This is a genomic window from Bacillus sp. I-2 (genome assembly GCF_001974945.1).
In the GTDB taxonomy this organism is placed as follows: Bacteria; Bacillota; Bacilli; order Bacillales; family Bacillaceae; genus Bacillus; species Bacillus safensis.
Genome location: NZ_LZRW01000011.1, coordinates 346,028 through 403,698, shown reverse-complemented (window position 1 = coordinate 403,698; position 57,671 = coordinate 346,028). Strand labels below are relative to the sequence as shown.

Genomic DNA, 57,671 nt, shown 5'->3' with positions numbered 1-57,671 from the left:
GGTTCAGCAAAGAGGCAGGCTGAAAAACAAAGAAGCCATCCAAAGACAGGCTGAACGATTTCCATGTCATTTCATTGCATTCGATCTATTAAGCTGCAAAGGGAAACCTCTCGTTGATTCACCGTTGATGGAAAGAAAAAATCAGCTGCAGCAATTATTCCAAGAAGCTAAGCTCCCCTCATCAGTTCAGCTAGAGCACCCTTCCCTTTTGCAGGTCATTCATACAGACCCAGACTCTGAATACATGAAAAACGTGATGACGACGTATTTAGCAGAAGGACTAGTAGCGAAAAAAAAGACGAGTAAATGGCATGACAATACTCGTTCAAAAGAATGGCTGAAAATGAAAAACTGGCGGTATGTCTCTGTCATTGTCACCCATTTTGACAAAGAAAATGGCTATTTCCAAGGATCCATTTATCAAGATTCGGCACTCATCGAGGTTGTCCAATTCAAGCATGGTTTTTCTAAAGAAGAAGAACAAACGCTGCGTACGCTATTTCAGACAAAAGGCCAGTTAACAGGAGGATCTTTATACGAAATCCCTCCTTCTATCGTTGCCAGCATTGCTTGTATATCCTTTGATGGATCGGCGTTAAGAGAGCCGCGTTTTACTTCCTTTTTACTGGATGCGAATCCAGCAGCATGTACATTTCAGCAAATGCTCAAACAGCTGTATCCACTCCCTGCTGCTATAGAAGTCACTCACCCTGAAAAACCGATTGTCCCGGCTCTTCAACTAAACAAGGCAGATTACTTACTTTATTTAAGACAAGCGGCTCCCTACCTTTTGCCCTTTTTACGTGAAAGGCGTCTTACTTTAATTCGGTATCCGCATGGCACTGGAGACGAATTCTTTTATCAAAAGTCGACACCTGATTATGCGCCGGATTTTGTTTTGACAGATGAAGTTGATGATATTTCTTATACGGTCTGTAATGATCCTCGTACGCTTCTTTGGCTTGGCAACCAGCTGGCGATGGAATTTCATATCCCTTTTGAGACAAGAGATACGGATCGGCCGACAGAAATCGTCTTTGATCTAGACCCGCCATCTGTAAATGAGTTTCATCTAGCCATAGAAGCTGCTAAACGAATCAAAGCGCTTTTAGACGGGCTTTTTCTCACAGCCTTTATTAAAACAAGCGGAGGTAAAGGGCTTCAAGTCTATATTCCTTTAAAGAAAAACGCCTTCACATACGAAGAAACACGACAATTCACTGCGTTCATATGCCAATTTTTATGTGAGCAAGCACCGGATCTTTTTACTCTGGAACGTCTTAAGAAAAAACGCGGCAATCGCTTGTATTTAGACTACATTCAGCACGATGCTGGGAAAACAATTATCGCTCCATATTCTCCAAGAGGAAATGAGCTTGGGCTTGTTGCGACACCGCTTGAATGGGACGAACTCTATCATGATGAGCTTCATCCTTCTCTTTTTACGATGCCGGCTGTTATAGAGCGTTTAAAGGAAAAGGGCGATCCATTCCGCCGCATGAGGCACCTTGTGAATGATGATGCTTTTAGACAAGTCTTACATCAGCTTGCACACATGTGACCATCTCATCAGATGGACATTTGCGGTCATGAAGCGTTACACTTATTCATTAGAGAGGAAGAAAGGGATGACGATTTTGACCGCACATTCATTTCGAAATACAGCTTTGATTTTCTTATGTCTTTCCGCAGGAATTGTGGATGTGATTGGCTATTTAAGCCTAGGGCATGTGTTTACAGCCAATATGACAGGTAATATTGTGCTGCTTGGCATTGCAGCAGGAAGCTCCTTGCAGCTAACAGCCCTTCATTCCATCATTGCGCTAAGTGGATTCGTTTTAGGGGTTTTACTTGCAGTTGTGATAGGCGGAAATCACGAGAAAACGTTTTGGCCAAAAGCCGTAACACGCATTTTTATCATCGAATTGATGATTTTGCTTCTATTTGCTCTCATGACCATTTTCCCTTATACACAAGGTGCTTACTTTATGCTGATCATCCTTTTAAGTATGGCTATGGGCATGCAAACGGCGGCCGCTCGTAAATTGAATGTTGCTGGCATTTCCACAACCGTTCTCACGAGTACACTTGCTAACCTATTTGAAGATGCAGCTCAGCGTATATCATACCGGGAAAAAAGAAAGGCCCCTATCCAGCTTGTAAGCTTGATGCGAATAGGCTCTATTGTCTTCTACTGCCTAGGTGCAGCTATTGCTGCATACACAGATCGTTACGATCCGTTTATCATCATCTGGATGCCTATCATCATTCTAGGCATCATTGTGATCACTGCTGGATTGAAGCAATTTCACCAATTGAAATAGCCTCTCTTTAGATGGCTATTTCAATTATTGTGATCTTACACTAATAACTCCTGACATAAAAACCAGGAGGGCGTCCCATGATGAACGTAGAACCATATGGATATCCAGAAAATGTCCCGAATCCTCCGTACCCGGGAAAACCGCCTAAGCCAGAGAATACACCAGGACTCAAATAATACCCGCCAAAGCCGATATGGGAACCAACCGCCCCAATATGTGCCCCACCTCCGCTAAAACCGCCTCCATGAAAACCACCATAAACCCGTGGATACATACAATCACCTGCCTTCGAATCAGACCTTATCTCATCTTATGCATGACAAATGGGGCGGTGCTCCTGCTTTTTCATTCCTTCTATGTACATTAGACCAATTTGATAAAATTTGAATGAAAAGTCCTGCAAAAAATTAAATTAAGCAAAGAAAAGTGACCTTTTTAACTTGTTGCTCTGCCCTATGTTTATTTAGAATAATGGAGCAGGTAATAAATTTGCACACCCCCTTTGTTGCGAATTCTTCTTATTAAACGTTCTTGCAGCGTTTAATAAGAAGAGCCTATTAAAGACACAAAAAAACCCTTGCTGACGATCATCAACAAGGGCGAGAGATAAAGGTATTAACCACCAATGATTTTTTCTGCAACTTCGAATGAACCCGCAACGTCTTGCGATAGAACAGTCGCAGCGACCGCTAAACCGACAACGAATAATACTTTTAATCCTGTTTTCATCTTAAATCAACCCCATTCTTTTCATATGTAAATCCGCTTCTAAACTTTTGTTCAAGTAAAAAACAGACTGCTCATAAAGTGCTTGCTTTTCACAATATTTTGCTGCAAATTGTGATAGCTCTTTTACTTCATGATATTCATTCTTCTCTTCTAACTTTCTTAATTTCTCATCAATTTGCTGAAATCTTTGTGGCGCATGCGTTAAGTAAAGATCATGTACGATGCCTATTTTTAGCTGAAACACTTCATGAGAAGCATCTTTTATTCTGGCATATGCAGCCTCTATATATTGGCTTGCACGCTGCTTTTCACCAATCACACAGAGTTCCCGGCTGATCAGATACGTAGAATGGAAAAAGAAATCTGAATCATAATACTCTTGATGGGACAGTGCTTTTTCAAGATGACGTATCGATTCCTTCGGTTTGTTCCAAAATGAATATAAAATGGCCACATTGTGATGGTGCTGAGCCAGCATAAAATCATCCTGCTCGCTTGTCAAAACCTCTTCCGCCAGACGATAATTCTCAAGCGCCTCTTCATACCGGCCGATCTCCGTTAGATTCGCTGCTATAAGAGAGTATGATAGGGCCGTTCTTCTTTCATACTGCTTGTGTCGCTTATAAACGTGGAGCGCTCTGCGGATATAGCTTAATGAGAGCATGATATGACTGAGCCGGTAATAAAGCCATGCCACTTTAAAATCGAAATCAGCACGTTCGATCTCACTTGGAATTTTATCTAAGAGCTTTTCAGCACTTTGATACATTTGCAATGCAACCTCATAATTACCTTGATGCTGCTCATACACACCCTCATAAAAATCAAAATAATAGGCAAGACGGTTAGACAGGTCATCTTCTTTTTTTCCATAATGACCCTCTATACTTTTCGTTGAAACATTGCCCTTTTGCCCTCTTAAATTGTACATAAGAATGTGATGCCTCTTCTCAAGAAGAGAATAGTATATGAGGATATCCGCATCGTCAATTTCCTCTACCGCTTGTTTCGCTTTGGCAAATAACCGTTCTGCCTCATCTGCATGATCTTTTTTGATTTCCATGTTCCAGTCATTTAATAGTGATGCCAATTCCGCAACAGGAACTTTGCTCATTCTACACCCCCAATCACCTTCAGCTGCAACACATGATTTCACTAAATATGGAACTTCTATTAGCAATTGCTAATTAGTCCATTTGACATCATTTTAATATGAATCACTTGAATCTTCAATAACCGTTTCCATTGAAAGTACGTTTCTTTCTCCTAGTCAATGATATTTGCGAAAAAATTCCGCCTTTTTTTAAAATAAACATCTTGAGATGAAATGAAAAAAGCCCAATGTCGAGGCTTTCTAATCTTATGATGGTTCATAGCAGCTTTTCATTTATCCAGTTTCTTTATATAATATGATCAATCACTTACACGCCTCAGTAGCTCTAGAAGGGAAGAGCGCCGTAAAACAAATTGTAGCTGGCGGGTCGCAAGGCAAGGGTTTCAGAAGCACCGAAAAGCACATGAGCTGAGACAGGTGAAATTCCTGTCGGTGAAATTCCGTAGGGAAGCGTGTTGCCCCTAGCCTATGCTTACGAAAGGAGTGCGGGTTCGAATCCCGTCTGAGGCTTATGAGGTAGATGGATTGGGAGGTTAAAATATTATGCATGTGTTTGAAGAATATATCAGTAAAATCGGTAACCCTGAGCTGAAGCAGCGCACTCAAGCCATCTTACAATGGGTAGAAGACACATTCCCTCAATTAGAGCCAAGAATTGCTTGGAATCAGCCCATGTTCACAGATCACGGCACATTTATTATTGGGTTTAGCGTGGCAAAACATCACATTTCTGTCGCACCAGAAGCAAAAGGAATTGATCAATTTTCAGCTGACATTGTACAAGCTGGGTACGATCATGGGAAAAATCTGTTTCGCATGAAAGAAAGCTTGCCAGTTGATTATCCTCTCCTAAAAAAAATCATCGCATTTAATATCGAAGACAAAGCGGATTGTTCAACGTTTTGGCGAAAATAAACAGTACCCCGATCTCAGCTTTACAGATCGGGGTATTTTGCTGCAACAATATTATTTTGTTCTCTTCCCTACCAATTTTTGTTCAACCCATTCATAACATGACAAGAGGGCATCAACGCTCTTTTGGCATATCGGCAAATATACAACGGCGACGGCTGTTAAACACGCTATAGCAGCTCCTGCTAAGACATCAAATGGATAATGAACACCTACCCAAATCCTTGAAAAACCAACAGCACACGCAATGATCAGCCAATACATATGGCGTTTGTGAAACAGCCAAAAGATCACGCAAATCGAAAAAATAAAGATGGTATGATCACTCGGAAACGAGTTATTCACTTCCTTTTGAATCAAAAGATTGACGCGGCTCATTTCTGCAAAGGGCTGCTGATTAAAATAAAACACCCCAGCGATTTTCCCAAGTAACTCGGCGAGTACGAAGGTCAGTCCGGCAGAAACGACCATCGCCCTATTGTACCTGCTGCGATTTTGAAACCATACGAACAGACACACGAGCGCTGTCAGCAGCACTGTATATTCAGCTAGTCCAATAAATATTGGATTCAAGTAACCATGATCGATACTGAGTTCATTCACCCACCTAAATAAATCTTCATTAAGTCCCCGCATCTCATTTCATCCCTTTACTTGATTTACGATAAGGATAATTGAAATGAGATGTCTGCCTCCATCGATCGAACGAACAAACCATGGAATCATATGACATGTTTGTCACTTTGCTGTCACCTGAACTCATGTACTAACTAAAAACTCATCAAAAGCTATTAAATCACAGGAACAAAACTGTTATAATAGAACATAAGTTTGCATTTTATCAAAAAGGGGTTACTGCATATGATCAAAACGGTAGACGGCAATATATTAGAGGCAAGCGAAGACATCATTTGTCACCAGGTGAACTGTAAAGGAGTCATGGGAGCTGGATTAGCAAAACAGATCAAAAGCAAATATCCGAATGTGTTCAAAGATTATAAACAGATATGTACAGAACAAGGAGATGACTTGTTAAGCTCCGTTCAACTCATCACAACAAAAGACGGAAAAACAATTGCCAACTTATTTGCCCAAGCTGGATACGGAAGAACAAGAAAGCAAACAGACTACGATGCCTTACGCAGCTGCTTTCAACACCTAGAGGATACAGTGACACAATCATCTGAGGAGAAAAACCAAACATCCATCGCCATTCCATACGGGATCGGCTGCGGATTGGCTGGCGGCGATTGGATGATTGTGGAAGAGATGATTGAAGAGGTGCTGGGTGATTGTGAAGTGACGGTTTATCGGTTTAGATAATGGAAATGAGGTTTTATGAAACATATATGAGAAATACCCTCCTTAAATTGGAGGGTATTGTGCGTTAGTTATCGTCTTTATTTTTTATATAATTTAATACGGCTTCTTTATCTTCCTCATCTTCAGGGAGATATCCCAAATTTTCATATTCCCAAATAGCCATTCGTTGATAGGTATTGTAATGAGAGTTCAATACATCATCATAATTAAAATCAATGGTAAATTGATTCCTATTCTTGATTTTCAGCGTTAAATTTGTCCAAGTTTTTTGCTCGTTAATTTTAAATTCATCTCTGAGTTTCTTAAAAGAATCCTGTAAATTAATTAATAAGTCATCATATATATTTTCACTGACCTCAAATATATCAGGAATATCATGAGAATAAATATATTCTTGTTGTTTGTTTGTATTAAAGAAAAAATAAACTTCACGAGAGTCATCCAGAATTTCCGCATATAGCAAAACATTCTCCCAATCAACAGGTATTATTTCATTTATTGTATTCAAAATTTCTTGATAAACTTCATTCGATGGTTCCATTTCCATTGAATTAACCTCCTGGCTTATTTTCAATCGATACCTTTTTAACTCTCCTAGCTCCAATTTTATACTTAATTTTAAATAAAGTTGGTCGCATAGAATCTCCTTCATATCTAATGCTTTCTATGGAAACTGATACTGTCTCAGGTGGATCTTTCCTCAAGGCTGCCAACCATTCCTGCTCCAACTGATACCATTTCCCACCACTACGATTAATCTGTGAACTCATCGGAACAAGGTTATCAATATCCCCGGAACCTTTAAAAATAGACGCTATCAAATGACCTCCATCATCATCCATTAATCGATCCGGCTTCCCTGAATTGGATTGGGCATATTGGTTTCTTTTAACCTCTCCGTATTTTAAATCACTTGCTTCGACTTTGACAATACGTCCGTAGTGGTCGGTTGTGTAGGTGTAGCCTTGCTTTGTTGAATAAACAACATTTGGTTTTAACACTTTTTTACGTTTCCATCTCACATAGTGATTTCCGTAACTGACAACGGTTGGTGGTGATTTTGGTGCTGGTAATCGTCTGCCTGTCTTAGAGATGCCATATCCTGAATTGTTGTCTAATCGCTTAGCCATGGAGAGGAGTTTATTTTTGAGATTTTCTCCGTCAAACACGTTATACGGCAGTTTCGGGCCGCCAGCCATTTGAAACTTTGGTGAGTATGGCAATAGATTCGGAATAGAGACTCTGTCTAATGATTTTGCTCCTTGCTCAAGGCCTTTCTTCACCGTTGTTTTGGCCGCTGTTGTCCCCGTTTTTGTAATGGCACCAGTCCCTTTAGAGCCAAAGACGATTTCTGCTAGAGAACCAGTTGCATAGGCGAACCAGTGTGATCGAGAATATGCATCACCATAATAAAAAGCCTTCCCTTTGATGACATAATACTTCGTGGATAATCCTGATAAAACAATTAAATATACAATGTTAAAAGCCATCCTGATTATCTTTTAGATGATCATAATCATGCATTACATCCTATAGCTAATACAAACTAAAACACCCATAAAGAGTGTTTTTTTAAAAAAATAAAAAGGATGCACTTTAGCACCCTTTAAACTTAAAAGTTATTCAGATTAAAATGAATTTCCTTATAGATAGAAGAAACGTTTAGTCTTCTTGAAAGGATTTGTCTAAATTTTAATCTCTCTCCTTTAACATTTTTATGAGATCGTCACTAAGTTGGATATCAATATCTTCTGTATCACTATCTTCATCATCTTCAACAACAAATAACCCTTCAATAAACTCAGTAAAAGTATCAGCAATCAGGAACAGATCCTGTTCTCTATCTCTAAGTTCATGATCCCAAAAATAAATTTTCCCTTGATTTATTTTACTAACATCTAAACAAATTAGGTCTCCGCCGTCTGCATCTGCGATAGGAATTATTTGTTCTGGCAATTGGTCTTTATATGTTTTTATGGCTTCTCGTATATCATAATCATTCTGCTCCAACCCATAAAACAATTCGACTGGTACTGATTCACCAACTAGCCACACTGGTTTTTCTCTTAGATGGGTATATACATTGTCCTCAATCCAACATTCCCCGTATTCACTAATAAAACTCTTATAATCAGGAGAAATGTGATAAGCATTTTCTTCTTCTATTTCTTTCATTTCGTATAATGAGCTAATTGTTTTGGTTGATCTGATATCAATAGTGTATTGATAAAGTTTGTCTTTAATCCGTTTAAAACTCATTTTAGTAGCCTCCTCTTAAGTCTGATGCTACACCAATATGGGGTACATTTTTTATGTAAGTCAGTCGGAACAAGTTGTATCTTCTTAGTCTACTTTTTCTATAGCCTATTCACATCTAATACAAAAACCCTCCTGTATTTGGAGGGTAATGCGCTAGTTGTTTTCTTCTTTATTTTCTATGTATTCTTCAAGAAAGTCTCTAACTGATTTTCTTTTTGGATATATTCCTAAATTTTCATAAGCCCATATTGCAATCCGTTTTGGCATATTTATACCTAGAGAAAGTATATCTTCATAACCAAAGTTGATTGACATTTTTCCTGATGCCGTCAATTTCATTGTTACAGTTGTCCATTTATCTGAATGTACTTTAGCATACTCTTCCCTTAATCTTCTTAATTTTCTTTGTAAGTTAATTAAAAGACTATCATATGTGTCTTCACTAACCTGAAATTGTTCTGGGATATTGTGTGAATAATAATATTCTTCTTTATTAGGGACTGTAAAATAAAAGAGAGCTGATGCTGAATCATCTAACATTTCTGCATACATCCAAATTGTATCCCATTCCACTGGGATCATTCCATTTAATTCTTCAGCTATTTCTCTATGTAAAACTTCCATTTCTTTTGTTTCCATTTTTTCACCCTCCTGCTCTATTATATATCGTGTTCGTATAAACTTCTCCGTCTATCTTATATTTGACTAGGAATTCAGACGGTCTTAACGAATCCGATTCATAAAATGCTTTTATTGAAACAGACACTGTCTCAGGTGGATCTTTCCTCAAGGCTGCCAACCATTCCTGCTCCATCTCATACCATTTCCCGCCACTTCTATTAATCTGTGAATTCATCGGGACAAGATTATCAATATCGCCAGATCCTTTGAAAATAGACGCAATTAAATGTCCTCCATCATCATCTAGTAATCGATCTGGTTTCCCTGAATTAGATTGGGCATATTGGTTTCTTTTAACCTCTCCGTATTTTAAATCACTTGCTTCGACTTTGACAATACGTCCGTAGTGATCGGTTGCGTAGGTGTATCCTTGCTTTGTTGAATAAATAACATTCGGTTTTAACACTTTTTTACGTTTCCATCTCACATAGTGATCTCCATAACTGACAACGGTCGGTGGTGATTTTGGTGCTGGTAAGCGTCTGCCTGTCTTAGAGATTCCATATACAGGTTGATTGTCCAGGCGTTTTGCCATAGAGAGGAGTTTATTTTTGAGGTTTTCTCCGTCAAACACAATGTAAGGGAGTTTCCCTCCACCAGCCATTTGAAACTTTGGTGAGTATGGCAATAGATTCGGAATAGAGACTCTGTCTAATGATCTTGCTCCTTGTTCAAGTCCTTTCTTCACCGTCGTTTTAGCTGCTGTTGTCCCCGTTTTTGTAATGGCACCCGCCCCTTTAGAGCCAAAGACGATTTCTGCTAGAGAACCAGTCGCATAGGCGAACCAGTGTGATCGAGAATATGCATCACCATCGATGACTTCTTTTTGGAATGAGTCTGAAATCGACTTTCCAATTGCTTTCGATGTTTCAATTGGATGAGAAACAACCGTTACGACCGACTCAACGGCACCTCCAGGATCTGTCACAAGATCGTAGATGCCAACTACTGTATCTTTGGCCACATCATATAGACCAACTGCTGCACCTTTTACAACATCAACGAACCCCTCTGATGCTTCTTCCTGCGCTTTGATCTGGAGAAGCTGGCTGTAATACATTTTTTGATCGTAAGAAAGATTTTCATATCCAATTTCGTCTACAATCTCAAAGTATTTTTCTTCTGATATACACGAAGGATCGTTGAGTTTTTCTTTCAATTCTTTGATTCTTCGTTTCTCTTTTTCTTCTTTTTTCACCTTTAAATATGCTTTCACCTGTGCATCGATTTTATCATGATTCTTGTACACATCTGTTTCATGAAACGCTTTTGCATCGTAATACATGGGCTGCGCATTTTTTCCTTTTCCTGTAGCAGCCATCATTTTTGCATAAAAAGTTGCAAGATGTTTCTCGATCGGTTCTGATTTTTCATATTCTGTTTTTAGTTCATGATCTATTTTATGTAAAGCCTCAATCGCATCTTTTCTTTCTTCGTTCGCATTGTCTAAATGCTCATCTACTTTTTTGCTGGAAAATGTCTGCAGTTCAATCAAATCACTAATATCATCGAAAATAGCCGTAAGGGCTTCCTTTTGTTCTTCAACCATTTCTTTATTGTTCTTAATGCCTTGCTTCACTTGCGCATCTAAGAAGTGCTCATCAATAAATGTACTACCGCCTAATGATTCATCATCAAGCTTTCCTTTGACTCCATCTAAAAAAGCCTTTTGCATATCAATAAAATCAAGATAAGTGTCTGTGTATAGTGCAAGATCATTATAAAAAGCTTTGATATTGTCTGCACCTTTTCCAGTAAATTCATCACCTAATCCCGACACACTTTTTAATGCTTTTTTCACATGCTGCATTTCGTCTCGAAGCTCCTGATAGACTTTTGACCTTTGTTCGACAGCTGACAGTAAAGATGGAGCATCTAATATTTTCATATAAAAAAGACTCCTTTTATGGCGTATTCTTTTACTAGAATACCATAAGGAGTCTGACACTTTAATCCACTTTATCGTTTTTTAACCAATTATCCTCCGTAGTGGTGGATTAAATCTTATCCCTTTTATGACCCTGCACCTCTAGAGAAAAGCAACACTACCTCATTTTTAGCATCTGCCTGAGTTTGTTGTCCAGTAGGCATTCCAAGAATTGCACCTAATAGCAAAGCGGTAGTAATCATCATCATTATTTTTTTCATGATCATATGACCTCCTTTCCTATAAGCGTACAAGATTTCAAAGCCAATTCCAAGAAGTAGTTACTTTCTTCATAAAGATTTAACTTTTTATATATGGAGGCAACATCAGGAGCTAGAGCCTCTATATCAACATATGCTTTTCTTTCTTCCAAAAGACATAGCCCTTTCTTGATGTCCTCATAGCTTTCCCGTGGTGTTGTATAACATTTCTCAAGGATATTGAATTTCAAAATAAAGTTTGTGTTTTGCTGTTCTTTAGAGAAGCTTTTCCCCTCAGCAACCCAACTTATTGCCTGATCCAACTGATTTGATTTGTAGCTTGATCTTGCAAATTCATACGCACATTGTAAGTATGAAACAGGAGCTGACTGTTTTAGATCATCTGCGGAAATTGCTTTGTTGAAATATTCAATTGCTTCTATATGGTGGTCATCCTGAATTTTGAGAAATCCCAAATCATAATAAGCCAACGCTAACAATCTCTTATCATTTTTTTCAATCAGTCTATCGACACAATCCAAAAGAATTCGTTCAGCTTTGTCTAGTCTACCGTCATCAATCAAATTCAGCGCCAACAACATATTACAGTTTATGGTCTGTATGCTGTAGCCTTCATGACCTTTGTAGATGTCCTTTGCTGTTTGTAGATGATGGTGAGAAAGGAGTGTGACCTTATTAAAATAGTAGAGTGTACCAATTTTATAATGGAACTCAGCCTTTTCAATTTCATCATGTACCTTGTCTAATTGTCTCTCAGCTACTCTGAATAGGACTAGAGCTTCTGAATAGTTATTCTTTGCACTCTCATACATACCTTTGAAAAGATAAAAGTAAAACCTTAGCATGTCATCTGTCTTGATTCTTTCACTTTCTGTTATTGTTGGTTGCCCCACTAAATCCTCCATAAGTACCTTAAATCTGTAATCAAGAATATTGAAATAGAGTAAAACATCTTGATTTTCTTCCATTTCGCCTAACATTTCTTGAATCTCATCCCTCAGCTCTACTGCTTGTGAAACTTCCCTCTTTTTAATATGTAAATACCATTTGTTGAGCGTGTTTGCTACATCTATAGAAGAAATCAAATTCGACATCCTATTACCCCCTTGCTATCATTTCCTTTGTATAATTTTAACATGATATTTACAACATATGTAAAGTCAAGACGTTCATTTTAAAAATTTTCGGTATCCCGCAAAATGCAAAAATACTTATTTATAAAAGATATGTTTTATGTTGAGTGCATTAAAAGAGGAACGACATGCCAGTAGAGAATTAAACATAGGTATCCTGTAACACAAGAAGTAACAGAGTTTTCTAAAGGATATAATACAAAGAAGAAGTGATATTGAAGTTAGTAGCGTAGAAACAAATTTAAAACATTTTCTTTAGAATTCTCTTTTGAACATAGATTTACATCTCGTTTTTTTCTTTTGTGAATATAATTTGACCAAATTCCCCCCTGAAATCAATGGCCCCAAGGGGGTTTTTTTGTTATTACTGAGACATATACTAATCGCGTTCCCATGGGTATTTTCCGTTCAATATTTTTTGATACCCTTCTAAATCTTCCACAAGTATGGCCTGTCTTTATATACCCTAGATATTCACTAATTCCACACTTACATTTGAATTCAGGAACTCAGATCCTCTACTTTCATAGCCAGATGCTCCGAAACATTCACAACTTCGGGCATTTCATGGTTTCCTAAAAATTTAATAATTTGTTGTAAAATTTCTATTAGCTCTTCACTTTTTGGCATTCGTTTTTGGTTTTGCAAAAGAAGAGAATCAATACTCGAAGCTATTTCATATAGAGTAAGTTCATCTTTAACACTTGGAATATAGTCCCTTAGCTTTTTGAAAAACCACTCAATATCATTTATTTCTAACATTGGAAAACATTCTAGTTTATATATGTCATACGTATGAGGCTCATCCATTTTTAAAATGGCTTCGAATTCCTCTTTACTCAAATAAACTTCAGGAAGCTCATATTCAACCTCTGTTGCTTCCTCATCAACAGTGTACTCAACTGTATAAAGCCTCTCAACGAATTCATCAAAGGAATCAGCTAATTTAAAGTCTTCTTCCATCTCAACATCAAAATAATGAATTGCAGGATTCTCTTTCGTTTTTCGATAATCCATCGCTACCCAAGTATGGCCATCCCCGTTAATCAAAACAAGCCCTTCTGGCAGCTCCCACTCTTTTATTAAATAGGCACTATCCATAATCCCCTCATCTTCTGCAGTTCCCAAAAGATGATTAAATTGAATATGATCCTCAGCCCATGAATTAGAGTGAGTGGTTGGAAAAGCATTATGAATGGTATAACCACCATTCTGTTCTAATATGAGCTTTTTATATGTATCTGGCAAAGTGACACCAAGTTTCTTTTCAGCCTTAGATATTTCTGCTTCGCTGATCTTTTTTAACGTATAGTAACCTTCCTCGTCTATTTCCCAAAAAGATTTCAATGTAGTATTTCCTCCTAATGTCACAAACTTTTAACGTGAACAAAAATTCGACCAAGGTGTCTAGTGCAAAAAAGCAATTTCTAAGTCAGAAGTTACTCTTTTTAATCTTCATCTTCAGGATCTTCGTCTGCACCCAATATCAAATTCTCGTCTGTAAAATACATTTCATAAAGTGTACGCTCTGTTACTTCTCCTTTTTTAATTCGTTGGTTCAGAATAAACATTAAATCTATAGGTTCACGCTCATAATAAATGCTGTCGCCTTCTTCGAAATGAAGAATAGGCTTGTTTAAGTAAGCATAAGTTTTCGGTTTTGTAAAGTACGTCCACTCCACTTGAGGATGGTTTCTTCTAATAACTTCTGCATAATAAATCCCTATATCCATTGCTATTGCATAGTCCACTTTTGCAATTTCAATTGGATTAGCCAACAAGCTCTTTTTTTCATCTTCATAAATAAAATCAGGATATTGCCTTAATTCTTCTAATTCTTTACCAATCTCTTCTTCTGATAGTTCATAAATCTCCACCTGAGATAAAAACCAACTATAGATATCTATAAGTGATTCGGGAGTGAAATTAAAATCCACCTCTCCATTAGTAACATTTTTCAAAACTTCAATCCGTAGTGGTATCTGATTAACAAACCAATCAAACAGAATTTTAGTCTCTTTTTTTGATAAAGTTTCAAAGGATTCCATTATAATTGGTGGTTCCATTAATACATACTCCATTAAATTCCCCCCTCATATTGTAAATATTTTCGAATATTGGCTATACTGCTCTAACTCAGTTGCATTTTATGGTTTGCTTGCTCAATTCTACCAGTATTTGTACTTATAATGAAGTAATACTACTTTAATATCAATCAATTCAATTTTTTAATCGGAAATCTTTAACCACTTGTTTCCTTACAAGAATGAGAAGTTCGTACAACCTATATTTGATACATCGATCCAAATTATTTGCATCTTGTGGACCTAGACATCCCTACAGCTGCGGCCATTTCTTTTGCGACAGCTTCATCAATTTGTTTTTTTGCGGATCAGGCTGATCTTCGCCTTCCCCCTTTTCAAGGTCATCCAGACGTTTTACGACTGGTGCGATTGTTTCATCTAGCATCTTTTGCAGATCTTCTTTGTTCACTTCTTTTTCCTCCTTCTCTTCCGCTTGACTCAACAGATTGTCGATAGCGGCTCTGGCATTTTTCAATTCAGTTAAGTTAGCAGCTGAAAACTTTCTACCTGCTTTTGCGACTTCTTCAGTTGGATCAGTTTGGATCCCAGCCAATTCATCAGTAAGCAAAATCTCTTGTGTGATTTCCACAAAATCTTGCAGTGCTGACCTAACCTTGTCAGGATCGGTTTCTAAACTATCGTCGTAAGAATCCCATTTATACAAAACGGAATACAGTCATCTTGTGCCGCCCAAAACTTACGACGCATGCGGCCTTTGTCGTATCGGTTCTTTACTTCTCCTTTTGATAAAAAGAAGTTTTTGAGCAAAGAAAAAAGCCCCTTCTCTTCAGAAGCTGGCTCACGCTCTTGCTTACCTATATCCGCTGTTCCGGCCATAGAATATCCGGTGATCTCACCCTTTTGAATCTGTTCCCAGATTTCATCAGATGCTTTTGTCACAAGGACCCACGAGCCTTTCCTGATTACTTCATCGCCCATTTTAAAATCGGAAGGAGCGATATAAGATTCAACGACTTCACCGACACCGCCTTGGAAATCATGCTGCTTGTCGATCTCACGTGCATCCTTCAAGAATCCGTGAGCCGCTTTTTCGATCTCTTCTGGTGTCATGTAATCTCCATGCGCATCTTCCACATGAGGCTCATATACAATACCATACACAAGACGCTGCGCATCATCAACCTTTGCAATGACCTTGATCTCTTTTGAAAGTCATTTTCTTTTTCTGACTTAACGAAAAAAAACTGCTTTTGGTTAGCAGCTTTGTCTACGTATGAAACGTGTGTGATTTTTGCGTTTATCAATTCGCGTGGCAATTCATTCACCTCCTTTCAAAAGAAAAAACTGTCTTTCAATCAGACAGTTCCTTCACCACTATTATAATACTCTCCACTGATTTCTTTTAGGGACCTAATTAATTTAAATACTATTGATAAATACCTAATAGCATCATCAGAATCAAGAGATACTGCATCTGGGTTTTTAACAAGATCATTCCTTAAATGCCAAGACCCGAGAATGCTATTTGCCATCGGAGTTGATATATAGTTATTAAGAAGAAGATATTTTACTATCTGCGGTATATCATCCATTGTCTCCTTGTTTAACCTAACTAGTGCATATCTTAGTTCCTTCTCGAGTTCTAACCAAGCTGAATAAGCAGCTTGCTCAGGCGATTTTTTTGCCAAATCCTCATAAATTTTATATTCGATTTCATGTTCATCAGTTTCAGCTTCGGTATCATGTTCATTCATGTTATATAGATTTTCTTCATTATTTTGACTGGTTTTGATTTCTTTACTTACTTGTTCAAGATTAATTAAATCTTCCTTAAACTCAACTTGTACAATATCTTTATATTTAAAGCTCAACAAGCCACCAACTTTATTAAGAATACCGCTTAATGGCTCTTTAAAAATAATAATCACTATAACCCAAACTAAAGGCCAAACCATAGAATCTATAATTTTAGAAAAGAATTCCAACCAATTCATAAATTCCCCTCACTCCCAAAGTAATGCAGAATTCACACTATTAAAACCCCATATTTATAAGTGTTTATCTCTTCTCAAAAAACATTTCTAATAATTTATACTAATCCCGTATTATTCAATTTTGCCCTCCGTGGATTTATCATTACTTATATTTAAAGCTAGGTTTGCCAAAGTTTCTTGTCTTTTGTGTTCATCACTTATTTGAGAGATTAGAAAGTTGCTGAAATAAAAATGATGTGTATTAACAATTCTATTATGAAACTGAGTTAAAGATTTAATCGAATTGGTGTGCATTTTCAAGTAAATAGCTCCAATAAAATTAGAGAGTATTCCTGCAAGTGTACCGGTTGCAGCTACTATTATTTTGTTTTGTGAATCACCTAATATATTACTTGATATTAAATACATTGTTATTCCTAAAAATATAAAACCTAAAACAATACAACAAATCCCAACCCAAAACACAAAAGAGTTTTGCCTTAGATTAAGATCATAATATCTTTTCAATTGTAAATCATGTTGTTTGAATAGGATCTCACTCCTATTTATCGTGGGATCATCACTCTGTAACAAGTCAATTTCCCTATCAATATCATGCATCATTGTGATGAATCGTTGATTTGGTATTATATATGGTATTACAATCAGGGCGATACCTGCTAAAGAACAAATTAAGATCATCACATTACTAGTTTCCGTTCTAATAAATGAGAAAAAAACTAAACTAAAAACTATATAGCATAGTCCACCTAAAAAAAACACAGCTTTCTTATATTTTACCCTAAGTTTTAATGAGGTCTTTTCTCTCTCAAGGCGGTTAATATCGGGTTTTGTATCATTACTCATTGTGTCTCCAGAATTTATTGGATTATCCATTTTAATAACCTCTTTATTTTTAATATAATATAAAGATATCACAAAAATGAATGATTATATAATAAATTTTAGCATTACATACATTAATTTCATGTTAAATAATTCTCTCTTCTAATCTCTTCTTTTTCCTCAGCTGACAATCCTAGAATAACAGGATCAACCACAGGACCAACCGCACAATGACAATTTACTCGCTCTTTTGGCGTGAGCTGTGTATCTCTCGGAAACATGCACCGCTCTCCGCTGCCTGGTATCTCAAATTCTTCATCGAGAGGGATGATAGTTCCATCCAGCTGCACATGACTTTCTCTCGACTGAAGCATTGATATTTTTTATCAGCTGATCGATCTTGCTCATTTGCGGATCTCCTCTAGTTCATCCCTAAGGTCTTTGAGGATAGATACCAATTCATTCTGAGAACCTGCTGACTTCTGAAAAACCGTATCAAGCTAGTTGATGCCTTTGGCTTCGCCTCAATTGGTCGGTGATATTCTTCCTCTGGCCATTCTTCAAGTGTCTTACCAAGAATACGGCCAGCCAGATCACGCAGGTCATTCGGTGAAACCGCTCCTGCTTGAATAAACGGTGTAAGAACCTTTGCGATTTCGAGCGGATCACGAAAGTCTGGACCATTTAATATGAGTCGCACATGCCATAGATCAAGATCAGGAAGAAAGAGTGTGTTGAGCTTGCCAGTGATGATCATTCTCTCCGGCTGAAATACCTGTTCTTCTGTCGTTTTTCGAGCGGTGTCAACTGTGGCCTTGTTATAATCCTGTGATTCGCCTGTGTAGATCGGCGGCAGACGGAAAGAAGTACGTATCTTGTTTCTCGTCTTCTCATCATATTCAAGGAACAGCGCATCCTCCTGAAGAATCTCGGCCAGTGATTTTATATCCACCTTTACATTCGCCGGCTCTTCATCGTTTGATATCTCATCCTTCTTCGGAATCCCTTCCACTTCGAGTAACAGGAATTTATGTGCATTGTCTGAGCCCTCGATGCCGTTCATGTATTCCTGTAGCTGTTCATATGAGGTTTCAGACAGCATCCCATTCTCTACAGTAATTGCAGCCGGCACATGCCGCCCCTGTTTAAAGTACAGATAGTTCAGCTCTTCAGCTTTGCGGGCTCCATACATATTGACGATGTTACCAATCCAACGAGGAACACCATATGTACCGCTGCCAATCTTGAAGTGAATGACTTCGCTTGCTACAAGATCAGAAGGGGTGTCTTCTCTGTATTCTCCCGTAGCAGCGTTCAATGTTCTTGGATCACCGTACTCCTTGAAGAATACTTTTTTAGTGTTGACCTGCTGCACATACTTCCTGAATCTCTTCTTTCGCTTCAATGATTTCACCTGACCGTTTTCTGTGTATCGGAAATTGACTTCAACGGGATCGTCCAATTTACAGACTCTCAAGTACTGTGCATCCAGATATTCAATGCCTGCAGGCTTTCCTGTACCTTCTCGAAGCACTTCCACAAATCCATTACCTGTTTTCTCTCGGTCTTCTATTACATAACCAAGAACCACTTCGGCTGACTCATCATAGTTCATATATCTAGCGAACTCTTCAAGTCTTGTCTATTCTTTCTCGGCTTCGTCTTTCTTTGCTTCTGGTGCATTCTCAGCGTTGAAATCAAAAACATATTCAATTCCTAAGCCGAAACCTAGAATATTCGTTTTATAAGCATCGATGCATTGCTGAAGAATGGTAGAATACTCGGCCATTTGTTTGAACTCTTTAATATTGTATGGCGGCTCGATCCATCATCTATCTCGTAATTAAATCCATCTTCATAAATCTGCTTAGTAATTTCTGACACATTGGCTTTCATCACTGTTGCTCTGACCGTTTTCATCAGCGTGACCTCCTTTCTCTGTTTGGGCGTGTCCGCTCTTTTGGTTTCTCTTTCAGGTCCGTTACCTCATAATCATCTAGCGCATACCAGATGGCTGATAAGGTATGGGGGTCAATCTTAAACTCGTCTTCTATGATGTTACCGTTCTTGTCTGTCTTGTATGTGAGCGGCTGAAGCTCATAGATCGTGTTTTTACATGAAGCGGAACATATGATTTTCTTGAACCGTTTGATCTTCTTGGTGTACTGTAAACGTGATCCTTGGAACTTGCGAGCGGCCACCATGTTGTATCCCATCTTCCTGAAGTATGCGATGGTTTTCGGTTCAGCTGCATCCGCTTTGATTAGCTCTTTTGTTTTGGCAAATTCGGTGAGCTCTTGAACAGTTTCATCATCGGTTGTGCCTTTTTGATAATACTCCCAATAGATGTATAGATATTTCTTCTCATGATCGACGGCCAGTCGGATCAAAGCGTTATATGACTCTACGAAACCAAAGTCCATTCCCGCTCTAAGCAAAGGCCGATTGATCTTTGAGATGGCCAGCATCACATCTTCATGTGGCTGTACCTCGAATTGAGGAAGAACAAGAATTCCGTTAATACCAAAATGACCTTTTCGGGCTATTCGATAAAGATCGGGATCGTATTCTTTTAATTCATCCAGCTGCTTAATATAGCTGACTGGAAGGAACAAGTTGTCTTCAGCTGTAGAATGATGATAGTACGTATCGTTGATAGCGATAGTACGTTCCTTGTATAGTGTCTCGTCATCAAGGGTGAAGCGGTTGTTCTGATCATCCTTAAAGAAATGTCTGTACGTCCAATTATCCTGCCCGACAGGGTTCGTTGATAAGATCATGTGCAGCTGCAGCGTCGGATGACGCAAACGACCAAGCAGTTCCTTGAACCCCTCGTACTTAACCTCAGAACACTCTTCAATCCAAATGATTGAGATGTTGTTGATCGACTTCAGCTTGGCAGGCCTGTCCAGACCTTTGAAGATGATCCGGCTGCCGTTATGGAATTTCAGCATGAGCGGTGATGTTCTACACTGGATCACATGATCGAGTCCAAGATCATTCACGATCTCTTCAAACAGCGAAAAGGTTGAATCCCTGTGTGTGTCATAGACTTCACGAATCACAAGGGCTGTCCTCTTTTCATCCAGTAACCATGCCGCTTTTTCCATGATTTTATGGTGTTGATCGACACCCCGTATTTCTCGGCAAGGTACTTGTATTTCATACCTTTGACGTAATCTTTCTGCGCCTGAATGTGCTTTTCTGCCATTTACATTCACCTGCCACCCCCTTCTGATTCGTGTTTGTTTTGGGATTTTTATTTTCTCTAAACTGCCGCCGCACTCTACCTTTAAGCCGATGCTTGATGTAAAGATTCACCGGAAGCAGTTTACAGGGAACAAAAAAACGCCCTCCAATGGAAAGCGCTTCTAAATATTTCTTATGAATCAAATTCTTCGGGTAAATCCTCTCTGCGGAGGGATTCCCATTCTGTAATAATCTTTTGATCTTCTATGTCATGAGAAAGAATAGTAACTATCTCAAATTTCTTAACCTTATCAAGATATTCTCTCCCTGTTTCACACAACCATTTTTTTATGTCAATATCCTTTAATCCACAAGGAGCATTTACAATAGCAGTCCCAGATACTCTTAATTCCAATAAACAGTTTCCGTTTTTATTGAAATAGACACCCTCATAATCACCGTTTCTTGGGCTTTCCTCACATTTGACTTTTTGTCGCTCAGCTTCTTCTCGACGAAGTTTTTCTTCTTCATCTCTTTGACGTACAATTGCTTTCTGCTGAGGACTATAGTTCCTCATATCATATCTATAACCCATAGTATCACCTCCCCCCCACTTTATATCGGCAATAAATGAGCATATAGAACTATTCGCAAAATTTGTCGAACGAAAAAGCGACCTCTCTTTTGGGAAAGCGCTTGGATATATTCTTTATAAACCGGGCCTACAATCAGCGGTCTCCTTTTAAAGCCGATTGTTTATTTCGAGATTCACCAGGAACTATTTACAGAAAATACAAAAAACACCTAAATAGTGATGCCTTTTATTATTAGATTGTCATGAGTCATCACTTGAATTACTTTGTTTTTGAAACATATTTACTCTATCCATAAAATATTCTAGATTCCTATCAAAATAGTGATAATTTATTAGCATAATCATTATTAGAGTACCGTTACATATTTCAAGTATTATTGTTTTTACACTGAGTAAATTTAGATCTGTCCAACAGAGTATTATTATAGTTACAAATGACAGCATTAAACTGGTAAGCAATCCCCTTCTTGCATGCAGTTGTCCCAAACGATAACTGTATATGTTTTTGATTTCCTTACCGATTTTTTCCTCTTCAACAATTCGCTTGTCTATCTTAAACTCTCTATCAAAGTAAATTAGCCATTTTCTTTTTCTGTATTCAGGAACTACAAACCATAAAAACAAGCTAATCTGATGAATGATATGTCCTAAAATTATTCCTAGTGCTGCAGCCAGTGCTGTAAAGCCTACAAGCGAGAACCCTTTATACTTTAAAATATATGGTATGTATTCTGGTTCGTTTATCAAGTAAAACAGGGTTATAAATATCATAAATACCCATCCTGGTAATCCCCATCTTACTAAATATTTCGATTCAAAATTCAACTTAATCGCCTCCCACCTTATTATCGGTGAAAGAAAATGGTAATGAAATAATATGCGAAATTTGTTGAACGAAAATCGACCTCCGCAATAGAAGCCGCTCTCAAACAAAATAATTTGCAATTTTACGCAAAAAAACACCTTATCTTCTAAGGTGTTCGATACTTGTTTGTTAATTTTAAGAAACGTCTCTTGCTTTTCTTTTCAGATATTTCATCCATGCACTCTTGAAGTAATGTTATATATCTGTTCGCTTTTTTCAGTTTATTTGAATGAGTTATAGATTGATAAGCCCAAACTATAATAGCAGTATAAAAGGTCATTAATATAATTAATGTAGCTGTTCCTTCAGCGTCTGCCAAAGTGAGACCATAATTTAACGTACTTCCTAGAATAAAAGCCAAGATTGTAAAAAAAGCTGTAGTAAAATGACTCGAAGCTTTATGATTATCGATCCCTTCTTCTAGCCTGTCCAAAAGCATTTTAATTTTTTTACTATCATGATGCTTTTTAATTTTTTCTTTAAATGCTGTTTGTTCAGCAACACTTGCTTTATGCATATTCTTCCCAAAGCGTAGCAAATACATTGGCACGTTTCTTATCTGACCAAATGATGTAAATTCGTTAGTTTCGTTAATTTCATTCATAAGAATCACCTCCTAAACTTATATCGGAGGTGATTTGGAAATTTTCAGGTATTCAGTGCATTGATTTTATTTAATGTAAAATTCAGATGTGTAGAACGTACCAACAGTTTCAACATGGTTGCCATGTTTGTCGTAACGTTCTACATCAACTCTAAATCGATACGTACCTTTCTTGTTATCAAGTGATCCCTTGATGTCGAATTCATCGTACTGTTTCTCTGCTGGTTCAGCGGGTTAGGTGAATTCGTTTTTATTGTGACCCATTTCCCTGCAACTTTTCGTTGCGGTATAAGGTTTGGCCCACAAATGTAATCATTGTGATTTTGAATTACAACAACCACAACCTTGTCCTTTCCTAAAATGTGATTCGCTTTTTTTGGATTAGCAGATACACCAAATTTTGATGCCATGCTCGTCATCCCCTTTTTATATTTTTGCACTCCTATCCCTCGCCAAAGCACCTGCAGCCATACACCCAAAAGACGACTGTTCCCTTCAAATCAGCGTTTTCTTCGGATCCGGTCGCCTTTTCGTTGGTACGTTTCGCGTCTCGTTCCCATAATTTCTGCCCAATCTCGTGTCGTTATTGGATCAGCATCGTTGTCCTTCTTTCTATTAGAACCAGGAGCAATGCTTTGCTTTAATGACTCTTTAGAAATAGAATCCCTGATCTTCATGTTCATACTCTCCTTGCCGAATTAGCACCACCTTACGCTATTCACTTAAATAGATTTTGCAATGATGACTGCACTCCGAGAGGATGCCAAGTACAGTCAATCATCAAGTAAAATGAAAAAATGTCCTCGATACGGCTGCCGCAGACCAGCTGCTATCCAGGCTCAGAATGTCCCTCTCGTATGACCACATTCCTCAACACCTTTGTTCCATATCCAGACACCATTGATAAGGAAAAGGTGCGTCTCCCAATAAAAAAACGGACACCAATCAAGGCACTTAAAGTGCTCAATGATCAGCGTCCGCAGGTTCTTCCTTCTGGACAAAAATATTTTGTTTGTTTTGCTTGTCTCCATCATACGATGATCCACACAGGAAAAAGGTCCCCTTTTTGTCGGCTTTTTCTCGGCATTGCAAATAAAAAAAGTGCCCATAAACATGGACACTTTGGTTCTATTATTCCCAAAACGCATCGCCTTTAGAATCAATATACTTCTGAAGAAAAGTTTCAAAATCTACATCAAGCAGCCTATATTCTAAACCGTCTTCAAATAGATAAAGGTTGGAATTTCCCTTATTTATCATCAAGTAGCACCCTTCAAAAAGAGCAGCAATGGCTGTTCCATCAACCTGATCAAAAAAATCATTAGACAACTCAGATTCGATTTCTTCTAAACTGAAAATGTGTAATCCTCCACCCACCTTGTTCCCGAAAACTATGTCTTCAAATATTCTTGCGCCATTTTGTAGACATAAAAACTCTTTGAGATCGTCAGGCAATGCATGATGTTTCTTTTCAAATTGTTTTATATTTTCTTGATCGGCTGGAGCATTGAAGGTACAGCACTTTTCATAGACTTCACCGTCTACCGAGAATTTGATGATGTTCTTCTCATCTAATTGATTTTTAAGCTTTTCTAATATCTGCACGATCCTACCCAATCTTTCACCTTCTATCTATATCCTCTCCACCAAGTAGAAACCTCTTGTTGATGCAGCGTTCTTGTGAGTGCATATAAATTACCCATTTTATTATCTCCACCATATTCTAAAGGAATAACATGGTGAATGTCTAAACCAGACCAATCCCATTTTTTAGAATCTCCGTATTTACTAATATACATCTGATATATTTATTTCGGATGTCCTTATCTCTCTTTACTCTATCTTCAGGCTTATACCATTTCATATTTGCTTTTGTTGGTGATGGTAATGATTTACCACTATGATTTCTCATCAATCCCTTGAAGTAAACACAATTGTTCAGATTTCATCCTACCACTCCTTGAAAGTTCATATTGAAATTTTCTTATAATCTATCTAACTCTGAAAATCGTTCGTATTTTACAAAAATACCCTTGAATTTTTTATAAAATATAGGATAATTAAGGATGTCAAAATAAACTAGGGAGTGTTTTAAATGAGATTAAAGAAAGTTATAACTTGTTCCGCATTATCCTTTGCTTTACTGGTTTCTGGATCTCCTGCATTCGCTTCAACTTCTAATGCAGACAGCAACATGAGTCAAAAGATTATAACTCCTCAAGTTGAGCTGAAAACTATTCATCTAAAAGCCAATACACAAAAAGAATCTATCATTTGTCTCTTTCCTCCTAAAAGATGCAAAAGAGGGTGATGGTACTCGGACAGGCAAATATCAAGGTTGGTATTAAAAATGAGATACGCCTATCTCACTTTTAATTAGCTAACTTTAAAATTTATAATTGCCATCACTATGCCTGTTTTAATAATTCCAGAATCATTAGCAATTAACTTATTTTTGACTGTTTCCTGCAGGTGGAAGCCTCCTGCTATTTTATTTTGTGTGAATTTGAGTAATTTAACTTTGTAAATTGGCCATCACGTGTAGTGATTTCCCTTTTCCCATAAATAGATGCTTCAGCTAAAAACGCTTGGTTGGAATCGCCATCTAGAATAATGACTTTCACTTCTCCTTTGGTCATAAAGTTATTAATGGAGATGGTTGAATTTGTAACTTTGTAAGGATTATTCATGCGCACAAGTCTCCTTCTGTAAATTTGTTTTTCATCTGATATTCCTCTTCCTTTCCTAATTAGACACTCTGTATTTGCAAATATAGCGGACAATATCGCTCCACTTGGACTTCGTACCAATCATTTCAGCAAGGTTTTGAATACTTTTTCTGAGACCTTCGTTGAAAAGTTTTAAAGACGCCTTTTTTGTGGGTGAATTGTGGGTGATGGCTTCTTCATTTTGAAATATTAGAAACACCCACAAAAACAAAAACCCCCTGAAACCAATGGCTCCAAGGGGTTTTATTTATTAATACTGAGACATATACTGATCGCGTTCCCATGGGTGTACTTGGGTGCGGAACATAATTTATTATTTAATATATATAATTTATATCTTCTTAACCCTATTAAATCAACGTTTTGACAGATAGAACCCTCATCTTAACTCATCTTAAATTATCCATCGGTGGTCAAATGGTGGTCAATTTGGTGGTCAAAATCACATTGAAATTAACCCCATTGATTTACTGATTATTGATCCATTTTAATAAGAATTCTTTGGTTTGGGCAACAGGATAATACCACTTGTTCCCTATCTTTCTTTTTGGGAAATCTTTATCAAAGAAAAACTCTTTTTGCATAGTGTTCATACACATACTTGTCTGATATTCTAGCTCCTTGGTATTCCAAAACAGTTTTTCATTGTCGAGCTTATTTAAGTGTTTCTCCAATTCATCTATGTAAAGTTTTCTAACTTCTTCTTCATCAATTTTGATGTTTAACATTTAATTCCTACTTTCATTTTTTATTTTAAATATAACAAATTTATAAATTAAAGAACGACGAATAAGGTGTTGGCATCATGCCTCACCCTTTTTTATAAACTTTATTAGTATTGAATTAAAACAGCAGACAGGTACCATCTCCCTGTCTGCAATTAGGCTTGATCAACTTCTAAATGAAGTACTTAATTTATTCAAAATCTGTTTAATTTTATCGGTATTCCGAATCTACAGTATAAAGATATTCCTCATCTTTATTGATCTTTATAGATGCTATTGTATAATCTTGATTTTCATAATCATCTATGTATATTTCAATCTCAACTGGGAGCTCTATTTCGTCCGAATATTCTTTTTCTTCGTATTCAACGTAGAGGTACATCTTTTCCTCGGAATCGTACGGAGACATCGTAGGGTCTATTTCACTTGTTACAATAGTAAAGTTAAATATAACATTAATAACAACTGTAATCTTGTTATCTTCTAGTTCTAAAACCAATGGTTCTTCTTCGAAATCTCCTGCCCCTTCAACGCTAAATTCTTTCAGTTCTACATCTTCTACATCATAAACATTTATATTGAATGAGAAACTTTTATCATTGATGGTATCATTTATTGACTCAATGAACACGTCTATTTGTTCATCAAAAAGCTTTTGAGCAAGTTGATATTTCACTTCGTCCTGTTGATTGATAAAATCAAGAACTGCTTCCAATGATTCTATATAATATAAATCTTGTTTATCATCACAAAAATCTCTGAGGTCTTTGTCACCGCTAACTACATAAAGTATCTCATCTTTATTTTCAAACAGTTCCAGAAGAGAATAAAGCGCATAAGCGTCTGGGAATTCATTTTTCTTTTTAGAACTAAAAGGAGGCTTTTCGTTAAAATAACTTTCAAAAATATGGTTCGTGTAAGTGCCGCTTATTTCCACCTCATTTACATTTATATCATCTAAAAATTTGTGGAAAGCCCTTAAAATTTCAATTTCTGCATCATTTATTGTTCGACGATCCCAAATTGGTTTATAGATATTATAATTTATCAATACTTTTGCGTTATCTTTAATAGCATTAATATATTCACGAGAAGCTTGAATTTCCCTTTTTATGTGATCCTCTATTTCTTTTATAGTTATAGGTGTTATAAATAGTTCCACAAGACCTTCATCTATAAATCTTTTCAATCTCAACAAATCTTTATTAGAAAAATTAAAGTTTATGGCTTTATATACCTGTGTGTCTAAAAAAATATTGAGCAACTATTTGCCTCCTTTCATTAAAAAAAATGATTTTATTCGAAAAACTTTTGTCTCTCTTTCAATCTTCTATTCTCTTCCTCTAATTCTGCAATGTACTGTTCATACTGTTGATTTTGCGATTGTCTTACACCAGTTATTTTATTGAAGATAGCATACATGTAAACAAACATAACTGGCACACCCATTATTGGCCCGAATAGGATGAATACCAACCAAACTGCGAAACCACCGCCAAAAATAATCATATTTAAATTCATCTCTACACCCCTTTATCATAAGGACTATTTTATCATACGATTAATCGCTACTCACCAGTTTTTTTCATTTATTTTCCTTTGTTTACCCCTAAATAAGAGAATGATGACCGTCATAGTGTTCCTATTATAGCGTGTCGGTTAGGACTACTCCCTTTAACCCAATATCACGCGATTTTCTTCCATCATTAGTCTTGACTTGTCGTTTGCTTTTTGGCTTGATAGCAGGTTGAAAGCAATGGACAACTGGACAAGTTGTCTGCCTGAATTTGCTTGTAAAAAAATAAACAAACTCAGACAGGCGACTGACTAACTTGATAGTGTATCAAGCTTATGGTATCCGTATGTGTCACCCTATTTGCCGTTGGTTATTCCCCAAACAAGCCTACTGTGTCAAGTGTCCCTAACAGTTTCTCAACCCTCAAGTTTGAGTTTTGATACTTGTGGCTTGTCCTGCATCGTCAGAAACGATACACCCATCCTTCGTACAGCACTTAATGGCAGCTTTCGCCTTTCAGATACATGTGCAAATAGGGAAGCACAGCGGTATCCTATCCTCATTTATCGCATCGGCTGAGTCACTACCCTTTCAAGTTTAACGTGTGTTAGCGCATTCCACGACAGTCTTACCCTTAAAAAAGGCATCACTAAAGACAACACCTTGATCCAGGAGTATAGACTGATTCTATTTAGTTAGGTGAGGTAAACTTTACTTACCTCACAAAATCCACGACCTATGTTTAAGTGAGGTCGTAGAGTGACCTATTGAATACAGATTAAAAATAAGTTAGAATGGGCTGGTATCATGGGATTTGTACCAACCCATCAGATTAGATAGTGCGCCAACACTTTTCTAATCAGCTAGAAATGACGATCATGAGCAATAGGAATATCCCTATTAAGCTCATGATTGTTACAAACAGTAACTCATCTATGAACCTTCTAAACAGCTTCCCCATTAATTTAACCCCACTACAGCTAACTCACCACTATTATCCACTGCAGATAACTCATCACGACCATAAATATCAAGCATGTTATACTCATCATCAGCGACTCCATATTGATCATTGCTATGTACTTCTTCAATTGTTCCTAGCCCGTATAAGGTTAATACTCTTTGTCCTACAGATAGCTTCCAGTTTGGATTCACATTGTTTAACATGTTCATTTCCCCTTTGTAATTGGTTTAGTTGGATCAAGTATGATGCAATCAAATTCCGTTTCTTGATTCTTCGGTTCTAATATCCTCAAATCGGTTAAGACTTCCCAAAGCGTGATTTGCTTCAATAGATGCGTAACGACCTCAGCAAGCGTTTCTAAGTCTGCGTATGGAACGTTTCTTCCTATATACCAGATAGTTCTCTCATCGTAGTAACCGTCAGTTCGTTGAGTGATTTCAGCTAAAACAATCTGGTCATCACACTCCCCTACTGCATAGCCGTCTTTAACGATGATCGCTGAGTAAAGATTGTTGATTTCTTGTGTGTTGAATTCGGTTTGAACGATTGTGATATGGTTCATTTAATCATCTCCTCCGACTTCGTTTTGATGTTGACTTAATCATAAACCCACTTCAAATAGAAGTCAACTTTATTTTGAAGTCATTTTTAAGAAAAAGCCAGTTTTTGATTTTATTTTTTGTTATAATCAAAGAGGAGGTGAAACTGTTGACTAAAATTGTTAAAACAAGATTGAAAGAAATATTAGATGAACGTGGCTTATCAATTAGAGGTTTCGCCTTCGGAAATGACCTTAGCTTCGAAACTGTCAGAAGGCTTTACAATAACACTGCTAAACAATACCAACGTGAAACACTGGGCAACATTTGCGAAGCCTTGGATATAAAAATTGAGGATTTACTTTACATTGCAGAAGATGATTCTGATGACTCTTAAGCAAAAGTTTTGCTTTTTATTTTTTGAAATTTGTTAAACAAAACAATTGCAATTGGTGATACAAATAAATTAGAGGTAAGCAAAATGGACGAAAAATTATTCAAGTTGATTGAACAATTGGCTGCGGACGTATCAACCATTAAACAAGATGTGAAAGAAATTAAATCCAGAATCACCAAGCTGGAAGAAAATGAGCAGTATTATAATTGGTCAGAGGTGAAGCTATATGGCTGAAGCCGAACAAATTCTAAAAACTATTCAAGGACTTTCAACACAATTAAAAGAAATTGAATGCAATATTGTTGAATTCAGTGATGAAGTAAAGAGTGAATTCAATCAAATAAATAAAAAATTAGATAGACAAATAGCCACTTACATTAATGTGTAGGTGGTTTTTTGCACAAAAAAAGAGCCACATAAGCAGCTCAATTTATTTCAATATGTTTTTTGTTTCTGATGCACCAACAATCCTAATATTTTTATACGCTTGGAACAATGCTTTAATTTCATCATTAGTCGGCTCTATCGTTCTAATTTCTTTAATTTTTTCTTTAGCTTCTTTAAGTGTAGGTGATGCTTTTTCCATCTTCAGTCTAGCAATATAGTCACTGAATTCATCTATCTCATCATTTCTCCAGCCTTGTCTAAGATAGACAATATCAGTATTAATCTCTTCTGGTGCAAGTTTATCGTATAGTTTAACGACTGCACTCGTCAATAAAGCTTGTTGTGTAATAATGTCATGAATATCATTTCCAGCCATTATTTATCTCTCCTTTTATGCTATCCATTTTAGTGCTTGAACTACCCAAAAAGAAATACTCTCAGATGTTGTCTCAGACAGTTTTCCAGCCCTTAACGCTCTGTAAACAGCATCTTTAACAGATTTCCAAACGAGTTTATCCCATTTTAAAAGCTCCTTTAATCCTGGTTCAACATATTTATTCCATCTGATTTCTACGGATCGAGCTGTTTTCTTATTGCTGAAGAACTCAATGCCTTTAAATAACTTGTGCTTATTGTTTAGGGCTAATTTAATTGCTTCTTTTATTGCCTTAGTTTGACCAGCCTTTGTTTGAATATCGCCATCGAGCTTCTTATTTATTCCTTGAAATTCAGGCATTGCAACTAGAAGCGTCAATTCAAGATCCTTAATATCTTGTTTTGTTTGCCCTGGATATTCATTGCTAGACGATTCTTCTGCAAAAGCGTTAGCTGGGAATACACTAACTAATAAAGCTAAAACTAATAATCTAATTAACCACCTTGTACCAAATTTCATCACTCATCCTCCTATGTAAACACTTCACTGTAAAGTATATCTGGTTATTTTTTACACAGTAAATAGGGAAAAGTCATTGTTTTATTCAGGGGTATTAAGTAGTGAATTCCCATCATTTACATATAGACCTCCTCCTCTATTCTTCTTATTATTAATTTTAGAAATTCAATTAGAGGAGTTTTATTGTGGTCAAAACTAATAGAGAAAATTGGAAGGAAATCTTTGAACATACCAAGAAGAATACGACAGAGATATTAACTTTCCCTGGAAAACCCTACTCAATAGCAGTCTTTCCTCAAGTATATGGAACACTGACAGAAGAGCAATTCTATCAAGAATTAGCAAATATAATCATAAAAGAAGCACGTATGAAATGTCCTGCAAATGAAAGTGATCAAAATGCTTGAATTGACCAAAGAAAATTGGAGAGAAGTGTTTGAACATTCTCAACAAAATATCAGCAGAATAATTTCGCCCCCTGACAAACCATATTCTATAGCAATATTTCCTCAAGTATACGGAAATGCTGTTTCAAAAGAAGAATTCTATAAAGAAATTGCAGGCATAATAATTGAAGAAGCACGTATAGAATATGAGTTTAAAGAGGGTGATGAATATGAACGAACAACACGAAAACAAACCAAAGAAGAAAAAAGAATCGATTGAAAACTATAAGATTGTTATAGATTTAACTGAAGAAGAAATTGAAGAACACGTAGATGAAATAATGAAGTCAGAAGAATTCTATAAAGTATTCGAAAGCATTATGTTTAAATATAATTTAGTCTAAATAAACAAATCAGTCCTCTCGATTTTTCAAGAGGACTATTTATTTACTCTTTTGTTTTATCCCCAGGCTTCCCATAAATACTTCACATTTGGTTTATTGCCTCGTAAAAGATTATCAGCTCCCGTTTTAAACAAGTTTATACCTATGCTTCCATATGCATCTGTACCGCCCACCAGAATCAAGTTTCCATTTGTTAATTGATTTATATACCCGAAAGAATTCAAGATTACATGTAAGCTGCTATCCTCAAAAGAAGTCGAATAGATTTTAACCGTTTTAGGAGTAAAACTTAAATTAATCTGTCTCGCTATTGTTCCATCTCCTATGTATTCTCCACTCATGTAATTAACTTTGTTTAGGACATCGGTTTTTAACACATACTCAGTAGCTTCTAAGCCGCCGAGCTTCATTGCATTACCTGAAATAGATGCCGAAATCACACCGTTGTCATCTCTAACAGGGATGGTATTAGGTGCTTCATGTGCAGCAGTGATTACTCCATTCAATGAGTCTGCACTTCCTGCAGATTGTACAATCCATTGTTCTCCGTCATATAGTTCAGACTTATTGTTCGCAGGATCAATCCAAATAGTACCTACATCTGGATTTGTGGGCTTTTCACTTGTAGAAATCTGATACAATCCATTAACTTTTCCTTTAACCTCAACGGTAGTAGATGGCCTATACGGATTCTCACTTGGCGTTTGAGGTTGAACAATATCGGATAACAAAACACCATTGGAACTAATTGAGGTTTCAACATTTCTGTATGCTTGTACCCCAAAGGTGAAATATTTTGTGGGAACTTGTGAAGTAAATGTAGCAATTCGCTTATCATATCTAACAGAAATTCGTTGCTCCTTGGCTAACGAAGCACCAAACAAGTAGGTGTCTGAAGATGTATCAGGATAACAATGTACAATGAAACCGTCTATATTGTATTTATCTTCATCAGACGTTGGGTAATCCCACGATACAGAGATATCGACAGAACCATTTTCATTTACTTTGTGCGATATGGATTTCACTCCTATGGTTGGAGGAGAAGGAGGAATTGAAATGCGGTCATTACGTGCGTTGTAATTCGTGGCCAATTTATCATAATCAATCTTACGAGTGTTGAATTCTGTAGATGCTTTATCAGCCTTATAAAACAATTGAATGAAGTCATCCTCTTCTTTAGCCTTTTTTCCATTTGTGATAGTAATTGATATAGATGAATCATCAAAATTTAAGCTCATACCTGCCAAAGTTGCTCTATATTCAGTTCCGAACTCTTTGTTTTGAATTCTTACTATGTCACCTAATGAAATCCTATCCCAATAATCTTTTTCACTCACTGCATTATAGAGATTGACTATATTTGTCTTAATGTCGATAGGAGGAGATTTTCGTTTCTCTAACTCTTCTAAGCTTTTTTCGTATAGCTCAGTTTCATCAAAAATGTTGTCGTTAGCCCACTCATCTTCAAGTATAAATTTGGACAACTCATTGGACTTATCTTCGCCAAGAAAGTTGCTCATATCTAGTCGTTTTCTAAGCTGCTCAATTTGACTATTTAATGCGGAAATCTCAGAAATAGTTTTATCGATTTCTTTCTTTTTTGTATCAACTTCTTTTTGCTTCGCATCTCTTTGCTTTATTAAATCTTTAGTGTCTCCGTCAGTCTCTTTAACCACTTCAATCCGATCCAAAATTTGTTGCAACTCAAGGTTTTTAAGAACGAATAACTCATTCTCTTGAGCAGTCTTTTTGGCTTCGATTTTCTTTTTGTCATCCAACATTGTTTTAAACTTTTTTGATTCTTTGTCGACAAGTTCATTGTAGTCTAACAAAGCATGACAAAGCTCATTTCTCATGTATGCACTTCTCTTCAAAACATTTCTATTATCGTCACGTTGAAAAGGAGATAAAAAGAAACTGAAATCATCAAGATACCCTTGCCCTGTTGGATTTATAGAATTGATAACAATGCCGTCTTTCCCAGTTACATGAAGCCTTGTCACGACTTCATCCATGCTTCGTGTGTCCGACATATCAATCATAAAGTTATGAGATGAAATCTTAACACCTTTGAATTTAGATATGTTGTTTTTTTCAAAGAAGGATACTCTATCATTAATAGTGTCATATACAGGTACAGCGTCAAATGTTTCGCATATATTCCTTAGAAAATCGAATCTTGATGTAATTGATCCAATGGAGAAAGACCTTCTTTTTTCATTAAGAGTGCTTTCAATTTCTCCAACTGTCCAACCAGTTCCCTTAAGACAAACCTCACCGATTTCCTGGAGGTTCTTAGATATACCTTCATATTGTCTAATTTTAGGTTTGTTTAACATGTAAGGAGTGAGCTGGCAATTAACCTGGATCTCAGATTTTTCTTGAGTTGTCGAATCAGTAATACCATCTATTACATAATATTCAGTTCGATTTAAGAAAGTGGCCTTAATCAAGTACCATTCCCTGATAAGTTGAGCAACATGGTTTGGTTTAATTTCATCACCATATCTAGCTTTTAGAGGGATATTAAATGTTAGATCATTAATGGTCGCATGATTTAGGTTGGCTGAAGCATTCGAGAAATCAACAATATTTGCGATCTTCTTTTTATTTGTTCTACATAGCTCTAATTTAAGCGTACCTGGCTTGAAAGTGAATTCTCCTAGATTCATCTTTTATCTATTACAACTCCTTTAGATTGTAAAAAAAAGAGCCTGATTAACAGACTCTTATACTTTACCTTTCATTTGCTTTAACCCTTTGCGAATTGTTTGCAGTGCATTATTAGCCCCTTTTTCATCACCGACCATTTTATCAATGTGCATATTCACTGAATAATTGTTCGTAACATTTTTGGACTCTAACACTTCAAATCCTGGAACTGAAAGTTTAGGGATAGCTACTGAAGAAGCAACGTTGTTAAACATACTTCGTATTGACTCGTAGCTCTTTGCTATTGCTCCCATACTTCGATCTTCTATCTTTGTTTCTCTAAGCAACTCGACAGCTTTAAGCATGTTAACTGAGTCTTGTTTATTAAGTACAATTTCTCCATCATCTACTACAGCTAATGCTCCTTGAGCTGGGACTTTACCAACTGATCCACCTGTCTTAAAACGAGCGATCTTTTGTCCAGTTGTATTACCCTTAACGACAACACCGAGAGCATTTGAAGCCTCTTTAAGCTTATCAATCAAATTGTTAGAGATAGACTTGCCAATTGACTCCATATTTGAATTGATGAATTTAGTGAACTCAGAAAGCTGTTTATTGATGTCACTGATCTTACCATTCATCAATTTTCCTTCTAAATCCTTGAACCCACGCTCATCGTTTACAAGATCATCATATTTTGTGTTGATTGATTTCTCATCTTTTTCAAGTTGATCTTGTAGCGCTTCTTTACGCTTTGAGTTTTCCCGATCTTTGAGGAATTGATCTAAATCAAGCTGTTCTTTTTGCATCTGTTCGGTAAGCTCTTTAACCTTTGACTTACCAAACTCTGAATCATCTAATGCGTATTGATTTATCTGATCTAGAAGCTTTTGAATGCTTTCCTGGCGATCTTTTAAATCTTTTTGGAACTTAGCTTCATCGTCTTCCTTGTCAATGCCATCAATGATATCTTGAGTAGCTTTACGATGAGCTTCAAGCTCAATATCGCGCATCTTTTCGTACATCTCTTTATAAATGGAGACAACTTCATCAGCAAGCGACTTATAAATATCCTTAATACTTTTCTTGGTCTGATAAAGCTCAAGATTGAAATCTTTTTGCTTATCTTTCCAAGATGAGATTTCATCCGATATTTGCTTTTGGATTTCAGGGAAACCCTTAGCTTCTTTCTTTTGTTTCTCTAAATCTTTTATGTACTTTGCAGCTTCTTTTTGTTGTTGCTGAATCAGCTTGATTTGCTGACTATAGTACTTAACTTTATCTTTGTCTTCTTCGGTTGTCTGGATCTTGATATCGACGTTCTTAAGCTTTGATTCAGTCTTTTTGACTGACTTATCAATGTTATTAAGAATTTGATCGGTTTTAGATTGAACAATAGTAGCCTGCAACTCATAAACCTGATCTTTGATGCTGATGAGGTCAAGTTTAGCTTGCTTTAATTCTTCACGTAATTGATCACGTTGAGCAGCGTTTAATTGCTTATTTTGCTTTAGCTCTTTGTTAATCCAATTAACCTTTTGAGTTTGTATCTTCTGTTGTGCTGACACTGCTTTACGTTGCTCATTTGTATATTTTCTAAACTGGGCACTATCATTGAGATAACGACTGGCTTTAGATTGGTTTTGAGCAACTTTCAACTCTAAATCAGACTTACGTTTTTCAAATTCATCAAGTTTTGACTGAACGATTTCATATTGTAGGTCTTGAATTTGGTCTTTGACAGAAGATAGGTCACCTTCAAGTCCCAATAAATCTGATTTAGCTTGTGAAATAGCTTGTTGACGTTCAGCTTCAGAGCTAGACAAATCTGAGCCGATTTGTTGCATATATGCTTCCGGATCAATTGGTTTACCGTTTTTCTCAATTTGCATATGAAGGTGAGTACCCGTAGAATGACCAGTACTTCCCATCTTACCAAGAGTTTGACCAGCCTGGACTTTCTGGCCAGCTTTAACTTTGAGTCCTTTTTGCATGTGCATATACTTCGCTACGGTACCATCATCTTGTTGAACAACTACCCAATAACCAGCAGATTTAGAGTATGCTGCAGTAAGGACTTTACCTGATTTTAGAGACTTGATAGGAGTACCAGATTTAGCTGCTAAATCTAAACCTTTATGTGGAGCAGAGCGTAAACCTTTTTCTTGTTGACCAAAGTGAGATGTTCTTCTCATTGAGTCATAGTAACTAGCAGCAGAACCGCCCCTGGAGGAAGATAGCGATCCACCCATTTGCTTAAAGTAGTTGTTTACTTTCTTAACGTAATTTTGCGTTTCTTTAATAGGTGGTACGCCGCCATACTTCGTTACATTACCAGGCCCCGCATTGTATGCCGCTAATGCCTTTTCAATTGACCCGAATTTATCAAGCATTTGTTTAAGGTACTTAGTACCACCCATAATGTTTTGATAAGGATCCCTAGAATTCTTAACTCCTAGACCTCTAGCTGTTGCAGGCATAAGTTGCATTAATCCTGTTGCGCCTGCATGTGAACGAGCATTAGGGTTAAAGTTGGATTCTTGTTTAATAACCGCAGCAATTAACGCAGCTGGAACATTGTATTTCGATGCAGCTTGATTAATAATGTTTGAGTATTTCCCTGAGTAAGAACCACCTGAAGCAGAATATGAAGAGCTAGAAGGAGAGTAGGATGAAGAAGAATCAACAATACCCGTTTGAGCAATGTAGCCAGATTTAATTTGCTCTTTAAGGAGCTTAATCTGACTCTTGAGAAGTTTTTCTTTTCGTTCTAACGCCTTGATTTCTTTCTTAATCGAATCACGATATTTCTGTGACCATTTAGGGTAATCGTTTGTCTTTCTATTTTGCTCTTCAATTTGTTTATTAACTCGCTCTAATGCTTCTTTATATTTGTCTGCAACATAGATTGAATCTTTTGTTGATTTTGAAGCTTTGTCAGTTGAGTCAGATAGATTTTCGTTTGATGTGCCAACTTCTCCAAGACTTGCTGATGCCAATTTACTGAAATCGTCCATCTCTTTTGTGAGATCAACAAGGCCTTGTAGCCTTTCTCTAGTTGCGTGCATTTCAGCTTTTTCTTCTGATAATTCACCCATTCCAGAAGTTTTACCAAGTTCTTTGTCAATGTCAGCTAAACTTGCTTTAGCATCCTGGAGAGTCTTAAGAGATCTCACTTCAAAACCATAGCCATTGATCTTCTTAATAGAGTTGTTTACTTCGTTCTTTGTTTGTTGGTTACTAAACTCAACCATATCTCTATACGCTTTAATCTTAGCGTCACGAAGTTTAACAACTGCATTTCTATTTATGCTTACAACGCCATTTTCAATTTTAATTGCGCCAATCAAATCTTTTTCTTTTTGCATCAGTTTTGTGGCTTCAGTAGCAGAAATGTTTTTACCTTCGGCCATCTTTTCTAACAAACCATTTAGAGGGGAAACTTGATCAGCAAGTTGATCATAGATATCTCCAAAGGCTTCAGGTAATAAATCAAACTGACCAGAAGATATAACGTCTTTAAGTGCATCTTTAATAGCATTGGTATCCCCTGCTGCTTCTTTAAGGCGACTACTTAAATCAGCAACTTTACTGCCTGTTTCGTCCACCGCATCGCCAAATTCATCATAGGTAACAGAGGTGTCATTAACTACACCCTTTAATTTGTCCATACTGATACTCATGATATCAATGCTTGAACCTGATACCTGGTATTTAGACAGGTATGCCTCTAAATCTTCTTTGGCTTTTTCAAACCCATCTGAATCATTATCATCTAATGCTCTTTGTAATGCATCTTGGATTCTACCTAAATTCTTTTCAAATTCCTCAACATCTTTAGGATCAGTCAATTCATCAAGATTAAGCGCATCAACAACCTGCTTAATTTGGTCTTTTAAACTCGTACTAATTGTTAATTTGCTAAACGCTTCAGCAGTTTCAATGATCTTATCTTTCATTTCATAAGAAGCGCTTACTACTTGCTGACGAATGGACTCCATTTCCGTTTTGATTTTAGCTCTATCAACATCTGTCTTAGATATAGGTGCTTTTGCATTAATGAAGGCATTATCAGATACAAATGGATTGTCTAAATCTTTTTGTTTCTTCTCTAATTCTTTGTTTAAATTTTTGATTTTGTTGATTGAATCTTGAGCAGTGTCAGAAGCTTTAACTTTAATCTCTTCTTTTTTTGCTTTGATTAAGTTTCTAACAGCTTCAGTTTCTTTATCGACTCGTTCAGCAGAAACAAGATGCGCTCTTCCTGTTGAGTCTACACCGGCCACAAGAGCAGGAAACATGTCAGCTAACTCTTGGGTTATCTTTAGATACTCTTGTTCATTTGTTGTTGTAAGGCCACCATCACGCCTAGATTTATCTAATTCCTTATATCTCTTGATTAGTTCTTCTGTTTGATCTTTATTAACTGTAAGAGCTTCAATATTTGTATTTTGGTTCTGTTCAAATTCTTCTCTAGCTTTTTTAGCGTCTGAGTATGCCCCTACAATCTTTTCTAGGGCTACTCCAATCAAAATTAAACCCGCTCCAACAACTGTTGCAGACATTAATCCTCTCCAAGCTACAGTCATAGCCTTTGTAGCTAGTGCCGCTCTAGACATCCCTGCTTCAACGCCTAATAAAGCTTTTTGACTTGCACTCAAAGCACCTACACCAAACACTAAGGCCGTCTGCATGGCTCTAGCTGTCTTACTAAACGCAAATACCGCTGCATTAGCTGTTAGGAAAGCTGTAGGGAGAAAACCAATGGAATTAACTACCCCTGAAATCGCAGCTAACAAGTCACCTAATACATCTGTAGCAGCAATTAGACCATCGCTAATAAAAGCCCTACTTGCAGCTTCAGAAAGCTCCACAAACTTATTGGAGAGATTGTTTAATCTAGCTTCTAATGATTGAGAATATTTTTCTTGCTCTCTCATCGAGCTACCTTGACTATTTATGGCCATTGAAGTTGCTTTAGTAGCTGTTTCCCAGTTCTCCATTAATGCTAAGAATCTTGTATTTTGGAATTGAGAAGCGATTGTGATACCTAATTGTTGCTTCTGAGCTTGAGACAGCGTTTTCCATCTTCCAGCTAGTTTCTCTAATATATCCGCAACAGGTATAGCTTCTCCACCTGCATCTTTAACAGCTATGCCTATTCCTTCTAAAGCCGAAACTGCTTGTTTGTTCGTTTGGATTCTAGCAAAAATGGTTTTTAATGCGTTACCTGTAACGTTACCCGACTCTTTTGTACTTGATTGAATACTTGCTGTATAGCCAAGTAACTGTTCCATACTTACACCATAAACTTTTGCTGCCGCTGCAGATTTACGCATTGACTGAGCTAAATCCAATGAAGATGTTTGGAAGTTGTTATCGACTTCGTTTAAAGCATCAGAAATTTTGAGGGAATCTTTTGAAGCTATCCCGAAGTTGACCATTGCTGATGTAAGAGCCTTAACGGTATCTTCGGGTTGAAGTTGTGAAATGTTTTGAAGGACTTGAGAGGTTTTAGTTAGGTAGAGGAGTTCGTCACCTTTATAACCTTGTCTGGCAAATTCAGATGTCATAGTAAGGACATCAGCGACTTTGTTAGACAGTTCATTACTTAAATCAATTGAACGCTGCAACAACTCATTAAACTTATAATCAGGAGCATCCATTACTCTTCGGATTTCAGTCATTTTCGAGTCAAGCATGATAGCATTATCGACCATAGCTTTTAGACCACTAACTGCCCCAAAGAATATCGATCCAGTAATTAAATAAGCTGGCATCCTTGCAAATGCTTCGCCTAACCTGCCGCCAAATGTATTAATGTTCTGAGCCGAATTAGTTACATTTGCTGAAAGCTCTCTGAACTGAACATTTAAGCTCTGCATCTGACTTTGAAGCTTTGGTGTTCGACTGGTTAACGCATTAACTGATGAGAGATATTGCTGAATTGCTTGTGAGTTTGTATCACTTATTGATGAGCTATATAGGGATGTTAATTTACTAGCTCTAACTGCAGCAAGTCGTTGATATAACTGAATTTGACGCTGTATTTCTTGAGTCTTGGCTACTGCTGCTGACTTATCATCTAGAAGCTTTATCTTCCCTCGAAGTGCTTCAATTTCATTTGCACTTTGAGCAAGATTTAGTTTCTTACCTAAAGATGTCAAAGTAACGTCTGATACTATTCCTTTTTGGCGTAATTTCTCCAAAGAATCATGTAACGTATCAACAGCTTTTCGCTGCTGGTCGTAATTAGTTACTGTTTTTACAGATTTTAAGCCATTTTTATCAGAAGCGTATGTAACATCATCAAAGCCATTTTTGTACTTTTCGACTTTTCCTGTTCTTCTGCCAGAGCCGTCAGTTTTATTTACTTCTTTTTGCTTCTGTCCAAGCCGCTCCGTAAGTTGAGTAAGCTTCGCTACTTCTTTAGCTTCTTCTCTTAAACTCTTTGTTGTATTATCAATGACTTTTCGGGTTTTTTCGTGGATTTCTCCATTTTGCTTTATTTTCTGATTGACTGTTTTAATTGATCCATCTGCATTTTTAAAAACAGTCTCGAACTCTTTAATTGTTGAATTGAAATCTCTTAAGTTACGTTGATTCTCTGAAAAACGCTTTGAAATATTTTCAAGACTCTTCAAGACATCTTTACCAAGATTGATGTCTAATTTAAGACCATTTACTTTGCCTTGTAACTGTTTAATTTGACTGTTTATTTGATCGACTGATTTTTTCGAGGTGTCAGCCATTGGTGTAACAATAATTTTTAATTGCTCACTCACTTTTACATCTCCTTTTGTAATAAAACAAAAATAAAAAAAAGAAACACCTCGAAAATGTAGTCGAAGCGTTTCTTTTCATTATTTTTTCGGTTTTACAAATACCTCAATATGCTTTCCCCAATCCCTGGGACGGTAAAGAACTTCATATTTAATGTCTTTGTACACTATCTCTGCTCCTGTTTGCAGAAACTTCAAAGGCCGACAAATTAGTAAGTCTGTGACATCTGGAAATCTACCTAAAGCAGACTGATACATCTTTTCGTCTAAAGGCTGGAATTCACATTTGTATGGAGTATATTTCTCTACCTTTTCCATGATTGGTTTCCCAGTAATCTCGTTAATCTTTCCACTTGGGACAGTTTCAATATCTATTTTGTAGAAGATTTTTTTAAAATTCATGATATGGCCTTTTACAGCAACTTAACTGTTTGATTGTTATTATTATAGTCATCCAACTCATTAATAATATAGGCAGGGATCGTTTCATGAAACGTTTCGTTGACAGCTCCCATAGCCTCTTTTTTAACTCCTTCGTATCCTCTCAGTCTAAATTTGAAAACTGCGATATTTAGAAGGGCTGAATATAATCGATTAGGGATTTCATCTAAATTACAATGATTTAGGATGAAGTTTTCTGCATCATTAATATAAAGCTGCAAAACGGCATCATCAACTTCTTCATCAATTAAAGTCTTAAAATCTTTAAGCTGATTCATTGTCTTTACCTACCATTTCATTCTCTTCAACTTTAGTTTTGGCTTTCTTAGTTTTTTTTTCTGTGTGTTTTTCATAATCCGAATTCTCAATAAGGTATTCATAATGATCCTCTGTTACATTCCATACCAAACCTGTAACTTTATTTTTGATCCACAAATATATCATGCTCCTTTGTTTTAAAAAAAGAGAGGGAATCCCCTCTCTTATCAATAGTTATCAAATTTAGCAGTTAATACAGCGATCCCCTTCGGTTTCGCCAATTTCGCTCCATAAACATTCAACCCTTTTACTGCATCCGCAAAGTGTTTTTCTTGACGGAATGATTCAACCTTATTAAGTTGTGAAGCAAAGGTAATTGCTGATCGATGACCTGCCATAATCTTATAGTTGCCACCCACTACAGGACAATTGTTAGAAGTGTAAACTTTTAAAGAACTAACATTCCCAATATATCCATCATATAGAACTTCAGGAAATTTAGTAAAACGTGCGTCTTTTTGTAGCATTCCATAACCCGCTTCTGGAATAACAACGAATCTATCTTTTTTAGGAACGTTTGCTTCAGATAGCTTTACGTCTAAATCAACCAAATGGTTATACAGGCTTCCTGAATGAACTCCTTGCGGTTCTGCATCAGTACCAATAATATTATTCTCATCTACTCCAGTGTACAAATTGGCGATAAACTTATCTACATTTTCAGCGATTCCGAAAGCAGCCTCTGTCATAGCTTCCGTTAGAATATTAATATTTGATTGAGCTGCAGCAATGTCTTCAACTTTAAAGTTAAAGAAATCTCTCTGATCAATTTTAAGCTCCATTTGTTCAGCATCAAGTTCTTCTGGGTCACCTACCCCATCCTTTTCTGTGTACTTTCCAATTGTTACTTTACCTAGCGTGTTCATCTTAACAGTGCTTCCGTATTTCACATCGCCTTGATAATCCGAATTAACAAGATTCCCGTACACTAAAGATTTTTTATACATTCTGTTTAAATTAGTTGACCAAACAACTGGGAAAAATTTTTCATATGCCATAATTTAATTCACCTTAACCTTTTATAATTAATTTTGTGATGTAAGAAGCTGAAGAACAGCTTCTTCATTTTCTAAATATTCTTTTTCAGACATGCTTTCTAACTGCTCAATAGTAAATGTTTTTGGTTGTTGTAGACTGCCTTTTGGATCAATGCCATCTTCTTTAAGTCTTTCTTTTGTCTTATTTTGCAAATGTTGATCGAAAACATCTTTGAAAGTGTTGAGATTAGCTTCTGTTTTCTCAGAATCATCAGATAGGAAAAAGTCAATTAATTGAGTCGGTAGGCCATCTTGGTGAGCCTTCTCTAAAGCTTTTTCTTTGATCTCCTTCATCTTGAGAGTTTTTTCTAATTTTTCAACTTTGATTTCAAGTGGATTTTTAGTTGGATTGAGTTCTTTAACCTTTTGATCAACTAGCTTATCCAAATTATTAGCTTTCCACGTTTCTAAACCTTTTGTAAAATGTTGATCTAAACGTGGTTGAAGAAATTTCTTTCCATCGTCAGTCTCTAAAAATTGCTTAATTTCTTCTAAATTCATATATATCACTCCATATAATTTGCCTTTATGTACTCGCCATAAAGTCTGTTTTGTTGTATGTTTAACCCACATTCATACATTCCTGCCCTAACCGCTCACAGGATTCCCAAATTTAAAGCATAATTAAAACCCTGTCGGTTCAACAGGGTCTTCATATGCTGGGATTACTAAAACATCTGCTTTATCAGATGTCGTATCTTTGCTGTTTTCTAGTTGTTTTTGGAGCTTTTCTAACGCTGCAGAAGGATTTGAGATAAAAGATAATCGAGCTAGAAGGTCTTCATGGGGAACTATTCCATTCAATGTAGCTACCATTTGAGCATTGGCAACATCATCAACTGGAACATTTCGTGTGAAGGAGATAGCAATATCTTTATAATCAAACTTCTCATTATTGATGTCTTTAAGCGCTAAATATTCACAGAAAAGTTTGAGCCTTGATTTTAACAACTGATCAAAATCTGACTCACTGATTGCTGACTGATTTTCAAGCTCTTGGAGTTTCAATCGTATTGTTACTCCTGAAGTGTTGCTTTGGAAATTCTCATTTAAATTAACCTGATGACTTTGAGCATAGATTTCATCTTGAAGCAATTGAAGTACGTCTTTTAAGAAAGTGGCATTGATGTCTTTTGTAAGCCATTCCACTTCAGAATTTGGATTAGGTAACTGAATAATACCGTTTTCTCGCATTTCTTTAGCGTCTTCCATTTTAATGTTACAGTTTTTAAAAACGAGATAAGAGTTTCGATGATCCATGATTTCTTGTGCTGATACCGATAGGATAGCATTGTAAATGTCGATAATCTTCATAATATCTTCAAATGTAGATTTCTTAGAATCGTTATTCTTTAGTTCTCTTACTGGACAGCGTGAAAACCTATGTGGCTTTTCTTGTAAAAGTTCAAAAGTTCCACCATTAATCTTATAATTTCGGAAATAGGTATCATCCCAAACATCAATGTACTCACTATCATCAAATTTAACTTTATATTTACGAACAGCTAAAGTAATCCTATTTTCAACAGAATTATCATGAAGCACAATCATTTCAGACGGATGATATACAGCACACTGAAAATCCCCTTCGCTATTAATAAAGCTAACCTCATATGCATGACCATTGATTGAAGATATGATTTTTAATTTAATGTTATGGTTGTGTTCCCATGTATTAAAGTTATAATCAATTAAACTTAAAAATTCTTTGTTGTCTGTTTTAGAGTTGTAACTTACTGGTTTACCCAACAAATATCCAACACTGTTTTGAACCATCTTCCTGCAATAGTTAAAGTAAACCCTCATATCATTTTTCATCGGGTCATTGGCAATACGTTTATGAAGAATGTCATGATCCCCACTATAGTATCGCCACTTTTTATCATAATTGGGTTTAGTCAATTTCAATTCATCTAGCAGCTTTTTTATAATTTCTTCTTTATCAAAAATACTCATACACCTCTTTAGAAGAACCAGTTTTTAGGTATTGATTTAACATACCCTACGTCTTCTACTTCATTTATCCTTTTAGACCATTCTGCGACTGCATCAGGAAAGTCGTCATAAGCAGAGAAATCCACTCCAGCGAAATCCTTGAGTTGTTGAATGGCCTCTTCATCCTCTTCATTAAAAATGATTCTTCCCATATTTACATCACCGACAATAGTGTTGATTCTGTCATCCTTGTTTTTAGTAACAGCATTATTCAACCACTCAATATTTCTGCCAGATAATACAGGATCTTTTTTAACTAGTTCTTGAAGTTGAATTACATCTGCTCCGTTGTACACGTTTTTCTCAATGTTGACAAAAGTAATGTCAGGATATTGTTTGAGTAGCTTTAATGTGCAAGCCATATAATCCTCATATTCACCCTTAAAGACAGTACCTTTACGAACGTATTTGATATTCATATCTGATATACTACCTACAACAAAAGCGTAATAGTCTTTTTTCTTCTTTTGTTTGTTTCGTGTTCCTGCTGGATCAATAGAAAGCATGGTTTTAACAAAGTCATGACTTTCAATTTTCTCAGCAGATTCAGTAATAATAGTTTTGAATTTCTTTTGTCCAGTAGAGGTGATAACACCTTGGACTTCCTGGTTATATGCAACTGGGTTTTCATAATAAGCAAGAGCCATTTCTAATGGGTTCCAGTAACTTTCCCACAGAATCGGAAATCTCATTTCCTTTTCATTTTGATAATAAAACTCTTTTGCATGTTGCAGCCTGTTCTCGTTTTTAGAATCTGAAAGAATGTCTTTAAATTCAGCCCATAGACCAGAATTAAACAATTCATCAATATCATCTACAAGAATCCCTTTTTCTTTACGAACCTTCCAGGTAGGTAACTTTTGAAGTCTACTGTAAAAACACTCTGGATGCTGAATTGTTCCACATCCAATCATAATGCCGCCTTGTCTCACCATTTCCCCATTTTCATCAAATTGTGGTTTTTGGAACGCAAAGTTAACATCTGAAGAAAAACGACTCCATTTTTTCTCTCTGTTTGCATCAGTAGCACAGTCGTCATTGTTTTGGTAATCATCTAAAATGGCTAACTCAATTCGAGTGTTTCCATACTTCCTACCCCTCATATCTGTTTTACTACTGATACTTTCAACCATCGTTCCATTTGTAAACTCAAGTTGAGATGAATTACAGATATATTTTTTGTTTGTGGGATCTAAAAGCTTGCCATAGCAAGACTCAATATAAACGTTGCCTACAAAAACTTCTTTGATTTGCTTAATAAACTTTTCAGCAAGGTCACCAGTCGATGAGCATACTAATGTGAAAATTCTAAGCTTATTTGCAACAGAAAAAGAAACAGCTGGCAAGTTTGCGAAGGCGCTTTTACCTGTTCCCCTCGGAAGAATATACGATTGCTTATCATGTGTATTACGCAAAAGCATTCCTTCAATGTCTTCCCATATCTCTCTATGAATAGGAGCTATTTCAGACGTATCAGGTGCTCTAAATGTATCTTGCAGGAAAAATAAACAGAAGAATTCAAGATTTTTCTGACCTAATTCCCAAGCCAATCCATGATAAGTGAATAAATCTTCTGAACGTTTCACTTTGTACCCTGCTATCGTTTAAGAGGGCATTTTCTCAAACAGAAAGGTGGGGGTTAAAGCCTATCTGCTTCTTCCTAAGCCACGTTATCTACTTCAAGATATATTTTGTATCAACTGTTCTATCGCTTCTATAACGAGCTTTAAACACTTTCTAAACGATCGCACTTTTTCATTCTTTGATTCATTAAGAGATAAAGCGTTTATATAGGTATGCCTTTTCAACCACTCCAATTATATCTTTTTATGCATTTATAAAGGTTATCTTTTTATTTAATAAACGTTTATAAATATCTATATACCTTTATAAACATTTATGTTATAATCAAAATACAATAAAAGAGAGGTGATCCATATGACACAAAAAACATTCGGTTACATAAGAGTTAGCTCAAAGGATCAGAACGAAAGTAGACAAATTGCCAATATGACTAAAGAAGGCATTGCTGAACGTGACTTATTCATAGATAAACAAAGTGGAAAGAACTTTGACAGACCTTCTTATATAACTCTTAAGCAAATGGTTCGACCAGGAGATACAGTTGTCTTTGATTCAATTACTCGGATGGGTAGAAACATGAAGGATACTTTAAAGGAGTATGATTGGTTCGTAGAAAATGGAATCAAGCTCCGATTTATTAAAGAGCCAATGATTAACACTAGTGAGGATCAAGATGACATTCTAAAAGAAGCCATTCAAAAGATAGTATTAACACTTCTTACAGCCTTCGCTGAGAAAGAAAGAGATGATACAAGGGAGAGACAAGCGGAGGGAATTAAAGTTGCTAAGAAAGCTGGAAAGCATCTTGGCAGACCTAAAATGAGCTATGGCACTCTAACTAAGGAACAAAAGAACACACTTGAAACAAACTATCCTAAATGGAAAAGCTCTGAGATTACAGGCGTTCAGTTTGCTGAATTACTGCAGCTTAAAAAGAATACTTTTTATAAAATCATTAAAGAATATGAAAGCAAACAGGAGCAACAAACCCTCTCTATGGTATAATATAGATGAGGGTTTTTATTGTTCTTCCTTAGATTTCTTCCACTTCTTAATCTCATCTTCGATTGTTTCTTTATCTACTTCATTAGACTTTGTTTCAGTAATTTCAACCTTAGATGTTGGAGTACCTTCTGAATATGCCAGCAGCGTTTTGAGTGCGTCTAGCTGATCCTTAGTCTTTTGACTATCATCCATGCCGATATTCTCCAATTTTTTAAACCAATTTTTAGCTCTTGCGCTTCTTTCTTGCTGTGCTAAAAGTTTGAAGTTTTGTATCTCATTGTCCAGCTCCAGTGAGTATTCTTTATCTTTTCTCCACAAGTATAATGCATTACGACTGACTCCAATTTCATCAGCAATAGCTTGCATTGTCTTCCTTCCTTCAGCTAATAATGAGATCGATTTAATCTTTCTTTCATCTAACATATTTTACTTTACACTCCTTTATATTTACATTTTTTTGTTTATTGATTATAATTCCCCTATTAACTAGTATAGGATGATTATTTTGTCAACTCAGTTTAAAGAAAGTTTAGAAGACCTTGTATTTATAAATTTTGAGTTAGCACCTGCAATAGAATATTATAATGAAATGGAATCCTATGTAGAACAATCAAAGAACTCTTATGAAGAAAAACTCAAACAAGTAATTAAAATTCTAAGCATAAACACTAATGAAGAAGCTGAAAACAATTTTGACAAGTACAATAACCAGCTACATCATTACATAAACAATCATCCTCAAATGATTAGAAGAACTGTTTTTCTTGAAATTTATTTTTTATTTGAAAGATATATGAATATTAAATGTGAAGCATTAAAAGAAGAAATGAAACTTCCCATTGGTTATAAATTAATTAGTGGCAATGGTCTCGAAAGAACAAAGATTTATTTAACTAAAATGTGTTCTATTAAAGAACCCTTTAAAAATGAGATTTGGAATACAATTATGATCTATGGAAAGGTTAGAAATTCTCTTGCACACAATCAATCTTTGATTACTCGTAAAGAAGATGCTAATGTTAAACAGCTCGCTGGACTTGAAGTGGAACATAAAATTGATCAATACACTTTTTCCTTTACTTTAAGTGAAAGTTTTGTGCCAAAGTTCTATGAAACTATTACTCAGTTTGTAACATTACTTAAAGAAGATCGCTCCTAGAGGATTATAAGGTGCTTTTATAATATCTGTTACCACAATAATCGGTAACAGATGTTATATTTTTTGAGTTCATTTTATTTACTTTAAACGAAATTATTTCTCCAATCTCATCTTTATATTCCTCAACAATGTGATCAACTGTTTCTTTTACTTCTTCACTTGGTTCATAAAATGGGTCTAATCTATGATTGGCCAATTGATCATTCTCAAACTCTAGCTTGGCAATATGATCTAGCATTTCTTTGGTAACTCTTTTGAATCCATCGATATCAACTAATTGCTCGTTGTTTTCTTTACAGGAATCACACCGTTGGAACGTATATTTTCCACCTAAAATGCGACATAGATGAGATAATGTCTCCAAGATTCCTTCTGGTGTACTACATCGCTCTACTAAACATTTATCACAATCCATAAGAATTGTTTTTTTATTTTTGATCTTTTTAAACATTATTAAATCATCCTCTCTAATTTTAATTCCACTGTCGTCTTACAGCTCATCTAACGCTTTAATAACTTGCTCCGTCTTATTAGCCAAATCACTGTCAACAAGCTGATCTACAGCATCCTCGACACTCTTGATATGATCTAGCACCTTCTGAATGCTTTCTTCAGGAAATGACATCATAATCTGTCCCATCAATCCACTATCGACTAAGTTGATATACGCACTCATTTTAGATTTCAGGCTGTTTGGGATTTTAAGGTTTGTAAATTTTTTGATGATTAAGAAATACAACCAATCTGTCATAGCAATTTCATCAATCTTCAAACCTTTTTTATCTCCATTGAAGTAATCGGTATTTAACTCTTTTAACACTTCCGCAATTTTACTGGGCGCAAACTCTGGATAAATATAAAGATGGAACTCTTCATTCAATTGAACCTTCTTTTTCTCATCATATTTCTTGGTGAGTTCACCCAATGTCGTTAAATTCACTGCTTTTGTTGTCATTTTTCATTCTCCTTTTTGTGTGAATATATAAAGGGGTGTGCAATTATTTATCACACACCCAAATAAATTAATCTCCTAAATCTCCACTATCATCAGGCGTTGTATTGCCAGGTGTTGAAGGCGCTGCTCCTTTTGAGCCATCTTCATTACGCTTAACTCTTGCAAAACGTCCGATCTTTCCATTGTCATCTGCAAGAGCTCTATACCCCAATTCTGGAGTAAATGGTTGTCCAGCTTCCAAAGACATATCAAACTCTCCTGAGAAGTTAACTTTAGGCAACTGGATATAAAGATCACTATAAGTTTTGTTAGTGATTGGATCATACTCAAGCGTATGAAGTTCTAGGTAATAGTTCTCCGAGAATTTATTACCATTGATTTCAACAGTTTCAGCATCAACTTCAATTAAGTAATGAACTGTAATTTGTTCACCTTTTTTAGCAAAAGTGTTTGAAAGTGTGTAACTCATTCCAGAAACAGCAGTCTGATAAACCTCCCCATTGGCTTTATTTGTGAATGTAACTTCTGAATCTTCCACAGGTGTTTTCGTCAAAGTAACACCGTTTGAATCATCAACTGTTAGAACTTCATCTTCGTAAACTGAAATAGATTCGTTCTCAATGGAAACTCCTTGCTGCATTGCCATGAAATCAAGGTCGAAGAAAGCGTTCCTAATGTTACCTGAGACTTCTTTGCTTGAGTTGATAACATATAAATCTTTGTTTCCCCAGCCACCTTTTAAAAAATCCTGCTGGACTTGTTGAGCAAGGGAAGTTAATTGTGTTACTGCTGAACCAATCACTTTCCTTGTACTAATTTGTTTCATTGTCACCTTAGCGACCTCGTGGATAACTGTCTGCTTTGCCATTTCTAATTAAACAACTCCTTAAATAATAAAAAGACTGATTTTATCAGCCTAATAAATTTTTGATTGATTCTGAATCTTTGTGTGACAAGTGGTGTTTCTCCTCAGCGTATAAATCAATATGATCGTCCCATCTATCAATCTTCACTTCTGAACTGACAGTAGCAAAAATAACAGACGCATCATGATTTACTTTTTTTTGTATGCGGTGATATGTAAGGTAAAGCTGGTAAAGTGTCCACTCATTAATAGCGGAATAGTCTATACCTGTCGTTGCTACAACCGCACTAATCATGTCTGATAAATCAGCACCGCTATCACTTGATTTTAATTCCTTTGAAATCTGATTAAGCTCTTCTATCTCTGAATTTGGTGATTTCTTGTCCTCATTGATTAAATGCATTTTTAAAACAAGACTTCTCAATTCTAAGAAGTTTTCATCCGATACCTTTGACATAATCTCTTTATCATTGAAAATCTTGATAAATATAGATTGATAAGCTTCAAAATACAGTGGATGCATCAAAATTAGTTGAAATAAATTACGACCACTGACCATCTCTTCAATGTTCTGGGCATCAAGTTTATCTTTCAAGACCTGTCGCATAGATTCAGCTATTTTATCTTTGTTGTCTGCCATCAATTGAAGATCACTTGAGAAATCAACATACTCTTTAATCTTGATGAAGTGACAATCGCCTATAGGTGTTTTTACAGGCTGCCCAGTGCCGAAAAGCTGCATAAAATCATTTGATTTCATTTACTTGTACCAAAAGTGAAAATAAGCTTATAACCGATATATCCATTTGGGGAATTAGGAATTAGCATTCGCTTATAATTCACAATTTTTCCGAAGCCAGTTACCCTGCTTTCAAAAAGCAGCTGCGCAAGATTGTCTTGAATCTTTAAGTTTCTTAATTCAATTTGTTCCACTTCATCAATACTGGTATAGATGTCAATCATGATATCTTGGGATTGAATTTGTAAGTTATTTGTGGGAGTACCGTTCGCTAAATACATACACATTCTAGCAATCGGTTTTTCATGTTCCAGATCATCTATTTTGGGTGATCTGTAGATTAACAAGGGGATTTGATCATCATTTGTTACATCTGGATGATCTGAAGATAATGGGGATTCTTTATAGAATAAGAACCTATTATTCTTTTCATTAGATGAAATCAGTCTGTAAATATCCAAAAAGTTTTTCTCAATGTTACTCATTTAAACGTGTCACCTCCTTTATCCAATGAGGGACTAAACTTGTCATAGAAATCTCTTTCTTTATATTCTGTTCAACTCGTTCCAGTAAGGCTGGATCAATTTTGCTATAGATTTTTTGAAAATCTGTATTGGGATTTGGGTTTCCCCATTTTGGTTTAAACATGGCTTACACCATCCATTTATATGAAATATTATCGTTTGAATTTTTTTAGTTGTACGAATACAGGAGCGCATATAGCGCCCCAACACTCATACAAAAAGGAGAAATAAAAATGTTTGTAACTTTCGGGGGCAGTGGGCTGTAGCTTACAAACCTCACCTAATCATTCGTTTTTCTGGAGGCGAAATGAAATGATTACAAAACTACAAAACGTGAACGCAAATTCATTTGTTTTTGGTAAGGTCGCTGAAATTGCTAGGTACAACCCTTATTCGCTGTTTCCGCAACAAACGGTATTGTAGTGACGACCAAAAAAATTGCTACTTTTTCTTCCATACGAGTTCAGGGCGAGAATAAACAAATTCGACAAGTCGATTTAATTTTTCTTTTGAAATTTCGCACTCGAAAGTGAAGTATTTACTTAAATGAGACTGGGTACAACCGCAATGCTTGGCTGCTTCCACTTGGGTTATTCTTCTTTTTTGCATAGCTTGTCTTAATTCAAATCGTTCGATATTCATTTATTCTAGTCCCGACTCCTTTCGCAAGATTTATTTAATCATTGCGTTATCATTCATTTTTATGTTATGTTTTAAATGGGAAATTATTTATTCCCTAGTATACGGTTATAGAAATTCATATGAACATAAAAAACCCTTGTTGCATCAAGGGTTCTTCGTGTATCCATTAATCAGTTATCAAATTCAAGCGGACATTTTTCTGTTTTTTCTCGCAATCGCTTTTCTATCCGCATCCAACTGTTTCCGATGATCTTTATAACAATCCTCACATAAGTAATGTCTTCTGGCATTCAGATCTCTCAACTTGTTTTCACAATGATGGTTTTTACATTCAGCAATCACATTTAAATTTGTCTTCAGATTCCACAGGAGATCATTTCCAAAGCATCCCCATAATGTATCCTTGAATTTTGTCTTCTTAATGAAGAATAGATATTCAACTAAGATATCAAGCACTTCAGTTTTTGTCACATTTAGATTCAATAGTTCGTTAGTGAATACCTTATACACAAACCATTTTTTATCAGATCTCTTTTCTTCCTTTTTCTCTTGATTGCTTAACCTGTATTTATTCGTATCCATCATTTTGTACACTTTGATCACTTCAACCATCTTTAATAAATCTGAATCCCCATGATTTATCTTCAATTCACGCATTACACATTCGTTTAATCTTCTAATCCTTTCTAGCAATCTAGGGCTACGATCAGGTGCGCTTAAACTCTCATAATATTTCGCTTTGTATAATTCTTTATACTCTTTAAGGAGTTGGTCTAATTTATCAATATTTTCTTTTGTTAATGTTTTTTTCTTATGTAATTTCGGACTCAAGAACAGTCTGTAATTTAACTCTAATGTATTCATCGCCTTATCAAAACTTCTTTTCGTTTCTCTTGCAGTCGGCATAATTATATCTATCTTATCAACAGTCATAGAACCATTAGGCATTTCAACGTTTTTCTCGTCCTTGTCTTTCGCATATTTGAAGAAGTATGGCAGCTTTCGCTTTCTTGTTTTATCACCTTCTTCAACTTTCAAGAACTTTTCAATCTCATTACTAGCATGTGTAGCCCTCGTTGGCTGGTATAGCGTTTTTGCGTAGTCTATTCCAAAGTTGTTCTCCATCGTTAACCATTTGATTACATCAAGGTTTACATCTTTGCTATTCCAAACTTTTGATATGTTATTAGAAAACTCTCCGATGTTGACCTTGAAAGAACTTCTCAGATTGTCATATATTTTGCCATTTTCAATGATATCTTTCTGGGCAGATTCCATTTCATAATAAAGAGGAAGAATTTCATCATGTTGGCCAACCTTCATATTTCTTTTAGCAATACTGACAAATTCCTTATCGCTTACAACAAGAGCCTTATCACCATCAAAATCAAATTGCAATAACCTAAATAGAGAGTCTTTGTTTGATGTATAGATTCCTTTTGTGATGAACCATTTCTTCGTTTTTTCGTTTATCACATTGGATCTGATGCCATGCTCTCTATAAAGGTGAGGAGAGCGAAGCACGTCAATTTCTAAGCTGTCTTCATATAATTTACAGCTAACCTCTCCATCTTCAATTAATCCGTTTGGATTTTCCTCACCATTGAACCAAAATTCACAAGCTGCGTACAGGTCGGGTATTAAGAAAGTATGATGTGATCCTTTTAACTTTATTTTTCCTGCTTTAGCTTCCTTAATCATCCTCGCTTTAATTTCTTTGATCGTTTCTTTCACATGATTATCTTTTAATAAGCCAGGATATACAAACAGAGCTTCCTGGAGATTGCTTCTTTTCTCATTTTCTTCAACGGCTCCCATAACATCTAACATGGCATCAGTGCTCTGATAAAGTGTTTTGATCTCATTAATCGTAAGTTTTGTTAATCTTGTCATTTCGCTGTCTGTGATGTCCGTTAATGTTTGAAGCATTTGATAGTTAAGCTTACTTGTCTTTAAATTTTCCTCTTCCTCATTTAGTTTGGATGCTTCACAATTATATTCCTTGAAACAGCGTTTGTAGTGATCCCACTTACTTTCACTTTCGTTGCCATAATAGCTCCACATTTTAAATTGAGACCTTGTAAGGATCATGTGAATATCGTCTACCAGCACATCCCATTCACGACCATCAATGTCTTTTATAATTGATTTACCATGCTCTTTTGCAAACTGTTTGAAATCGAAAGGTACTAGCATCCCCTTCATAAATGGTGCTCTGAATTGAAATGGTTTATCTGCAACAGTTGGCAATATCATTCCGCAGCCATCAGTCTGATCGACTGGAATAGTCATCTTCTTCCGAGTTATTTCATATGTATTACGATCAATATAGTCAAAGCTTCCTTCAATTTCATTCTCGAAATCTGGAACAACTATAGCTTTATCAATATTGAAGCCTTCCCAAACGGAACTAGCACTATTGCTTAGGGCAAGATAAGCATTCCATTTATTGATATTCATGCCGCCTTTAGAGTTGATCAACTTTTCATCGAGTCCGCACATTAAGGTTGTTTTGTGCTTATTGAGCGATGACCTCTTGATGAAAACACCTTTCTTATCACGAATCTGTCCAGCAGATGAGGCATAATAGTCGTACTGCTTTTTATTGAACTTAAATCCTTTTTTGATCAGACTGCCGAAGACTTCTTCATAAAAACTTTCAACAATAATAATTTCATCTGAAGGTTGTTCGTTTTCTGTTTCAATTCCTAATGTTCTAGTTAAGGTTGATTCAAAAACACCAATAACCTTGTTAATATTGATATCTCCAGTGTTCTTGTATCTGATTGCATCGAGATTGAGTTCCCTTGTTTTTTTAAAGTCAGCCATTAATTTTTTCATTTTCTTCTTATTTTGGTTTTTAATAAGATTAGCAATCCCACATAATTTAACAATCTTTCTTCTAGTAAGACCTTCATCCTGCAACACTTCTATATTCTTCAGCTGCTTTTCTTCTGAACCTTCCAGATCCTTTTTGGCAACTATCTTCAAGGAATCAACATAATCAGTAATTATTTTTTTGGCAGGCCGATGTTTTTTCATTTCTCCTTTTTGCTTCTCCGTTAGTTCAATTGTATCCATTACCCTTAGACTAGCATTACTACTTTTGACTTCTTTCAAAAATTCAACGAAGTAAGTCAAGCTAAGATTTTCATTATTGATGACCTGTTCCTCTGGTGTAAAAAATGCTGATGTGTCTAATGAGTAAATGTATACTTGCTTTGATAAGTTTGATTTCAATGAATCTCCTCCAAATTGTTATTTCTATCACGAAGAATGATTAACTTGTTAATCATGATGAGAAGGTGTACAAAGCTTGCTTTGTGCAACTGCTCTTTTGCATGTGAGTGTTTATATAATACATGGGGGATGCTTTAGACAGACAATTTTCCACTGCGTTCCAAATTATCTATCGTGCAGCCAACCATCCCCCATACCCCCTTCAGACTGTGATTGGGATTTTGTTTTTCCTTTTAAAGAATGTTTTTCTCTAATATGTACATTGGAAAAAATAACGGATTGAAACGTTTTGCTCTTATATTTCTATAGGAAGTCTAAACCGTCAATTTTATAGTCCGTCAGGCAAGCTGTATTCAATCTCAAAATCCAACTCATTAATTTCTTCAAGTTCCAAAATCTCTTGTGAGATAATCTTTGCATTATCTTTAATCACAATATCTATTAATTTCTTAATATCCTCAGAATATGACTGTTCAAGTCTAAATTCCTTTTGTTGTGGCAATTCACTTTCAGTTTCGTGTCTTTTAGAACCATTGACAGCTAATTTTTTACAAGCTTTTTTATTAAGCTCATTTTGATGTCGTTGCCTGTCTAATTTGTTCAACAGAAAATCCAATAATTTATCAGACTCTTCTTTCAAGTATTTATCATTCGGTGTGATTTCATATGCAGAATAATAAAAATCAATACCTCCAAGTTCTTTTAAGAGTTTTTTTGACTTTTTACAAAACTCCTTCCAGTCTTTTGAGATTCTAAGATTTTTGAGGTTTGTATAACCGAGCGATAGCATCGTGCTTCTCTCAGAAAATAAAATTAGACGCTTTTCGTCCGGCGAAGCTAAACTATGCATCCCATTTTTACTTACCTTTGTTACAGTATTACAAATAATCAGCCTTTTATTTTGAAGGGTTTTTAAAGCCAACTCAATCGCTCTTTTAAAAGAGTCATTTGTAGTATAGTAAAAGTCACTTACCACCTGCCTATCTACTTTGCAAAATATAGATAAAGCTTTTTTCCTTTTAAAACAATGACTGTAGTTTAGATTCACCAGATTGAGTTCCCTTAGAAATTTACTTTTGCTGATTATCAGGTTTCCACTATTCCTTTTCTGAGCTAACAGATCAAGAATTAAAATTTGCATGATGTCGCCATAAACAGTGTTATTCCCTTTCCGCTTCCTCTTTTCAAGTGGAGTTTCATAAACTTGATCAATGGTAATTAGATGTCCAACTTTGTTATATGTACAGTACCTTTCCAACTCTCTAAACTGAGCTTTCTTCGTATCCGATGATTTTTTCACTTCGATGCCTAATTCTTGGCACATAACTTTATAATTTTTGAATTGTTTTCCTGGTTTTAAAATTTCAATTTTTATAATTATCGCTCCCATGCTTTTCAGTAATAATATCTATGTAATATCTCGCTGTCTCTCTGCAGTTGCTATCGCTATGTTCATCTGTTGCAATTTCGTACATGTACTTTATGTATTTCTCATCTAACCCTAACTCCGCTATAAAATCCGTAAGCATTGCTATTTGATTCTCAAAGTGTTTTAACGCTTTGTTGGTGTTGCCCAAACCAATTTCAAGAGCATATTGATTGTTTTGAAGGAACTGTATTCAGCGTCCTTCTCGTCCTCAAATACTTGATCAGTGTAATAGTGGTTATTATTTTGCATGCAGGACAACAACTCTCCTTTCTTCATCACAATCTAATTTGCATAAAAGAGTTGTTTTACCCACTTCTAATTCCCTTATGTATTTCAACTTGCTACTTTCAATTAAATCAATATGTATTGTCGCTTCAGGACAGTATTCACTTGCAACGATTAATGAATCGCCTTCTTCATTCCATTTAATTATGTTCATTCTGTGATATCCATCAGAAGTGAATGAGTTCATACTTCTGATCATTACACCTATGTCTTTTCTTAGATTGGTCGTTGACTCTCTGTAGAGGATTTTTTTACACACACCTTTATTCATCCTATAAGGCATTTTGATGATCGCTGACTCGAAATAGTTTAATTTCACTAAATCAGCTAC

The 57,671-nt window shown here is 36.0% G+C and carries 59 protein-coding genes and 6 pseudogenes (2 of these 65 running past the window's edge); 12 read left to right on the top strand and 53 right to left on the bottom strand.

The annotated features are described in order from the left end of the window. Together BAE31_RS05485 and BAE31_RS05480 are read left to right on the top strand one after the other, a co-directional pair. Positions 1–1,561 carry the 3' portion of a DNA ligase D gene (locus tag BAE31_RS05485; protein WP_076839708.1) on the top strand. The gene continues 272 nt to the left of window position 1, outside the view, so only the last 1,561 of its 1,833 coding nucleotides appear in the window; its start codon lies off the left edge, out of view; its stop codon occupies positions 1,559–1,561. A gap of 67 nt (positions 1,562–1,628) precedes the next feature. Continuing rightward, positions 1,629–2,324, top strand: coding sequence for a YoaK family protein (locus BAE31_RS05480; RefSeq protein WP_041109768.1), 696 nt, complete (start codon positions 1,629–1,631; stop codon positions 2,322–2,324). A 730-nt stretch (positions 2,325–3,054) separates the two neighbouring features. Here BAE31_RS05480 and BAE31_RS05470 read toward each other — a convergent pair. Beyond that, positions 3,055–4,167, bottom strand: coding sequence for a response regulator aspartate phosphatase (locus BAE31_RS05470; RefSeq protein ID WP_041109178.1), 1,113 nt, complete (start codon positions 4,165–4,167; stop codon positions 3,055–3,057). 543 nt (positions 4,168–4,710) lie between these two features. Here BAE31_RS05470 and BAE31_RS05465 point away from each other — a divergent pair. Beyond that, entirely contained in the window at positions 4,711–5,082 is a 372-nt protein-coding gene (locus tag BAE31_RS05465) for an iron chaperone (RefSeq protein ID WP_076839706.1), read from the top strand. Between the two features lie 51 nt (positions 5,083–5,133). On the opposite strand, the gene BAE31_RS05460 is transcribed toward BAE31_RS05465, so the two are convergent. Further along, positions 5,134–5,715, bottom strand: a complete 582-nt coding sequence (locus tag BAE31_RS05460) for an undecaprenyl-diphosphatase (RefSeq protein WP_076839704.1) — start codon at positions 5,713–5,715, stop codon at positions 5,134–5,136. Positions 5,716–5,940: 225 nt separating this feature from the next. Between BAE31_RS05460 and BAE31_RS05455 the strand changes: the two genes are divergently transcribed. Further along, positions 5,941–6,402, top strand: a complete 462-nt coding sequence (locus tag BAE31_RS05455; protein WP_076839703.1) for a macro domain-containing protein — start codon at positions 5,941–5,943, stop codon at positions 6,400–6,402. A 64-nt stretch (positions 6,403–6,466) separates the two neighbouring features. Here the strand turns inward: BAE31_RS05455 and BAE31_RS05450 are convergent, their stop codons facing one another. The 23 genes and pseudogenes from BAE31_RS05450 to BAE31_RS05350 form a co-directional block, all read right to left on the bottom strand. Beyond that, positions 6,467–6,949: an antitoxin YezG family protein gene (locus BAE31_RS05450; protein WP_076839701.1), complete on the bottom strand. Its 483-nt coding sequence runs from the start codon at positions 6,947–6,949 to the stop codon at positions 6,467–6,469. Positions 6,950–6,953: 4 nt separating this feature from the next. Continuing rightward, a pseudogene (locus BAE31_RS05445) lies at positions 6,954–7,808 on the bottom strand (DNA/RNA non-specific endonuclease); the annotation flags it as partial. Between the two features lie 286 nt (positions 7,809–8,094). Continuing rightward, a complete protein-coding gene (locus tag BAE31_RS05440; protein WP_076839699.1) occupies positions 8,095–8,661 on the bottom strand; it encodes an SMI1/KNR4 family protein in 567 nt (188 codons plus the stop codon). A gap of 153 nt (positions 8,662–8,814) precedes the next feature. Further along, complete coding sequence (locus tag BAE31_RS05435) at positions 8,815–9,300, bottom strand: immunity protein YezG family protein (RefSeq protein WP_076839698.1); 486 nt, start codon at positions 9,298–9,300, stop codon at positions 8,815–8,817. 4 nt (positions 9,301–9,304) lie between these two features. Continuing rightward, complete coding sequence (locus tag BAE31_RS05430) at positions 9,305–11,230, bottom strand: T7SS effector LXG polymorphic toxin (RefSeq protein ID WP_076839696.1); 1,926 nt, start codon at positions 11,228–11,230, stop codon at positions 9,305–9,307. 125 nt (positions 11,231–11,355) lie between these two features. Next, the gene (locus BAE31_RS20010; protein ID WP_257787571.1) at positions 11,356–11,490 is read right to left on the bottom strand and encodes a hypothetical protein; all 135 of its coding nucleotides are present in this window, start codon (positions 11,488–11,490) and stop codon (positions 11,356–11,358) included. Between the two features lie 2 nt (positions 11,491–11,492). Beyond that, positions 11,493–12,584: a Rap family tetratricopeptide repeat protein gene (locus tag BAE31_RS05425; RefSeq protein ID WP_076839693.1), complete on the bottom strand. Its 1,092-nt coding sequence runs from the start codon at positions 12,582–12,584 to the stop codon at positions 11,493–11,495. 540 nt (positions 12,585–13,124) lie between these two features. After that, the gene (locus BAE31_RS05420; protein WP_076839692.1) at positions 13,125–13,970 is read right to left on the bottom strand and encodes an SMI1/KNR4 family protein; all 846 of its coding nucleotides are present in this window, start codon (positions 13,968–13,970) and stop codon (positions 13,125–13,127) included. A 101-nt stretch (positions 13,971–14,071) separates the two neighbouring features. Then, positions 14,072–14,704, bottom strand: coding sequence for a hypothetical protein (locus BAE31_RS05415; protein ID WP_076839690.1), 633 nt, complete (start codon positions 14,702–14,704; stop codon positions 14,072–14,074). Between the two features lie 256 nt (positions 14,705–14,960). Then, the gene (locus BAE31_RS05410) at positions 14,961–15,371 is read right to left on the bottom strand and encodes a hypothetical protein (RefSeq protein WP_076839688.1); all 411 of its coding nucleotides are present in this window, start codon (positions 15,369–15,371) and stop codon (positions 14,961–14,963) included. Between the two features lie 20 nt (positions 15,372–15,391). Beyond that, a pseudogene (locus tag BAE31_RS05405) lies at positions 15,392–15,984 on the bottom strand (XkdF-like putative serine protease domain-containing protein); the annotation flags it as partial. A 39-nt stretch (positions 15,985–16,023) separates the two neighbouring features. Beyond that, on the bottom strand, positions 16,024–16,662 hold the full coding sequence (locus BAE31_RS05400; protein WP_076839686.1) for a hypothetical protein: 639 nt from the start codon (positions 16,660–16,662) through the stop codon (positions 16,024–16,026). A gap of 111 nt (positions 16,663–16,773) precedes the next feature. After that, entirely contained in the window at positions 16,774–17,538 is a 765-nt protein-coding gene (locus BAE31_RS05395; protein ID WP_076839685.1) for a TRADD-N-associated membrane domain-containing protein, read from the bottom strand. Positions 17,539–17,627: 89 nt separating this feature from the next. Continuing rightward, positions 17,628–17,849 (bottom strand): annotated as a pseudogene (locus BAE31_RS05390) (hypothetical protein); the annotation flags it as partial. A 42-nt stretch (positions 17,850–17,891) separates the two neighbouring features. Next, a pseudogene (locus BAE31_RS05385) lies at positions 17,892–19,407 on the bottom strand (phage portal protein). After that, a pseudogene (locus tag BAE31_RS05380) lies at positions 19,407–20,579 on the bottom strand (PBSX family phage terminase large subunit); the annotation flags it as partial. The pseudogenes BAE31_RS05385 and BAE31_RS05380, both read right to left, overlap by 1 nt. After that, positions 20,552–20,698: pseudogene (locus BAE31_RS19895) on the bottom strand (phage terminase small subunit); the annotation flags it as partial. The pseudogenes BAE31_RS19895 and BAE31_RS05380, both read right to left, overlap by 28 nt. A 171-nt stretch (positions 20,699–20,869) precedes the next feature. Further along, positions 20,870–21,271 carry a hypothetical protein gene (locus tag BAE31_RS05375; protein ID WP_076839683.1) on the bottom strand — a complete coding sequence of 134 codons (402 nt, stop codon included), beginning with the start codon at positions 21,269–21,271 and terminating at the stop codon, positions 20,870–20,872. 240 nt (positions 21,272–21,511) lie between these two features. Beyond that, positions 21,512–22,096 (bottom strand): BA5345 family protein, encoded by a 585-nt coding sequence (locus tag BAE31_RS05370; RefSeq protein ID WP_076839681.1) that lies wholly within the window; start codon positions 22,094–22,096, stop codon positions 21,512–21,514. A 146-nt stretch (positions 22,097–22,242) separates the two neighbouring features. Next, the gene (locus BAE31_RS05365; protein WP_206761797.1) at positions 22,243–22,740 is read right to left on the bottom strand and encodes a hypothetical protein; all 498 of its coding nucleotides are present in this window, start codon (positions 22,738–22,740) and stop codon (positions 22,243–22,245) included. 140 nt (positions 22,741–22,880) lie between these two features. After that, positions 22,881–23,150: a hypothetical protein gene (locus tag BAE31_RS05360; protein ID WP_242056702.1), complete on the bottom strand. Its 270-nt coding sequence runs from the start codon at positions 23,148–23,150 to the stop codon at positions 22,881–22,883. A 90-nt stretch (positions 23,151–23,240) separates the two neighbouring features. Next, on the bottom strand, positions 23,241–23,417 hold the full coding sequence (locus BAE31_RS19595) for a hypothetical protein (RefSeq protein ID WP_170871274.1): 177 nt from the start codon (positions 23,415–23,417) through the stop codon (positions 23,241–23,243). Between the two features lie 454 nt (positions 23,418–23,871). Further along, the gene (locus BAE31_RS05350; RefSeq protein ID WP_076839679.1) at positions 23,872–24,357 is read right to left on the bottom strand and encodes an SMI1/KNR4 family protein; all 486 of its coding nucleotides are present in this window, start codon (positions 24,355–24,357) and stop codon (positions 23,872–23,874) included. Positions 24,358–24,835: 478 nt separating this feature from the next. Between BAE31_RS05350 and BAE31_RS05345 the strand changes: the two genes are divergently transcribed. Further along, entirely contained in the window at positions 24,836–25,051 is a 216-nt protein-coding gene (locus BAE31_RS05345; protein WP_242056701.1) for a hypothetical protein, read from the top strand. Positions 25,052–25,226: 175 nt separating this feature from the next. Here BAE31_RS05345 and BAE31_RS05340 read toward each other — a convergent pair whose 3' ends face one another. The 6 genes from BAE31_RS05340 to BAE31_RS05310 form a co-directional block, all read right to left on the bottom strand. Continuing rightward, positions 25,227–25,430 (bottom strand): XtrA/YqaO family protein, encoded by a 204-nt coding sequence (locus tag BAE31_RS05340; RefSeq protein WP_076839677.1) that lies wholly within the window; start codon positions 25,428–25,430, stop codon positions 25,227–25,229. 506 nt (positions 25,431–25,936) lie between these two features. Continuing rightward, positions 25,937–26,197, bottom strand: coding sequence for a hypothetical protein (locus tag BAE31_RS05330; protein ID WP_008343967.1), 261 nt, complete (start codon positions 26,195–26,197; stop codon positions 25,937–25,939). Between the two features lie 208 nt (positions 26,198–26,405). Further along, positions 26,406–27,458, bottom strand: coding sequence for a PIN domain-containing protein (locus BAE31_RS05325; protein ID WP_076839674.1), 1,053 nt, complete (start codon positions 27,456–27,458; stop codon positions 26,406–26,408). A gap of 32 nt (positions 27,459–27,490) precedes the next feature. Next, the gene (locus tag BAE31_RS05320) at positions 27,491–27,715 is read right to left on the bottom strand and encodes a mediator of RNA polymerase II transcription subunit 21 (RefSeq protein WP_076839673.1); all 225 of its coding nucleotides are present in this window, start codon (positions 27,713–27,715) and stop codon (positions 27,491–27,493) included. Positions 27,716–28,670: 955 nt separating this feature from the next. After that, entirely contained in the window at positions 28,671–28,877 is a 207-nt protein-coding gene (locus BAE31_RS05315) for a hypothetical protein (protein ID WP_076839671.1), read from the bottom strand. 2 nt (positions 28,878–28,879) lie between these two features. Then, positions 28,880–29,236, bottom strand: coding sequence for a hypothetical protein (locus BAE31_RS05310; protein ID WP_076839670.1), 357 nt, complete (start codon positions 29,234–29,236; stop codon positions 28,880–28,882). 146 nt (positions 29,237–29,382) lie between these two features. On the opposite strand from BAE31_RS05310, the gene BAE31_RS05305 reads away from it, so the two are divergent. From BAE31_RS05305 to BAE31_RS19585, 3 genes are all read left to right on the top strand, one after another. Then, positions 29,383–29,610 carry a helix-turn-helix domain-containing protein gene (locus tag BAE31_RS05305; RefSeq protein WP_083703972.1) on the top strand — a complete coding sequence of 76 codons (228 nt, stop codon included), beginning with the start codon at positions 29,383–29,385 and terminating at the stop codon, positions 29,608–29,610. Positions 29,611–29,694: 84 nt separating this feature from the next. Further along, the gene (locus tag BAE31_RS19590) at positions 29,695–29,844 is read left to right on the top strand and encodes a hypothetical protein (protein ID WP_170871273.1); all 150 of its coding nucleotides are present in this window, start codon (positions 29,695–29,697) and stop codon (positions 29,842–29,844) included. After that, positions 29,837–29,998, top strand: coding sequence for a hypothetical protein (locus BAE31_RS19585; RefSeq protein ID WP_170871272.1), 162 nt, complete (start codon positions 29,837–29,839; stop codon positions 29,996–29,998). The genes BAE31_RS19590 and BAE31_RS19585 overlap by 8 nt, the downstream gene beginning before the upstream one ends. A 42-nt stretch (positions 29,999–30,040) precedes the next feature. Here BAE31_RS19585 and BAE31_RS05300 read toward each other — a convergent pair whose 3' ends face one another. Together BAE31_RS05300 and BAE31_RS05295 are read right to left on the bottom strand one after the other, a co-directional pair. Further along, positions 30,041–30,373 carry a hypothetical protein gene (locus tag BAE31_RS05300; RefSeq protein ID WP_076839668.1) on the bottom strand — a complete coding sequence of 111 codons (333 nt, stop codon included), beginning with the start codon at positions 30,371–30,373 and terminating at the stop codon, positions 30,041–30,043. Positions 30,374–30,388: 15 nt separating this feature from the next. Beyond that, the gene (locus BAE31_RS05295) at positions 30,389–30,892 is read right to left on the bottom strand and encodes a hypothetical protein (protein ID WP_076839666.1); all 504 of its coding nucleotides are present in this window, start codon (positions 30,890–30,892) and stop codon (positions 30,389–30,391) included. Between the two features lie 185 nt (positions 30,893–31,077). Between BAE31_RS05295 and BAE31_RS05290 the strand changes: the two genes are divergently transcribed. Together BAE31_RS05290 and BAE31_RS05285 are read left to right on the top strand one after the other, a co-directional pair. Further along, positions 31,078–31,299 carry a hypothetical protein gene (locus BAE31_RS05290; protein WP_076839665.1) on the top strand — a complete coding sequence of 74 codons (222 nt, stop codon included), beginning with the start codon at positions 31,078–31,080 and terminating at the stop codon, positions 31,297–31,299. Continuing rightward, entirely contained in the window at positions 31,277–31,558 is a 282-nt protein-coding gene (locus BAE31_RS05285) for a hypothetical protein (protein ID WP_076839663.1), read from the top strand. The genes BAE31_RS05290 and BAE31_RS05285 overlap by 23 nt, the downstream gene beginning before the upstream one ends. Positions 31,559–31,738: 180 nt before the next feature. On the opposite strand, the gene BAE31_RS05280 is transcribed toward BAE31_RS05285, so the two are convergent. The 9 genes from BAE31_RS05280 to BAE31_RS05245 form a co-directional block, all read right to left on the bottom strand. Further along, positions 31,739–34,357 carry a DUF7359 domain-containing protein gene (locus BAE31_RS05280; protein ID WP_076839661.1) on the bottom strand — a complete coding sequence of 873 codons (2,619 nt, stop codon included), beginning with the start codon at positions 34,355–34,357 and terminating at the stop codon, positions 31,739–31,741. Between the two features lie 57 nt (positions 34,358–34,414). After that, a complete protein-coding gene (locus BAE31_RS05275; protein ID WP_076839660.1) occupies positions 34,415–41,125 on the bottom strand; it encodes a phage tail tape measure protein in 6,711 nt (2,236 codons plus the stop codon). 78 nt (positions 41,126–41,203) lie between these two features. Continuing rightward, entirely contained in the window at positions 41,204–41,524 is a 321-nt protein-coding gene (locus BAE31_RS05270) for a phage head completion protein (RefSeq protein WP_008359184.1), read from the bottom strand. Between the two features lie 11 nt (positions 41,525–41,535). Then, a complete protein-coding gene (locus tag BAE31_RS05265) occupies positions 41,536–41,841 on the bottom strand; it encodes a head-tail connector protein (protein ID WP_076839658.1) in 306 nt (101 codons plus the stop codon). After that, positions 41,828–41,998 carry a hypothetical protein gene (locus BAE31_RS19580; RefSeq protein WP_170871271.1) on the bottom strand — a complete coding sequence of 57 codons (171 nt, stop codon included), beginning with the start codon at positions 41,996–41,998 and terminating at the stop codon, positions 41,828–41,830. The genes BAE31_RS05265 and BAE31_RS19580 overlap by 14 nt, the downstream gene beginning before the upstream one ends. Before the next feature lie 50 nt (positions 41,999–42,048). Next, positions 42,049–42,879: a phage major capsid protein gene (locus BAE31_RS05260; protein WP_076839656.1), complete on the bottom strand. Its 831-nt coding sequence runs from the start codon at positions 42,877–42,879 to the stop codon at positions 42,049–42,051. A gap of 27 nt (positions 42,880–42,906) precedes the next feature. Further along, positions 42,907–43,419 carry a DUF4355 domain-containing protein gene (locus BAE31_RS05255; RefSeq protein WP_083703971.1) on the bottom strand — a complete coding sequence of 171 codons (513 nt, stop codon included), beginning with the start codon at positions 43,417–43,419 and terminating at the stop codon, positions 42,907–42,909. Positions 43,420–43,542: 123 nt separating this feature from the next. After that, entirely contained in the window at positions 43,543–44,874 is a 1,332-nt protein-coding gene (locus tag BAE31_RS05250; RefSeq protein ID WP_076839653.1) for a phage portal protein, read from the bottom strand. Between the two features lie 8 nt (positions 44,875–44,882). After that, a complete protein-coding gene (locus BAE31_RS05245) occupies positions 44,883–46,499 on the bottom strand; it encodes a hypothetical protein (RefSeq protein WP_249895840.1) in 1,617 nt (538 codons plus the stop codon). A gap of 352 nt (positions 46,500–46,851) precedes the next feature. Between BAE31_RS05245 and BAE31_RS05240 the strand changes: the two genes are divergently transcribed. Next, complete coding sequence (locus tag BAE31_RS05240; protein WP_076839652.1) at positions 46,852–47,502, top strand: recombinase family protein; 651 nt, start codon at positions 46,852–46,854, stop codon at positions 47,500–47,502. 15 nt (positions 47,503–47,517) lie between these two features. Here BAE31_RS05240 and BAE31_RS05235 read toward each other — a convergent pair whose 3' ends face one another. Further along, positions 47,518–47,925: a phBC6A51 family helix-turn-helix protein gene (locus BAE31_RS05235; protein WP_076839650.1), complete on the bottom strand. Its 408-nt coding sequence runs from the start codon at positions 47,923–47,925 to the stop codon at positions 47,518–47,520. Positions 47,926–48,007: 82 nt separating this feature from the next. Here BAE31_RS05235 and BAE31_RS05230 point away from each other — a divergent pair, with 82 nt between their 5' ends. Continuing rightward, on the top strand, positions 48,008–48,661 hold the full coding sequence (locus BAE31_RS05230) for a hypothetical protein (RefSeq protein WP_076839648.1): 654 nt from the start codon (positions 48,008–48,010) through the stop codon (positions 48,659–48,661). Positions 48,662–48,665: 4 nt separating this feature from the next. Here the strand turns inward: BAE31_RS05230 and BAE31_RS05225 are convergent, their stop codons facing one another. The 10 genes from BAE31_RS05225 to BAE31_RS05185 form a co-directional block, all read right to left on the bottom strand. After that, positions 48,666–49,112, bottom strand: coding sequence for a hypothetical protein (locus BAE31_RS05225; protein WP_076839646.1), 447 nt, complete (start codon positions 49,110–49,112; stop codon positions 48,666–48,668). Between the two features lie 39 nt (positions 49,113–49,151). After that, positions 49,152–49,616 (bottom strand): hypothetical protein, encoded by a 465-nt coding sequence (locus BAE31_RS05220; protein WP_076839645.1) that lies wholly within the window; start codon positions 49,614–49,616, stop codon positions 49,152–49,154. 67 nt (positions 49,617–49,683) lie between these two features. Further along, complete coding sequence (locus BAE31_RS05215) at positions 49,684–50,484, bottom strand: hypothetical protein (protein WP_076839643.1); 801 nt, start codon at positions 50,482–50,484, stop codon at positions 49,684–49,686. 43 nt (positions 50,485–50,527) lie between these two features. Further along, on the bottom strand, positions 50,528–51,241 hold the full coding sequence (locus BAE31_RS05210) for a hypothetical protein (RefSeq protein ID WP_076839641.1): 714 nt from the start codon (positions 51,239–51,241) through the stop codon (positions 50,528–50,530). Next, entirely contained in the window at positions 51,238–51,705 is a 468-nt protein-coding gene (locus tag BAE31_RS05205) for a hypothetical protein (protein WP_076839639.1), read from the bottom strand. Before BAE31_RS05205 ends, BAE31_RS05210 begins: the two co-directional genes overlap by 4 nt. 480 nt (positions 51,706–52,185) lie before the next feature. Continuing rightward, entirely contained in the window at positions 52,186–52,386 is a 201-nt protein-coding gene (locus tag BAE31_RS05200; protein ID WP_008343997.1) for a helix-turn-helix domain-containing protein, read from the bottom strand. Positions 52,387–52,569: 183 nt separating this feature from the next. Next, the gene (locus BAE31_RS05195) at positions 52,570–55,626 is read right to left on the bottom strand and encodes a hypothetical protein (protein ID WP_076839637.1); all 3,057 of its coding nucleotides are present in this window, start codon (positions 55,624–55,626) and stop codon (positions 52,570–52,572) included. Positions 55,627–55,954: 328 nt separating this feature from the next. After that, entirely contained in the window at positions 55,955–57,016 is a 1,062-nt protein-coding gene (locus BAE31_RS05190) for a hypothetical protein (RefSeq protein ID WP_083703970.1), read from the bottom strand. Between the two features lie 162 nt (positions 57,017–57,178). Further along, a complete protein-coding gene (locus BAE31_RS20005; RefSeq protein ID WP_283936065.1) occupies positions 57,179–57,304 on the bottom strand; it encodes a hypothetical protein in 126 nt (41 codons plus the stop codon). Beyond that, positions 57,294–57,671, bottom strand: partial view of a hypothetical protein gene (locus tag BAE31_RS05185; protein WP_076839635.1) — the 3' portion only. Its footprint extends 126 nt past the window's final position; the window shows 378 of its 504 coding nt (coding positions 127–504); its start codon lies beyond the right edge, outside the window — the gene reads right to left on this strand; its stop codon occupies positions 57,294–57,296. The genes BAE31_RS20005 and BAE31_RS05185 overlap by 11 nt, the downstream gene beginning before the upstream one ends.

Bases quoted from the DNA above. Each gene is read 5' to 3' on its own strand.
- BAE31_RS05480 (WP_041109768.1), top strand. From the start codon at position 1,629: ATGACGATTTTGACCGCACATTCATTTCGAAATACAGCTTTGATTTTC.
- BAE31_RS05470 (WP_041109178.1), bottom strand. From the start codon at position 4,167: ATGAGCAAAGTTCCTGTTGCGGAATTGGCATCACTATTAAATGACTGG.
- BAE31_RS05465 (WP_076839706.1), top strand. From the start codon at position 4,711: ATGCATGTGTTTGAAGAATATATCAGTAAAATCGGTAACCCTGAGCTG.
- BAE31_RS05460 (WP_076839704.1), bottom strand. From the start codon at position 5,715: ATGCGGGGACTTAATGAAGATTTATTTAGGTGGGTGAATGAACTCAGT.
- BAE31_RS05455 (WP_076839703.1), top strand. From the start codon at position 5,941: ATGATCAAAACGGTAGACGGCAATATATTAGAGGCAAGCGAAGACATC.
- BAE31_RS05450 (WP_076839701.1), bottom strand. From the start codon at position 6,949: ATGGAAATGGAACCATCGAATGAAGTTTATCAAGAAATTTTGAATACA.
- BAE31_RS05440 (WP_076839699.1), bottom strand. From the start codon at position 8,661: ATGAGTTTTAAACGGATTAAAGACAAACTTTATCAATACACTATTGAT.
- BAE31_RS05435 (WP_076839698.1), bottom strand. From the start codon at position 9,300: ATGGAAACAAAAGAAATGGAAGTTTTACATAGAGAAATAGCTGAAGAA.
- BAE31_RS05430 (WP_076839696.1), bottom strand. From the start codon at position 11,230: ATGAAAATATTAGATGCTCCATCTTTACTGTCAGCTGTCGAACAAAGG.
- BAE31_RS20010 (WP_257787571.1), bottom strand. From the start codon at position 11,490: ATGAAAAAAATAATGATGATGATTACTACCGCTTTGCTATTAGGTGCA.
- BAE31_RS05425 (WP_076839693.1), bottom strand. From the start codon at position 12,584: ATGTCGAATTTGATTTCTTCTATAGATGTAGCAAACACGCTCAACAAA.
- BAE31_RS05415 (WP_076839690.1), bottom strand. From the start codon at position 14,704: ATGGAGTATGTATTAATGGAACCACCAATTATAATGGAATCCTTTGAA.
- BAE31_RS05400 (WP_076839686.1), bottom strand. From the start codon at position 16,662: ATGAATTGGTTGGAATTCTTTTCTAAAATTATAGATTCTATGGTTTGG.
- BAE31_RS05395 (WP_076839685.1), bottom strand. From the start codon at position 17,538: ATGGATAATCCAATAAATTCTGGAGACACAATGAGTAATGATACAAAA.
- BAE31_RS05375 (WP_076839683.1), bottom strand. From the start codon at position 21,271: ATGGGTTATAGATATGATATGAGGAACTATAGTCCTCAGCAGAAAGCA.
- BAE31_RS05365 (WP_206761797.1), bottom strand. From the start codon at position 22,740: ATGAATGAAATTAACGAAACTAACGAATTTACATCATTTGGTCAGATA.
- BAE31_RS05360 (WP_242056702.1), bottom strand. From the start codon at position 23,150: ATGGCATCAAAATTTGGTGTATCTGCTAATCCAAAAAAAGCGAATCAC.
- BAE31_RS19595 (WP_170871274.1), bottom strand. From the start codon at position 23,417: ATGAAGATCAGGGATTCTATTTCTAAAGAGTCATTAAAGCAAAGCATT.
- BAE31_RS05345 (WP_242056701.1), top strand. From the start codon at position 24,836: ATGAGATTAAAGAAAGTTATAACTTGTTCCGCATTATCCTTTGCTTTA.
- BAE31_RS05340 (WP_076839677.1), bottom strand. From the start codon at position 25,430: ATGAATAATCCTTACAAAGTTACAAATTCAACCATCTCCATTAATAAC.
- BAE31_RS05330 (WP_008343967.1), bottom strand. From the start codon at position 26,197: ATGTTAAACATCAAAATTGATGAAGAAGAAGTTAGAAAACTTTACATA.
- BAE31_RS05320 (WP_076839673.1), bottom strand. From the start codon at position 27,715: ATGAATTTAAATATGATTATTTTTGGCGGTGGTTTCGCAGTTTGGTTG.
- BAE31_RS05315 (WP_076839671.1), bottom strand. From the start codon at position 28,877: ATGTTAAACAATGTGAATCCAAACTGGAAGCTATCTGTAGGACAAAGA.
- BAE31_RS05310 (WP_076839670.1), bottom strand. From the start codon at position 29,236: ATGAACCATATCACAATCGTTCAAACCGAATTCAACACACAAGAAATC.
- BAE31_RS19590 (WP_170871273.1), top strand. From the start codon at position 29,695: ATGGACGAAAAATTATTCAAGTTGATTGAACAATTGGCTGCGGACGTA.
- BAE31_RS19585 (WP_170871272.1), top strand. From the start codon at position 29,837: ATGGCTGAAGCCGAACAAATTCTAAAAACTATTCAAGGACTTTCAACA.
- BAE31_RS05300 (WP_076839668.1), bottom strand. From the start codon at position 30,373: ATGGCTGGAAATGATATTCATGACATTATTACACAACAAGCTTTATTG.
- BAE31_RS05295 (WP_076839666.1), bottom strand. From the start codon at position 30,892: ATGAAATTTGGTACAAGGTGGTTAATTAGATTATTAGTTTTAGCTTTA.
- BAE31_RS05285 (WP_076839663.1), top strand. From the start codon at position 31,277: ATGAAAGTGATCAAAATGCTTGAATTGACCAAAGAAAATTGGAGAGAA.
- BAE31_RS05280 (WP_076839661.1), bottom strand. From the start codon at position 34,357: ATGAATCTAGGAGAATTCACTTTCAAGCCAGGTACGCTTAAATTAGAG.
- BAE31_RS05270 (WP_008359184.1), bottom strand. From the start codon at position 41,524: ATGAATTTTAAAAAAATCTTCTACAAAATAGATATTGAAACTGTCCCA.
- BAE31_RS05265 (WP_076839658.1), bottom strand. From the start codon at position 41,841: ATGAATCAGCTTAAAGATTTTAAGACTTTAATTGATGAAGAAGTTGAT.
- BAE31_RS05260 (WP_076839656.1), bottom strand. From the start codon at position 42,879: ATGGCATATGAAAAATTTTTCCCAGTTGTTTGGTCAACTAATTTAAAC.
- BAE31_RS05255 (WP_083703971.1), bottom strand. From the start codon at position 43,419: ATGAATTTAGAAGAAATTAAGCAATTTTTAGAGACTGACGATGGAAAG.
- BAE31_RS05250 (WP_076839653.1), bottom strand. From the start codon at position 44,874: ATGAGTATTTTTGATAAAGAAGAAATTATAAAAAAGCTGCTAGATGAA.
- BAE31_RS05240 (WP_076839652.1), top strand. From the start codon at position 46,852: ATGACACAAAAAACATTCGGTTACATAAGAGTTAGCTCAAAGGATCAG.
- BAE31_RS05235 (WP_076839650.1), bottom strand. From the start codon at position 47,925: ATGTTAGATGAAAGAAAGATTAAATCGATCTCATTATTAGCTGAAGGA.
- BAE31_RS05225 (WP_076839646.1), bottom strand. From the start codon at position 49,112: ATGTTTAAAAAGATCAAAAATAAAAAAACAATTCTTATGGATTGTGAT.
- BAE31_RS05220 (WP_076839645.1), bottom strand. From the start codon at position 49,616: ATGACAACAAAAGCAGTGAATTTAACGACATTGGGTGAACTCACCAAG.
- BAE31_RS05215 (WP_076839643.1), bottom strand. From the start codon at position 50,484: ATGGCAAAGCAGACAGTTATCCACGAGGTCGCTAAGGTGACAATGAAA.
- BAE31_RS05210 (WP_076839641.1), bottom strand. From the start codon at position 51,241: ATGAAATCAAATGATTTTATGCAGCTTTTCGGCACTGGGCAGCCTGTA.
- BAE31_RS05205 (WP_076839639.1), bottom strand. From the start codon at position 51,705: ATGAGTAACATTGAGAAAAACTTTTTGGATATTTACAGACTGATTTCA.
- BAE31_RS05200 (WP_008343997.1), bottom strand. From the start codon at position 52,386: ATGAATATCGAACGATTTGAATTAAGACAAGCTATGCAAAAAAGAAGA.
- BAE31_RS05190 (WP_083703970.1), bottom strand. From the start codon at position 57,016: ATGGGAGCGATAATTATAAAAATTGAAATTTTAAAACCAGGAAAACAA.
- BAE31_RS20005 (WP_283936065.1), bottom strand. From the start codon at position 57,304: ATGCAAAATAATAACCACTATTACACTGATCAAGTATTTGAGGACGAG.